This window comes from Mycobacterium sp., assembly GCF_032159775.1.
In the GTDB taxonomy this organism is placed as follows: Bacteria; Actinomycetota; Actinomycetes; order Mycobacteriales; family Mycobacteriaceae; genus Mycobacterium.
The window spans coordinates 1-57,474 of record NZ_JAVHWK010000057.1; the positions used below are offsets into that span (position 1 = coordinate 1).

Sequence of the window (57,474 nt, forward strand, 5' to 3'; positions counted from 1 at the left end):
ACAGGCCTGCGAGCAAGAGCAGGGGGCGCCACCGGCGACGGCACAGCACCGCCAGCAGCAGCCAGGCCAGCAGCGGCAGCACGACGTAGAACGCGGCCTCCACCGCAAGGCTCCACATCTGCGTAAGACCCTGGTGCAGATAGGAGTACATGTACCGGTCGGTGTAGATCTGTGTCAAGCTGAGGTTGCGCAGGAAGCCGATCCAGGTATGGCCCGCGTTCGGTCCGGCGTAGCGGAAGTGGTAAACCGCATACGCCGCGATCACGGTCACCGCGTACGCGGGCATGATGCGGCGCACCCGGTGCCAGCCGTAGCGACGGACCGATGGCCAATCACCCCCCGTCGCAGCCGCTTTCACCCACGGCCGAAAGAGAAGGAAACCGGACAGCACGAAGAAGATCGGAACTCCGATCTCCATGCGGGCCTGGACGAGCCCCCCATAGCCGTGTGTGTATTTACCGGTGGTGTAGGCGGCGTGGGTCGCCAGCACCAGAATTGCCGCCACCGCGCGAATGCCGGTGAGCGACGCCACCCGTTCGGGCGCGGCGACAGACTCGAGTCCACCTTGAGCCTCAGAGCCTTCGACGCCCCTCGACACGGTCATTTCGATTTGCGGTGCGGCTTCTTCGGCCCGCGATCGGGTTGTAGATCGATCAACTGACCTTGAATGCGGGTCTTGGCAAGCGCTTTCAGCGTCTCCTTGGAGAGCTTCGCGGGCAATTCGACCAGTGAGTACTCGGGCCGAATGCTGATGTGCCCGAAATCGCTTCGGTGCAGGCCGCCCTCGTTGGCGATCGCGCCGACGATGGCACCTGGCATCACCTTGTGCCGCTTGCCGACTGCGATGCGATACGTGGCGAGGTCGCTGCGCACCTCGCGCCGCTTGCGCGGCGAACCGTCCTCGCGTGGCGGTCGGTCGGCACGCTCGCGGCGCTTCTCCGGCGGGGGTTCCGTCATCAGGAACTCTTCCCCGTCACGGCTCTGCAGCGCCAATGCGGCCGCGATGTCGGCCATCGGCACGTCGTTATCCTGCTCGTAGCCCTCAATCAGCTTGCGGAACAAGTCGATTCCCGGTGCGTTGAGCGCGCCGGTGATCGAATCCCGGAACTTTTCGACGCGCTGGGCGTTCACGTCGTCGACCGACGGCAGCCGCGACTCGACGAGCTTCTGGCGGGTCACCCGCTCGATCGAGTTGAGCAGATGCCGCTCACGTGGCGTGACGAACAGCAGCGCGGTGCCCGACCGCCCGGCGCGGCCGGTGCGCCCGATCCGGTGCACATAGGACTCGGGGTCATGCGGGATGTCGTAGTTCAGCACGTGCGAGATGCGGTCGACGTCGAGTCCGCGCGCCGCGACATCGGTGGCGATCAGGATGTCGAGATTTCCGTCCTTGAGCGACGCGATGGTGCGCTCGCGTTGGGCCTGCGCGATGTCGCCGTTGATGGCCATCGCGGAGAACCCACGCGCCCGCAGCTTCTCGGCGACCTCTTCGGTGGCCTGCTTGGTGCGGACGAACACGATCATCGCTTCGAAGGGCTCCACCTCCAGCAGCCGGGTCAACGCGTCCATCTTCCGATGTCCGGAGACCTGGATGTAGCGCTGCGAGATGTTGTCGGCGGTCGCGGTCTTGGATTCGACCTTCACCTGGACCGGGTCGTGCAGATATTTGGTGGTGATCTTGCGGATCGCCGGCGGCATGGTCGCGGAGAACAGCGCGACCTGCTTGTACTCGGGGGTGCCTTCGAGGATGCGTTCGACGTCCTCGGCAAAGCCCATCTGAAGCATCTCGTCGGCCTCGTCGAGCACCAGGTAGTCGAGGTGCGACAGGTCGAGGGTGCGCTTCTCGAGGTGATCGATGACCCGGCCCGGCGTGCCGACCACCACCTGAGCGCCACGCTTGAGGCCGGCCATCTGCGGTCCGTATGGGGAGCCGCCGTAGATCGGGAGCACGTTCACGGGCAGGTGCGCTCCGTAGCGGCTGAACGCCTCGGCGACCTGCAGCGCGAGTTCCCGCGTGGGTGCCAGCACCAGCGCCTGGGTGGTGCGGCTCGACGTGTCGATCTTCGACAGAATCGGGATGGCGAACGCCGCCGTCTTGCCCGTGCCGGTCTGCGCAAGGCCGACCACGTCCGAGCCCGCCATCATGGGCGGGATGGTCGCCGCCTGGATGGCCGACGGCGTTTCATAGCCGACGTCGGCCACCGCCTGCAGCACCGCGGGGTGAATCTGCAGGTCGGCGAATGCGGGTTGCGCCGGGGGCGCGTCGGTATCGGGCGTCGTCATCGCGGTGCCAGTCTAGTGGCCTGCATCGTTTCGACCCGCCGCGCCGCCTGTCGGGTCGGCGCGCGAGATGGCGGTACGGTGCGCAACTGTGAAATGCCGTCCGGAGTCGCCGGGGCTGCGACATCTGGCAGCGACCGCGACCGCGGCCGCGGCAGGGGTCGCCCTGCTGGCCGGCTGCGGGGCAGGCGACTCGACGGTCTCCAAGACACCCGAAGCCAGCACCACCCCCACCGCCGCGCCCGCGCCCGCGACCGCGCTGCCTGCGCCGCCACGCACAGCCGCACCAAGCACGGCCGCCGACCCGTGCGCGGTGAACCTTGCGGCACCCGAGATCGCCAAGACCGTCTCCGAGCTGCCCCGCGACCCACGCAGCGGGCAGGCCTGGAGCCCCGAGCCGATGGCGGGCACCTACAACGAATGCGCGCAGCTGTCGGCGATCATCGTGCGGGCTAACACCAACGCCGAGAACCCCAACACCCGCGCCGTGCTCTTTCACCTCGGCAAGTTCATCCCGACCGGAGTGCCGGACACTTACGGGTTCAACGGCATCGAGCAGTCCGCCAGCACGGGTGACACCGTGGCGCTGGTGTACTCCAACGGCACCCCCGGGCTGGAGAGCGTGGTGAAGTTCCGCTGGAACGGCGCCGGCGTCGAGCTGATCGGCAACACGCCCGGCTGACTTCGGCGCGAAGTCGTGTCGGCCGACGGGCCTACAGTTGGGCACGTGTTCGTCGCCGACGATCGAGTGATCTACAGCGCCTCCGACCTCGCAGCCGCGGCCCGCTGCGAGTACGCGCTGCTGCGCTCGTTCGATGCCCGGCTCGGTTGGGGGCCACCGGTCGCGGCGGACGACGAATTGCTCGCCCGCACGGCCGAACTCGGCGGCCAGCACGAGCAACGTCACCTCGACGAGCTCCGTGAGGACTCGCACGAGTCTGTCGCGGTCATCGGCCGTCCCGCCTACACCGTCGCGGGACTCACGGCCGCCGCCGAAGCCACCCGGCAGGCAGTCGAACGACGGGCGCCGGTGATCTACCAGGCGGCCATGTTCGACGGCCGGTTCGCCGGCTTCGCGGACTTCCTGGTGTTCGACGGCGAGCGCTACTGCCTGCGGGACACCAAGCTCGCGCGGTCGGTGAAGGTCGAGGCCCTGCTTCAGCTCGCCGCCTACGCCGACACGCTGGCCCGCGCGGGAGTGCCGGTCGCGGCAGAGGTCGAGTTGGTTCTCGGCGACGGCGCAATCGCCGGCTACCGGGTCGATGAGCTGCTGCCGGTGTACGGTCCCCGCCGCGAGGCCCTGCAACGGCTGCTCGACGACCACTTTGCCCGCGGTGAGCCGGTCACCTGGGAAGACGAGACGATTCGGGCCTGCTTCCGCTGTCCCGAGTGCACGGTCCAGGTCCGCGAACACGACGACCTGCTGCTGGTGGCCGGCATGCGCGCGACCCAGCGCGCCCGGCTGATCGACGCGGGTATCACCACCATCAGCGGGCTCGCGCGCCACGACGGCGGTGTCCCTGAACTGTCAGCGCGCACTGTCGCGTCGCTGACCGCACAGGCCCGCCTGCAACTGGCGCCGCGTGTCGACGGCAAGCCGCCCTACGAGATCGCCGACGAGCAGCCGTTGATGGTGCTGCCCGAACCGGACAAGGGCGATCTGTTCTTCGACTTCGAAGGCGACCCGTTGTGGACGGCCGACGGTCGGGAGTGGGGGCTGGAGTACCTGTTCGGCGTACTCGACACCGCCGACGACTTCCGGCCGCTGTGGGCACACGATCGCGCACAAGAGCGCCAGGCGCTGCGCGACTTCCTCAAGATGGTGCGCACACGCCGCAAGCGCTATCCGCATATGCACATCTATCACTACGCGGCCTACGAGAAGACGGCCCTGCTGCGACTCGCCGGACGGTACGGGGTTGGCGAGGACGAGGTGGACGACCTGCTGCGCAACGGCGTCCTCGTCGACCTGTATCCCCTTGTGCGCAAGAGCATCCGGGTGGGCACCGAGAACTACAGCCTGAAGTCGCTGGAGCCGCTGTACATGGGCGGGCAGCTCCGCACCGGCGATGTGACGACGGCGACCGACTCGATTACCCAGTACGCGAAATACTGCGAGCTACGCGCCGCTGACCGTGATGACGACGCCGCGGTCGTGCTCAAGCAGATCGAGGAGTACAACCGGTACGACTGCACATCGACGCGCAAGCTGCGGGACTGGCTGATCTGCCGGGCCATCGACTGCGAGGTGCCGCCCGTCGGCGCGCAGCCCGTCAAGGACGGCGTCACGATCGCAGACGACGACCAGCTGGCCCGCAAGCTGGCCAAGTTCGTCGGCGACGACCCGACCGACCGCAAACCGGAACAGACGGCGGTGGCGATGATTTCGGCGGCCCGCGGCTACCATCGCCGCGAGGACAAGCCGTACTGGTGGGGTCATTTCGACCGGCTCAACAATCCGGTCGACGAATGGTCCGACAACACCGACGTGTTCATCGCCGAACGTGCCGAAGTGCACATCGACTGGCATACCCCGCCGAAGGCGCGCAAGCCGCAGCGGTGGGTACGTCTCGAAGGATGCGTCGCGGCAGGCGAGCTCAACAAGTCGATGTATGCGCTCTACGAGCCACCGTCGCCCACCGGCCTCACCGACGACACGGAGCGGCGGGCGTGCGGCACGGTCACCGTCGTCGACTGCGACGACCCGGCTGCACCGACCCAGGTGACCGTCGTCGAACGAGAACCCAAGAACGGTGGACTGTTTGACCAGCTGCCGTTCGCGCTCACCCCCGGGCCGCCGATCTCCACAGGTCCGTTGCGCGACTCCATCGACGCGACCGCCGCCGACATCGCGGCGGGTCTGCCCAATCTGCCGCCGAGCGCGATGATCGACATCCTGCTGCGACGCCCGCCGCGCACCCGTAGCGGCGGGCCGCTCGCCCGCCATGCCGATGTCGCTGAGTCGATTACCGCGGCGCTCCTGGACCTGGATTCCTCGTACCTCGCGGTGCACGGCCCACCCGGCACCGGGAAGACCTTCACCGCGGCCGCCGTCATCGCTCGCCTCGTCACCGAAAGTCGTTGGCGCATTGGCGTGGTCGCGCAATCGCACGCTGTCGTCGAGAACCTGTTCCGCGATGTGGTCGCTGCAGGAGTGGACGCTTCGCTGGTGGCCAAGAAGAAGCACGGCGCAGATCCGAGCTGGCAGGAGATCGACGAGAAGCAGTACCCGGGCTTCATCGCCGACCATGACGGTTGCGTCGTCGGCGGCACCGCGTGGGACTTCGCCAACGCGGGCCGCGTGCCGCGCGGCAGCCTCGATCTTCTGGTTATCGAAGAGGCCGGACAGTACAGCCTGGCGAATACCATCGCGGTGGCGTCGGCGGCCGAAAACCTTCTGCTGCTTGGCGATCCGCAACAGCTACCTCAGGTCAGCCAGGGCACACATCCGGAACCGGTGGACACTTCCGCGCTGGGCTGGCTGATCGACGGCAGGCACACGCTTCCCGCCGAGTTCGGGTATTTCCTCGACCTGTCCTACCGGATGCACCCCGACGTGTGCGCCGCGGTGTCGCGGCTGTCCTACGACGACCGGCTGCGCTCCGTCGACGAGGTGACCGCGGCACGCATGCTCGCGGGACATGCGCCAGGCGTACGGGTACTGACCGTCGAGCACAACGGCAACGCGACCGAAAGCCCCGAGGAGGCCGACGCCATCGTGGCCGAGATCAAAGGGCTGGTCGGCGCCATGTGGACCGACGAGTGCGGGCCGCGGCCGCTGGCGCAGCAGGACGTGCTGGTGGTCACCCCGTACAACGCGCAGGTGGCGCTGCTGCGCGAGCGGCTCGACGCGGCAGGGCTCGGCGGCGTACGCGCGGGCACGGTGGACAAGTTCCAGGGACAGCAGGCGCCCGTTGTGTTCGTGTCGATGACGGCGTCCTCCATCGACGACGTGCCCCGCGGAATCGCTTTCCTGCTCAACCGCAATCGGCTCAATGTCGCGGTCAGCCGAGCGAAGTACCTGAGCGTCGTCGTGCGCTCACCGCTGCTGACCGAATACTTGCCGAGCACACCGGACCGCCTGATCGAACTGGGTGCGTTCTTGTCGCTGTCCTCGTGTGATAGACCCACGGGGTGACCGACACGCTGACCGACCGGCTCGCCGCGATCGTCGGCGCCGCGCACGTCAGCGCAGACCCGGACGTGCTCAACGGCCGTAGCGTCGACCACACCGGTCGTTACCGCGGGCACGCCAGCGTTCTCGTACGGCCGGGCACCGCTGAGGATGTCGCGGCGGTGCTGCTTGCCTGCCGTGACGCGGGCGTACACGTCACCGTGCAGGGCGGACGCACCTCGTTGGTGGCGGGCACCGTTCCCGAGCACGACGACGTGCTGCTGTCCACCGAGCGGCTGACCGACATCGGTGACGTCGACGTCGTCGAACGCCGCGTTCAAGTCGGGGCGGGCGCGACGCTGGCCGATGTGCAGAGCGCGGCGACAAAGGCAGGTCTGGTGTTCGGTGTCGACATCGCCGCGCGCGACTCCGCCACCGTCGGGGGCATGGCGTCGACGAACGCGGGTGGCTTGCGCACGGTGCGCTACGGCAACATGGGCGCGCAGGTGATCGGGCTAGACGTGGTGCTTCCCGACGGGTCGATATTGGAGCGGCACAGCCAAGTTCGCCAGGACAACACCGGATACGACCTGGCATCGCTGTTCGTCGGCGCCGAGGGCACGCTCGGCGTCATCACCGGGTTGGATCTGCGATTGCACCCTGTGCCGACGAACCGGGTGACGGCGGTCTGCGGATTCGACGATCTCGACGGCCTCGTCGAAGCGGGTCGCGAGTTCCGCGACATGGACGGCATCGCCGCGCTGGAGTTGATGGACGCCAGGGCCAGCGCGCTGACCGCCGAGCATCTGGGCGTGGTCGCGCCTGTGCAAGGCGCCTGGCAGCTGCTCATCGAACTCGCAGGCGGTACCGATCAGACCGAGCAGCTCGCCGACGCGCTGGAGCACGCGCGGTTGACCGGTGAGCCCGCGGTCGGTGTCGACGTCAACTCGCAGCAGCGGCTGTGGCAGGTCCGCGAGTCGGTCGCCGAGGTTCTCGGCGTCTACGGCCCGCCGCTGAAATTCGATGTGTCGCTGCCGTTGTCGGCGATCGCGCCGTTCGCGCGCGAATCCGGCGAGCTCATCGCCGAGCATGCGGCGGACGCCATCCCGGTGCTTTTCGGCCACATCGGCGAGGGCAATCTGCACCTCAACGTGTTGCGCTGTGCGCTGGACGGTGACCGCGAAGCCGCCCTGTATTCGGCGATGATGGCGTTGATTGCCCGATGCGGTGGCAATGTCAGCTCCGAGCACGGCGTCGGCAGCCGCAAACGCGACTACGTCGGCATGTCTCGAACCGATGCCGACATCGCCGCGATGCGGACGGTCAAGACCGCGTTCGATCCGGCGGGATATTTGAACGCGGCGGTGTTGTTCGACTAGCTGACCCCAACGACCCGCGCCACTCGCTCGGCATCGCCGATGATTCCGATTCCGGCCACACCAACCCGTTGGCGTTCCCGGCCGCCAACGCTGAACAGCCGGTGGACGCCGACGTGATCGACGCCAAATTAGACGCCGAATCAGACGCCGACGAAGTCGCGGCCAGGATCACCACAGCGTCGCGCTACGACGACACCGGATCATTTTCCACACCAGACGACCACGAGCAGCTCAGCGGCAGAAGTCGCCCCCCCCATCGGCGGGGAATGCAACCCGTTCGGCCCGCCACCCTACGCCGGTCTCGTGACGTTCGATGAGCGGTGAATCGGCAGCTGCGATCAACAATAAAGCACTGCTGGTCACGTCATCATTCGCCGGAGTCAGCGAGCGTTGCCGCGCGGTCGGTCGTGAAACAGCCGGAAACTCAGATCGTTTCCTCTCCGACTGGCGAGGCTGATTCGGGCGGCCCGGATCAACGCCGACGCGCCTTGCGTCTTCGTTTGACCTACTGCCGGTGGCCCACCGTGAGCTGCGACCTTATGCCCGAGCGCCTTTGGCATCGAACTTGCGACCGTGACCGCCGTCGTCGGGAACACGCGTGCCCGCAAGCTCGTCAGCCGCTCGTGATCGGCGTGGGCGCGGGCGACGTGACGGCGCACGGCGCTACGAGTCCGCAATGCCCAGGGTGCGCCTGCGTGGCGACTACGCCAGTGAGAACCGCTGCGCCTGCCAGGGCGGTGCGGCGTTGGCGCTTGCGCTTTCCTTCTTCGGGTCGATGACGGTGCCTGTCGACCGGTCCCAGGCGTGCATCCGGCGAATTACCGCCCGGATTGCCTTTCTTGTGGTTCGAATTGCCAACGCCGCTGTCCACCCGACCCATGCTGAACAGCATATTTGCTGATGCCGCCGCAAATAACCGGCCTGAAAATTTTGCGAGCAAAACAATCTCTTCGACGCGGCAACAAAAGCGGGTTCGCTGCAGCTTGGCGCGCCTTCCCACTACCCGAACGCTCATTAAGAGATCACTGTGACAACACCACGACGGGAAAATGGCCGATGATGAGCGCCACTGCCTAGGTCAGCACGCCCCAGACGACTGGAGTAGCGCACTACTCGCGCCTGCCCTGCACCGCCATGCCTACGCTGCCCCCGGGCGTCCGACAACCCCGTACCGGTTAGCCAGAGCAAGGGAAGGAGCCCGCCATGGCTAATCATCCGGTCCATCGGGCGGTCGGGTAATCCATCACTACACCAACGATTTGGAGGCACGACTAAAATGGGTACACATCGTTCGCTTCACAACCACTCTCGTCTGGCACGTGGCGTAGAGACCGGCGCGGTTGCCGCCGCGTTGTTCCTCGGCGCACCCGCATTGGCGCTCGCCACATCTGGGCTGGCCAATGCCTCGTGTGCATCCAACGGCACACACACCGTCAGTCTGGGCAGCGGCGGGGACACCTGCACAGTCCAAGGCACCGGCACAGCGGTCTCCATCGGCTCCGGCAACACCGTGTCGACCGTCGGCACCAATAACCATGCCATGGCCATCGGCACGGGCAACACCGTCAGCGCGGGCCAAGTAAACACCGACGCCAACAACAACTCCACGGTGGTGGGCAACAACAGCCAGGCGACAACCGGGATGGGCAACGGCAATAGGGCCACCGTGTACGGCAACAATAGCTCGGCGGGGGCAGCGAACGGCAACTTCAATACCGCCACCGTCGGCACGCCCTTCACCCCATCCAACAACAACGCGGTGGCGGCAGGCCAAGGCGACCGCAACAGCGTCACTGTGGTCGGCAACGGCAACGTGGCGGCGGCGGGGCTTGGCAACGGCAACAGGGTGGTCGTCACCGGCAACAACAACACGGCGGCAGCGGGCAACGGCAACAACAACCGCACCACCGTCGCTGGCAGCGACAACACGGCGGCCTCTGGCGCCAACCTCAGCACTGCCGCCAACAACAACAACAACAGTGTGTCGGTCATCGGTAACCGCAACAAAGCGTTCGCCGGGGCACCCAACCTCACCACGGTGACCAACGGTGCTAGCAACAACCACCTGAGCGTCATCGGGAACGGCAAGACGGTCACCAAGCCGTGATCGGCACACTGGGTTAATGTCTCGCAGAGTGCTACACGTATCAAAGCGTGTAGCACTTCTGCGCATCTTCCAGCAGCGGTCGCGGGCTTGGGTGTCGGTTATACCGCCGACCCGCGGTGAACGGGGATTCCGGGTCAGTAGCCATCTTTCAGGGCGACCGTGGCCCATCGAGCCCAAGGACGAATCAAACGCCGGTAATTACGTTACAAAGGTGGTGTTCTACCACTGAACGACCGGACCTGTACTTCCATCCGATATATCGCACTTTTCAACAAGGCGTTGTTCAGTGTCTGCTGACCGCACTAGTCGCCGGGCCTGGAGTGCCGCCCATGGCTCGCCGCGTCGCCGGGCTCGGCGCGGGAGTGCCTGCCATTGGACGGGAACGGGTATTGCTCCGGCTCCTCATCGGTCAACTCGTGGCGGGACGGTCGCTCGAAGCCGGCCTCATCCGGGCTCTCGTAATGGGCGTGACTGCCGAAGTCCAGCGGGTAGTCGGGGCTCAGGATGTCCGGCTTCTGCGGTCGCGCAAGCGGCGACGGGCCCCCGCGCACCGCCTCGGATCGGCTGAGCGGTTGGAACCGCTCCTCTTTGTCCACATGGAAACCGTTGTGGGCGAACCCGATCGGTTCCACTGACAGTTTCGGCGGGGACACATCGGCCAGGAAGTCGAACAGGCTGCGCACGGGCTCCCGCCGATGGCCGGGCTCCGCGGGCTCTACGGGCGGCGCGGTGGGCTCGACAGTGGTCGGTTCGGCCTCCAGAAGCCCGGTGTCGTCAGCCGGCGGAGCGGACACCGACTTCCGTACGTCGTCCTCTAGCAGAGAGCGCCATGCCTCGACTTGCTGGTCATTCCACGTATCCGCCGGAGGCGTGAGTAGGGGGTCGTGGCCCGCCGCAAACGGCTCGGTGTCACCCTCATCATCGACGACGCGAACATCGTCGATAGGACCGACCGGCGCGACGGGCGCTGCCGAGGCGGCTGCGGTAACGGGCGCGGGCTCGTCGTGGACGACGGTGAACTCGACATAGTCGTCGTCGTCGACGTCGTCCCAGTAGTCGTCGGCCGGTTCCGACCGCTGCGGTCCCGGGGCGGCCGGACTGGCGAAGCCGAGCAGGAACATCGCGGCCACCACCCCGAAGAGCGCGATGAACGCAGGCAGCAGCAGGGACTGCGACATCGCGGACGCGAACGGTTCGTGAAGGAAGCCCGGCAATTCGGTGACCGAACCCTCACCGCCTGGCCCGTCGGCTGCCAACGGCATCTCGGCACTGAGCCGCGTCGTCATGAACGCCGCCATGCTGGCGCTGCCCAACACCGAACCCACCTGGCGGGTGGCGTTGTACACACCCGATCCCGCGCCGGCCACATCCGAGGCCAGATTGCGCGTCGCGGTCGCCGCGAGCGGCGACCAAATGAAGGCCATGCCGATACCAGTCGCCGTCAGCGGCAAGGCGATTCGCCAGATCGGTGTCGTCGCGGTCATCTCGACCGACAACCACGTCAGCGAGATGGCCAGCATCGAGAAGCCGAACCCGACGATCGGTCGCGGGTGATACCGGTCGACAAGCTTGCCGACCCAGGGCGCCAACACGCCACTGGCGATCGCCATCGGCGCGACCAGCACCGCCGCGCGAGTCGGCGACAGTCCGCACACCGCCTGCGCATAGAACATCACCGGCAGGATCATCGCGGTCACGACGAAGCCGATGGTCGCGACGCCGAGACTGGACAGGCTGAAGTCGCGGTCACCGAAGATGCCGAGCGGAACCAGCGGCTCATTGCGGTTGGCCTGTTGCCAGAAGACGAACGCCGCCGTGACGCCGATACCGCCCGCCAGCGTGCCCCATACCCATGGCGCCCAGTCGTGCGACTGCCCCTCCTGCAAGGCGAACACGACCATGAACATGCCGACGCCGGACAGCACGACACCGATCAGGTCGAAGCCGCGCTTCTCGGTCGGCAGTACCGGCACCAACCAGAAAGCCAGGCCCAACCCGATGATTCCGATCGGCACGTTGACGAAGAAGATCCACTGCCAGCCCAGCCCGTCGACCAGCACACCGCCGGCCAGCGGCCCCGCCAAGGTGGCGACCCCGGCGGTGGCGCCCCATACGCTCATCGCCACGCCGCGTCGCTCGGCCGGGAAGATCCGCGTGATCGTGGACAGGGTCTGGGGGGTCAGCAGCGCCGCCCCAACGCCTTGCACCACCCGGGCGGCGATCAGCATGCCGATGGTGCCGGACAGGCCACACCACAACGATGCGGCCGTGAACACGGTCAGCCCGATCAGGTAGAGGTTCTTGGGCCCGTAGCGGTCTCCGAGTCGGCCCGCCACCAGCAGGGGCACCGCGAAGCCGAGAAGGTAGGCGCTGGTCACCCAGATCACGGCGTCGTAGCCGGCGCCCAGCTTCACCATGATGGACGGGTTGGCGACCGCGACGATCGTCGCGTCGACGAGGATCATGAAGAAGCCGACCATCATCGCCCAGAGCGCGCGCCACGGGTCAGCGACCGGCCCGGCCCCTCCCGCGGGCCTGCTTCGCAGCGCCGTGGTCATATCCCCCACCTCGTCTCGGCTCCTACCGATGGTGTCGATTTCTCCGGCCCAGCGCCAGCGCAATCGGCCCGTTCTTCAGGACTCTACGAAGCCTGGCAGCCGAGCGACCTGCCCGTCCGAAGCGGTAAGCAAATCCATCAGCGACGACCGTCTGCTCGCCGGCGCGCCGCTGACATGCTCACGACCGCTCTACTCGCTGAGGCGGTGGCCGGACGCAGCTATGCGGCCGTGCACCCGATCGGCGACGCAGGCCGCCTGAAGGAATTCGCCACGACGGTACGGACCGATCGCGACCGCGACAACTACGCCGGATCGGCGAGCGCGCCCACACCCACGGTGTCATCGGCGTCGGCGGCGTCATCGGTCGTCGAAGCGCCGACCGCGAGAAGCGCGAGCAGCGCGACCAGCACGCTCACGGCCATCACCACGGACAGGGCCAACTCGTCGTTCCCGAGCACCCCCACCAGCGGCGCCACCGCAGCACCGAGACCGAACTGCGCAGCACCCAGCAGCGCGGCGGCGGTTCCCGCGGCATCGTGATGCCGGGACAACGCCACGGCGGGCGCGTTGGGTAGGACAAGGCCCATTGCGCCGAGGATGGCCCACACCGGCACGACGAAACCGGCCAACCCGCCGACATGCGCCACGGACAGTCCGACGAACACACCGCCGGCCAGCAGCGCGGCAGCCAGCGCCCACAGCATGATCGTCTGCGGCGAGAACCGCCTCAGCAGGACGACGTTGAACTGGGTTGCACCGATCAGCGCGACCGCACCGGCACCGAACACCAACGCGAAGCTCTGCTGATCGAGTCCGTAGATACCCTGCAGGACGAACGACGCCCCCGCTATGTAGGCGAACAGACCGGACATCCCCAGCGCCGCGACAAGCACCAGAATGACGAACCGTTTATCGCGCAGGAGTTCCGCGTACGTCCCGGCGATGCCACCCAACCGCAGCGGCCGCCGATGCGACGGCGGCAGCGTCTCCGGTAACGCCAGCGCGGCCACCACCAGCAGCACACCCGCCCACACCACCAGCGCGGCGAAAACCCAGTGCCATGACCCGTGCAGCAGCACGACCGCTCCGAGCGACGGCGCGACGACCGGCGCCACCCCGAGCACCAGCATGAGCCGAGACAGTACGGTCGCGGCGGCGTTGTCGGCGAACAGGTCACCGACGACGGCGATCGCCACCACCATGGCCGCGGCCGCGCCGGCGCCCTGCAGGACACGGGCCAGGCCGAGCACGACCAGGTTCGGCGCGAGCATGCAGAGGATCGACGCGGCGATGTGCAGCACGATGCCCGCCATCAACGGGCGCCTGCGGCCCAGCGAGTCGGACAGCGGGCCGACGATCAACTGGCCGAGCGCCAATCCGGCCAACGTGCCGGTGAGGGTCAGCTGCACGACCGATGAGGACACCGAAAGGTCGTCGGCGATCTTGGGCAGCGCGGGCAGATACATGTCGATCGTCAACGGGCCCAGCGCGACCATGACACCGAGCACCACGATCATCCGTGTGCGGCTGGGTGTTTTGACGTCCACAGCGGCGGATATTGCCATGCAAGTGGTTAGCACGCTAAATCAATATTTTCTTCCCGGATCACCCGCAGTGACCCGCATCACCGAGTTGTCCGTCCTCCTTGCGGCCGCGGCGGGCACCACCAGCCCTGGCCGTTCGTTGATCAACCGTTAGCCTGAAGCTATCGCCTACGCCCATCCCAGGAGGCCGCCATGAGCGCTCGGTCCAAGGACAAGAGCCAGCTCCCGGCTACCAGAACCACCGCAGACGAGCATCCCGGCGCCGCGGCGCGGGCGTTGTCGGAGATCATCGAACGCGGCGCCAGGGTGCAGGGCCCGGCGGTCAGGGCGTATGTCGAGCGCATGCGGGACGGCAACGCCGACGCGACGCCCGCCGAGATCGTCACCAAGTTGGAGAAGCACTACCTGGCCGCGGTGATGGCCAGCGGCGCCGCCGTCGGCTCTGCGGCGGCCTTTCCGGGCATCGGCACGCTCGTCGCGCTTTCTGCGGTGGCGGGTGAAACCGTGGTGTTCCTCGAAGCGACGGCCGTCTTCGTGCTCGCCGTGGCCGAGGTGCACGGCATACCGGCCGAGCACCGGGAGCGCAGGCGGGCGCTGGTGTTGGCGGTGCTGGTCGGCGAGGACAGCAAGCGCGCCGTCGCGGACCTGCTCGGTCCCGGCCGGACCAGCGGCGCGTGGCTCAGCGACGGCGCGGCGACGCTGCCGCTGCCTGCGGTGTCGCAGCTGAATTCGCGGCTCCTGCGGTTCTTCGTCAAGCGGTACGCCCTCAAGCGTGGGGCGATCGCGTTCGGCAAGATGCTGCCGGTGGGCATCGGCGCGGTCGTCGGCGGCGTCGGCAACCGCATGATGGGCAAGCGCATCATCGAGAACGCCCGCATGGCGTTCGGATCACCGCCCCCGCGCTGGCCGCAGAAAATTCACGTGCTGCCGTCACCCCAGGGCTGATGACGGCCTGGGACGATTAGCGCTCTTGTGCCGTCCGGGCATTCGCGAAAGCGCTAGCCTTTAGACGGCGTAGATGCGGGTAACCGCAGGCGAAACGAACACAGAGGGGCAGGTGTCTTCTCCGACACTTGCCGAACAGAAGGAATCGAGGCGAGTAGCTGCCGTGAGCAGTTCAACTTCACCATTCGGACAGAACGAGTGGTTGGTCGAGGAGATGTACCGCAAGTTCCGCGAAGATCCCTCTTCGGTCGATCCGAGTTGGCATGAGTTCCTGGTCGACTACTCACCTGAATCGACCGCAGGGACGTCGAACGACGGCGGCGATGGACGGGCGTCGGCCCCGTCCGCGCCGCGCGAACCAGGCCCCGCGCCCGCGCCGAAGGCCGCCGCAGGCAACGGCGCCCCCGCCAAGGCGGAGCAGGCGTCCGCCAAAGCGGAGGAGGCGCCCGCCAAGGCCGAGCCCGCCCAGCCGAAGGCCGAACCGGCGCCCGCCAAGAGGCAGGCCCCACCCGCCGTGACGCAGCCACCGGCCGCCAAGACGGATGTGACTCCCGCCAAACCCAAGGACGCCGAAGCCAAGCCGTCCACACCGAAAGCCGACGGCGACGAGGCGCAGGTGCTGCGTGGCGCGGCCGCGGCCGTCGTCAAGAACATGTTGGCTTCGCTCGATGTGCCGACCGCGACGAGCGTGCGCGCGATCCCGGCCAAGCTGATGATCGACAACCGCATCGTGATCAACAACCACCTCAAGCGGACCCGCGGCGGCAAGATCTCCTTCACCCATCTGATCGGCTACGCGATCGTGCAGGCGGTCAAGAAGTTCCCCAATATGAACCGCCACTTCAGCGAGGTGGACGGGAAGCCGAACGCGATCACCCCCGCACACACGAACCTGGGGTTGGCGATCGACCTGCAGGGCAAAGAGGGCGCCCGCCAGCTGGTGGTTGCGGCCATCAAGGGCACCGAGGAGATGCGGTTCGGTCAGTTCATCGCCGCCTACGAAGACATCGTGCGGCGTGCTCGCGACGGCAAGCTGACCGCCCAGGACTTCTCCGGCGTGACGATTTCGCTGACCAACCCCGGCACCATCGGCACTGTGCACTCGGTGCCTCGTCTGATGCGGGGTCAGGGCGCGATCATCGGCGTCGGCGCGATGGAGTACCCCGCCGAGTTCCAGGGCGCCAGCCAGGAACGGATCTCCGAACTCGGAATCGGCAAGCTGATCACCCTCACCTCCACCTACGACCACCGCATCATCCAGGGTGCGGAGTCCGGCGATTTCCTGCGCACGGTGCACGAGTTGCTGCTCTCCGACGATTTCTTCGACGAGATCTTCCACGAGCTCGGCATCCCGTACGAGCCCGTGCGGTGGCGCACCGACAACCCCGACTCGATCTTCGACAAGAACGCGCGCGTCATCGAACTCATCGCGGCCTACCGGAACCGTGGACACCTGATGGCCGACATCGACCCGCTGCGGTTGGACAAGAGCCGGTTCCGCAATCACCCCGACCTCGACGTCACCACCCACGGGATGACGCTGTGGGACCTGGACCGGGTGTTCAAGGTCAACGGCTTCGCAGGCGCGGAGTACAAGAAGCTGCGCGATGTCCTTGGCCTGCTTCGTGACTCGTACTGCCGCCACGTCGGCGTCGAGTACACCCACATCCTGGAGCCCGACCAGCAGAAGTGGCTCGAGGAGCGCGTCGAGGTCAAGCACGAGAAGCCCACCGTCGCGCAGCAGAAATACATCCTGTCCAAGCTGAACGCCGCCGAGGCGTTCGAGACCTTCCTGCAGACCAAATACGTTGGCCAGAAGCGGTTCTCGCTCGAAGGCGCGGAGACGGTCATCCCGATGATGGATGCGGTGATCGATCAGGCCGCCGAGCACGAGCTCGACGAGGTGGTCATCGCCATGCCGCACCGCGGCAGGCTCAACGTGTTGGCCAACATCGTCGGCAAGCCCTATTCGCAGATCTTCAGCGAGTTCGAGGGCAACCTGAACCCGTCGCAGGCACACGGCTCCGGAGATGTGAAGTACCACCTCGGCGCCAACGGCACTTACATACAGATGTTCGGCGACAACGACATTTCGGTGTCGTTGGTCGCCAACCCGTCACACCTCGAGGCGGTCGATCCGGTACTCGAGGGCATCGTGCGGGCCAAGCAGGACCTGCTGGACAAAGGCGACGGGCCCGACGGTTTCACGGTCGTGCCGCTGATGCTGCACGGCGATGCGGCCTTCGCGGGCCAGGGTGTGGTCGCCGAGACGCTGAACCTGGCGCTGCTGCGTGGATACCGCACCGGCGGCACGATCCACATCGTCGTCAACAACCAAATCGGTTTCACCACCTCGCCTTCCGATGCCAAGTCGTCGGAATACTGCACCGATGTGGCGAAGATGATCGGTGCGCCGATCTTCCACGTCAACGGTGATGATCCCGAAGCGGCGGTGTGGGTGGCGCGGTTGGCCATGGACTTCCGGCAGAAGTTCAAGAAAGACGTGATCATCGACATGCTGTGCTACCGCCGTCGCGGGCACAACGAGGGTGACGACCCGTCGGTGACCCAGCCCGCGATGTACGACGCCATCGACACCAAACGCGGTGTCCGGAAGACCTATACCGAATCGTTGATCGGCCGCGGCGACATCTCGATGAAGGAAGCCGAAGACGCCCTTCGCGATTACCAGGGCCAGTTGGAGCAGGTGTTCAACGACGTCCGGGAGCTCGAGAAGCACGAGATCGAGCCGAGTGAGTCGGTCGAGAGCGACCAGATGCTCCCCGCGGGCATGAACACCGCCGTCGACAAGTCGCTGCTGGCGCAGATCGGCGATGCCCACCTCGCGGTGCCCGACGGCTTCACCGTGCACTCGCGGGTCAAACCGGTGCTGGAGAAGCGCCGGGAGATGGCGTACGAAGGCAAGGTCGACTGGGCCTTCGGTGAACTGCTGGCGCTGGGCACACTGATCGCCGAGGGCAAGCTGATCCGGCTGTCCGGCCAGGACACCAGGCGGGGCACGTTCACCCAGCGGCACTCGGTGGTCATCGACCGCAAGACCGGCGCCGAGTTCACTCCACTGCAGCTGCTGGCGGTCAACTCCGACGGTCAGCCGACCGGCGGCAAGCTGATGGTCTATGACTCGGCGCTGTCTGAATACGCCGCTGTGGGTTTCGAATACGGCTACTCGGTGGGCAACCCCGACGCAGTTGTGTTGTGGGAGGCGCAGTTCGGCGACTTCGTCAACGGCGCGCAGTCGATCATCGACGAGTTCATCTCCTCCGGCGAGGCCAAGTGGGGTCAGCTGTCAGACGTCGTGCTACTGCTGCCGCACGGACACGAGGGCCAGGGTCCCGACCACACCTCCGGCCGGATCGAGCGGTTCCTGCTGCTGTTCGCCGAGGGCTCGATGACGATAGCGATGCCGTCGACGCCTGCGAACTACTTCCACCTGCTGCGCCGGCACGCGCTGGACGGCATCCACCGCCCGCTGATCGTCTTCACGCCGAAGTCGATGCTTCGCAACAAGGCAGCGGTCAGCGACATCCGCGACTTCACCGAGCAGAAGTTCCGTTCGGTGATGGAGGAGCCGACCTACACCGACGGCGACGGGGACCGCGGCAAGGTCAAGCGAATCCTGTTGACCAGCGGTAAGATCTACTACGAGCTGGTGGCCCGCAAGGCCAAGGACAACCGCGACGACGTGGCGATCGTGCGCATCGAGCAGCTCGCACCGTTGCCGAGGCGGCGGCTCAACGAGACACTCGACCGCTATCCCAACGCCGAGCAGTTCTTCTGGGTGCAGGAGGAGCCTGCGAACCAGGGCGCCTGGCCGCAGTTCGGCTTGACGATGCCCGAGATGCTGCCCGAGAAGTTGACGGGGCTCAAGCGGATCTCGCGGCGGGCGATGTCGGCGCCGTCGTCGGGCTCGTCCAAGGTGCACGCCGTCGAGCAGCAGGAGATTCTCGACGAGGCGTTCAGCGACTAGCACCTCCCACCGCGAGCCGGCGGCATTCTACGCACACTCGGGGCAACGAGCGCCCGCAAAGTGAAGTGGTCGATTACTCACCGCACGAACTTGGTTGTGCTTGAGAATCAGTGACCATGGCAAACTTCGGCGTGGGTGTGGTCGACTTCCTCGTCAACAGTCGGTTCGGACCGACACCGATGGTGCGCAATACGCAGATGACAGCGCAGGCGGCACAGGCGGATTCGTTGTGGGTGCCAGATCATCTCAACTCGTTGTTACCTCGGTCCGTCATGAAAAAGCCTTACATGGGCGCGGCACCGTTGACTCCCAGAGCGGATGCGTGCCTCGAGCCGTGGACGATGCTTGGTCACATCGCAGCGAAGAACCGTTGGCGAAGGTTGAACCTGGGTGTAGCGGTCACCGACGCAGGCCGGCGAAACCCCGCAGTAACAGCTCAGGCGGCGGCGACACTGCATCTGCTGTCGAAGGGCCGTGCCATCCTCGGCATCGGCACCGGCGAGCGGGAAGGCAATGAGCCCTACGGTGTGGACTGGTCGAAACCTGTGGGCCGGTTCATCGAGGCGGTCGCAACGATCCGGGCACTGTGGGAGTCCGATGGACGACCGATCACCCGCGACTCCGAATTCTTTCCGCTGCACGACGCGACGTTCGACCTGCCGCCGTATAAGGGGAGGTGGCCGGAGATCTGGATAGCGTCGCACGGGCCTCGCATGCTGCGGGCCACGGGACGTTACGCCGACGGATGGTTTCCCGCAGCGATATTCGACCGACCCGACTACAAAGCAAGCCTCGACGCAGTACGCAGCGCGGCTTCCGACGCGGGACGAGAACCGGCCTCCGTCCGGGCCGCGAACTTCCTCTACGTAGTCACCGGCCGAAGCCGCGGAGAGGTCGACGAAGCGCTCGAGTCGGTGCCTTTGAAAGCATTTGGGCTATTGGCGCCCGCTGCGGAGTGGCAGCGACACGGCGGGCGGCATCCGATGGGCGACGACTTCGGCGGATTCCAGGACATCATTCCGCAGGTACTCGACGAGCAGACCGTACTGTCATACACCGCCAACGTGCCGGGGTCGCTGCTGCGGTCATGCCTGCTGCACGGCACACCCAACGAGGTGGTCGATCAGGTGGCCGAGTGGCGAGATTTCGGGCTGGAGTACGGGGTGTTCGCCAACATCAGCTTTCTGCAGGCGAGCATGAAGAACGGTCTGGCGGCGGGTGCGCCGTTCGTACAGATCCTCCGGCGACTCAGAAAGCTGTAGGCCGCACTCGGGGGCGACACATCGTCGTCTGAGAGGCCCGATTAGCCGCTACCGCCGGTACCGATTAACCTCTTCCGGAGTCAGTCCACATCTGGGGGTGCGTACATGAAGGGCTTCACCGACAAGGTTGCCGTCGTCACGGGCGCCGGGTCCGGCATCGGCCGGTCACTGGCGATCGAGCTCGGACGCTCCGGGGCCAAGCTGGCGATCAGCGACGTCGACACCGACGGCCTCGCCGGAACCGAGGAGCGGCTGACGGCCATCGGCGCACCGGTGAAATCCGATCGACTCGACGTCACCGAGCGCCAGTCATTCGAGCTCTACGCCGACGCGGTCAAAGAGCACTACGGCACCGTCAACCAGATCTACAACAACGCCGGCATCTCGTTTATGGGCAGCATCGAGGCCAGCCAGTTCAAGGACATCGAACGCGTGATGGACGTCGACTACTGGGGGGTGGTCAACGGCACCAAGGTCTTTCTGCCGCACCTGATCGCGTCCGGCGACGGCCACGTCGTCAACGTGTCCAGCGTGTTCGGACTGCTCGCCGTACCAGGCCAGGGCGCGTACAACGCGGCCAAATTCGCCGTGCGGGGGTTCACGGAGGCGCTGCGCCAGGAGATGCTCGTCGCGGGTCATCCGGTCAAGGTGACGTGTGTGCACCCCGGCGGCATCAAAACCGCCATCGCCCGCAACGCCGCCGCGGCCGACGGGATCGACCAGGCGGAACTCGCGAAGTTCTTCGACAAGCGGCTGGCCAGCACGTCACCGCAGAAGGCCGCGCGCGTCATCCTCGACGCCGTCCGCAGGAACAAGGCACGCGTGCTGGTCGGCAGCGACGCGAAGGCGCTCGACCTCCTCACCAGGGTGACCGGTTCGGGCTACCAACGAGTCGTCGCCGCGGTCACTTCACGCCAAGGGCCTTCCATGCAGTAGTCCGGAGATCGGGCTAGCGGCTGGTGGCGCCAAGGGGGTGCTCGGCGAGGAATCCGTCGGCGATGTGGGCCGGGTCGTCGCCCGAGGCGAGCTGCCGGCGCATCTGCACCAGGGCGGCAGTGTCCAGGACGCCCGCCACCTCGTTGAGCGCGAGCAGCTGAATCTCGGACAGCGCGTTACGGCGATACAGCGGCACGACGTTCTCCGCGCGGATCAGCGATGTGCGATCACCGAGCACCACCGCGTCGGCGGGGATATCCGGATCAGCCGTCGACGTCCAGGCCGCATTCACCTGACCGGTTTGCAACGCCTTGAAAAGGCTTGCGGCGTCAGGGTATCCGTGCACCTTCGCCGAGCACGTCCCGACCTCCGGAGGCCGCGCTGACCCGACGACCTCTCCGAGCTTGAGTGTGTCGCAATGGCGAACCGCCGCCGTCACATCCCGCCCGCCCCACGCATCGACGGTGGCCTCGGAGACCGCGAGAGCTGGCCTGTCCTCCGCCGACTCCGCATAGTCCCCTGCGGCAACACCTTCCGGAAGAGCCGACACCATGTCGCGGTAGACCTGCACCGCTGCGCGCGCCTTCGCGCCGGGCACGAACGTGTCCAGCAGCCGACCGGTCAAACCCGGCGCGACCACGACGTCGCCGGTGTCAAGCCCAGTCAACGGGTCGGGCACCACGTCGACGTGGGCAGCGGCGCCGTAGGTCTGCAGCGCAGACGCGTACAGGTGTGCCAGCAGCGTCGACTCCGCATCATCGCGGGCGCCGACGGCGATCGATGGGCTCGTGGTTGTGGTTCCGCACGCCGCGACGAAAAAAAGTGTGAGCAGCGAGGCGACGAGCCGACGGGCGCCCATCGGGACGGTCAGACGGCCTCGGCGTCCGACGCCGCCGCGACCGCTGCGGCCACGGCGGGCCCGACGCGCGGGTCCAGCGGGCTGGGCACGATGTACTCGGCGGCGAGGTCGTCGCCGACGACACTGAAGATCGCCTCGGCGGCAGCGACTTTCATCTTCTCGGTGATCCGGCGGGCGCCGGCGTCCAGCGCCCCGCGGAACACACCGGGGAACGCCAGCACATTGTTGATCTGGTTCAAAAAGTCGCTTCGGCCGGTGGCTACCACGGCCGCATGCTTGGCGGCGATCTCGGGATGGATCTCCGGATCGGGATTGGACAGCGCGAACACGATGCCGTCGGGCGCCATCGTCGCGATCAGCTCTTCGGGCACGAGGCCGCCGGACAGGCCCAGGAACATGTCGGCACCCTTGAGCGCTTCGACCATGCCGCCGGACAGCCCGTCGGGGTTGGTGCGCTGCGCCAGGTCGAGCTTCACCGGCGTCAGGTCATCCCGGTTCGGATGCAGGATGCCGCGCGAGTCCAGCACCGTCATATCCGAAACACCCGCCGCCAGGAGGATGTTGGCGCACGCCATGCCCGCCGCGCCGACACCCGAGATGACGACGCGCAGCGAGGACATGTCGCGGTCGAGCACTTTCGTCGCGCCCATCATCGCCGCCAGCACGACGATCGCGGTGCCGTGTTGGTCGTCGTGCATCACCGGGCAGTCGAGGGCCTCGATGAGGCGCCGTTCGATATCGAAGCAGCGCGGCGCCGAAATGTCCTCGAGGTTGACCGCGCCGAACGTCGGGCGCAGCCGCACCAGCGTCTCGACGATCTCGTCGGGATCCTTGGTGTCCAGCACGATCGGGATCGCGTCCAGGTCGCCGTACGCCTTGAAGAGCCCGCACTTGCCTTCCATCACCGGCAGCGACGCCGCCGGTCCGATGTCGCCGAGGCCGAGTACGGCGCTGCCGTCACTGACGACGGCGACCAGTCGGCTCGCCCAGGTGTACCGGGCAGCCAAGGTGTGATCGGCCGCGATCGCGCGACTGACCTGAGCTACTCCAGGGGTGTAGGCGACCGAAAGGGCGCGTTGGGTGTCCAGCGGAGCCTTCAGCGCCACAGAGAGTTTGCCCGCTGCGTGAGCCTCGAAGATCTCCTCGTCAGTGACGACGACCTGCGGATTGTCTGGCATCTCCGGCACGCGCCTCAGGGTAACGACGAACTGGTAGGTAACCTAATCGCCTCGGGTCGCACGAGGCCCGACCGAGCGGCTCCGCAATACTGCATCTATGGCTTTCAAGGTACGGCTCGGCGAGGGGACGCAGGACTGCGGAGACGACGACGTCTACGACTTCGTCGCCGATGGTGTTCTCGTGCTGCACTATGCGGAACCGGGCAGGTGGTCGGAGTACTACCCCCCGGGCGAATGGAAGCGCATCGACGCCGCGCCCAACCACCGGCCCGGTGAGCCGGTGGATCGCAGCATTGGGCCGGATTTCGAGACCTGATCGCCTCAGATCAGTCCGAGTTCCTTGACCGCCTTGCGCTCGTCGGCAAGCTCGGCCGTCGACTTGTCGATCCGGCCACGGGAGAACTCGTCGATCTCGAGTCCCTGCACGATCGTCCAGTTACCGTCCGTCGTGGTCACGGGGAACGACGAGATCAGACCCTCGGGGACGCCGTAGCTGCCATCGGAGACGACCGCCATCGACACCCAGTCGTCCTTCGCGCTGCCCAGCAGCCAGTCGCGGGCGGCATCGGTGGTCGCCGAAGCGGCTGACGCGGCCGAGGATGCGCCGCGTGCGTCGATGATCGCCGCGCCGCGCTTGGCGACCGTCGGGATGAAGTCGTTCTCGATCCAGTCCTGGTCGTTGACGACCTCGGCGGCATTGCGGCCCCCGACCTCGGCGTGGAACACGTCGGGGTACTGGGTGGCCGAGTGGTTGCCCCAGATCGTCATCTTCTTGATGTCGGTGACCTTCGCGCCGGTCTTGCGGGCCAGCTGCGAGATCGCCCGGTTGTGATCGAGGCGGGTCAGCGCGGAGAACCGCTCGTGCGGGATGTCGGGTGCGTTGCTCAACGCGATCAGCGCGTTGGTGTTGGCCGGGTTGCCGGTAACACCGATCCGGACGTCGTCTGCAGCGACCTCGTTGAGCGCCTTGCCCTGCGCGGTGAAGATCGCGCCGTTGGCCTCGAGCAGGTCGCCGCGCTCCATGCCGGGGCCACGCGGCCTGGCTCCGACGAGCAGGGCGAGGTTCACACCGTCGAAGATCTTGTTGGCGTCAGCGCCGATCTGCACGCCGGCAAGCAACGGGAACGCGCAGTCGTCGAGCTCCATGACCACACCCTCGAGCGCCTTCAGCGCCGGCTCGATCTCCAGCAGGCGGAGCTCGATCGGACGGTCGGGGCCCAGCAACGAGCCGCTCGCCAGGCGGAACAGCAGGCTGTAGCCGATCTGGCCGGCGGCTCCGGTCACCGCGACCTTGAGGGGAGAAGTGCTCACGTCGAAGGCTCCTTGAGAAGAGTGGTTTTCCGCGTCGAAACTAGCGCACCGGCGTCAGCCTCAAACCGCCGGTCCACAACCACCCGCGCGTAACATTGTCCGAGGCCGAATAAGGCCTGCGCTGCGAGGAGGTCGGATCATGCCTTCGTTTCGGGGCGCTCTGCCGCCATCCCTTCGCCCTGTGCGAACCAAGCACACTCATCCCGACGCCAAGTCGATCCACGTCCCCGTCGCGCGGGCGATGGTCGACTGCGCCGTCTACGTCGACGGCAAGCGGCTGTCCGGCAAGTACACCCACGCCGCGGCGCTGAACAAGGTTCATGAGCTCGAAGCCGAGGGCAAAGTCGCGTTCGTCTGGATCGGCCTGCACGAGCCCGACGAACATCAGATGCAGGCCGTCGGTGATGTGTTCGGTCTTCATGAGCTGGCCGTCGAGGACGCCGTGCACGCTCACCAGCGGCCCAAGCTGGAGCGCTACGACAAGACGCTTTTCATGGTCCTCAAGACGGTCAACTACATCGAGCACGAGTCGGTGGCCAAGGCGCGGGAGATCGTCGAGACGGGAGAGATCATGGTCTTCGTCGGCGCCGACTTCGTGGTGACGGTCCGGCACGGGGAGCACGGTGAACTGGCCGGGGTGCGCAGGCGGTTGGAGGCCTCACCCGCGCTGCTCAAGCTCGGCCCGTACGCGATCATGCACGCGATCGCCGACCATGTGGTCGACGACTATCTCGACGTCACCGACCTCATCGAGGTCGACATCGACGCGATGGAAGAAGACATCTTCTCCCCCGTGACGCACACCAACATCGAATGCATCTACCTGCTGAAGCGGGAGGTCGTCGAATTACGCAGGGCCGTCAACCCGTTCACGCTCGCGCTTCAACGCCTCGGCACCGACCACAACGACCTGATTTCGATCGAGGTCCGGCGCTACATGCGCGACGTGCTGGATCACAACATCCAGGCCTCCGATCGGATCACGAGCTACGACGACATGCTCAGCTCTTTGGTACAGGCTGCGCTCGGCAAGGTGGCCATGCAGCAGAACGTCGACATGCGCAAGATCTCGGCGTGGGTGGCGATCGCCGCCGTGCCCACCGCGCTGGCAGGCATCTACGGGATGAACTTCGAGCACATGCCCGAACTCCACTGGACGTGGGGATATCCGGCGGTGCTGACGGTGATGTTCTGTGTGTGTTTCCTGCTGTACCGGACATTACGTCGCAACCACTGGCTCTGACTGAACGCGTGCGCAGTGTGACGTAGGCCACTCCCTCGGGCGAAGTTGAACCTGCGCTGTGAGTTCGCCGTGTCATACCCGAGAAGCCGAACTCCCAACGTCGTTGGTGGCGCAGGTTTTACAAGCACCCACAAAACCGAGGAACAGCCATGTCCACATACCACCGAGCCGCCGCGGCCACCGCTCTGGCTTTCGCGGTAGGTGCCGTCGTCGCGCCAGTGCCCGCATCCGCCGCACCGGCGAACCTCTCGATGACCAACGAGATCCGAATGACCCCTGCCGATTCATCGCGCACCGACGGCGGCTATTTCAACCAGCAGGTGATCTACGCCAGCGGGGTGGTGACGATGTCGAAGGCCGCCGCCCAAGACACCATCGACCACGGTGACTACTCTATCGCCCTGCGCTACTGGGGCGACGACACAAACGACGACGATCTGATCTTTGGACCGGTCAACGCGTTTGGGTTGTTCGCAGCAGAAGACGGGCTGCATTTCGAAAACGCTGCGACGCTGTCGCATCTGCAATTGGACGAGGACAGCGGAACGTTCGAGAACATCGGAGACGGCGGCCAGGACGAGATCTACGTCGGCGCACGCTTCGTGGACCGTAACGGCAATACCGTCGCCAAAGCGGAAAGCAACCGCATCACCGGAGATCTCTAGCCGTCCACGCGCCGAAACGGAATTCCAGCACCCCCGTTCTCGCACTTTGGGTGCTGGAATTCCGTTTCGCGGATATCAGCTCGGCGCAGACGCCTTACGCCTCGGGTCGAGCACGTCGACACCATCGGCCCGCCACGCCTCACGCATCGCTTCGGCGCCCTTGAGCCGGACCCACGCCGCCTCCGTCGGGGTGATCGGTGTCGCCGACAGGACGGTCACCGGATCCAGCGGTGCGGGTAACGCGACGTCGTCGATGTCGCCGCGGTTCAATAGGAATGCTGTGAAGGGGGCCGCCTCCCACAGCGGGGAGCCGAGGTCGACCAGCGAATCGGGAACCAGGACCAACCCCTCTACGGCGGGCGCCGCGGCGACCACCGCGACGCTGCGGGCCAGCCCCGACGGCGTCGGCCCGCGCAGCGAAACAGCGACTTCGGCGCGAGGGCCACGCACGGGATCCGCGGCCAGTTCCGCCGGATCGGTCATCGGCTCACGCGAACACCCAAGCGTCACATAGTGAATGACACCGTTGCCGTCGGGACCGAACCGCAACACGTCGAACGACTGAGTGCCCAGAAACGTCACGCTCGCGGCGTCGGGCTCCCGGTCGAAGTGCGCGCTCAGGCGAGCGCGGACCTCCGCAAGGACATCGGTCACTCCGCGTCGGGCGCGGTCTGCTGTTCGGCCTCCGATGGAGGTTCAGCCTCAGAAGGTGTCGGCGGCGGCGCCTGCTCCTCGGTTGCGCCGGCAGGCGGGATGGAGAGGTTGGCCCCGGTATCGGCGTTGAAGATGACCAGTCTTGTCGTGTCCAATGCGAGCTCGATCGTCTGACCGGGCGTCACCTTCGACTCGGTGGAAACCCTTGCCACGAACTCGTTCTCGCCGACACCCGACTCTGCGGCCAGCTCCGCGAGCTGCTGGGCACGGGCACCCGCACCTTCGGCGATGAAATGCACGTACTTGTCCGCGCCGAGCGATTCGACGAAGTCCGCCGTCACCTCGAATGTCAACGCGCGGATCCGCGCATAGGTGTCGATCAGCGAAGCGTCCTCGAGATGCTCGGGCCGGACACCCACGATCACGTTCGGCGGTGAGTTGTGCTTCGCGAGCAGGTCGTGCACCTCCTGCGTCAGCGTGACGTCCCCGAATGGCAGCCTGATTCCGACATCGGTCATCGTCGCCGGGAAGAAGTTCATCGCAGGCGATCCGATGAAGCCGGCGACGAAAAGGTTGGCAGGCCTGGCGTACAGCTCCTCGGGGGTGCCGATCTGCTGCGCCTCGCCCGCGCGAAGAACGACGACGCGATCCCCCAGCGTCATCGCTTCGGTCTGGTCGTGTGTCACGTAAACCGTTGTGGTGCCAAGACGGTTCTGCAGGCGGGCGATCTCCGAGCGCATCTGCACTCGTAGCTTGGCGTCCAAATTCGACAGCGGCTCATCCATCAGGAACGCCTTGGGATCGCGCACGATCGCGCGACCCATCGCGACGCGCTGGCGCTGACCGCCCGACAGCTGGCCGGGTTTGCGGTCGAGCAACTCGGTGAGATCGAGAATCTTCGCGGTTTCCTCGACCTTGGACGCGATTTCGGCCTTCTTCACTTTGGCCAACGTCAACGGGAAGGCAATGTTCTGCCGGACGGTCATATGCGGGTAGAGCGCGTAGGACTGGAAAACCATCGCTATATCGCGATCCTTGGGGGCCTTCTCGTTGACCCGCTCGCCGCCGATTCGCATTTCGCCCGACGAGATGTCCTCGAGGCCGGCGATCATGTTCAGCGTGGTCGACTTTCCGCATCCGGAGGGACCCACCAGGATGATGAACTCGCCGTCGGCGATCGTCATCGACAGATCCTTCACGGCCGTGGCGCCGTCGGGGTAACTCTTCGTCACCCGATCCAACACGATCTCGGCCATCGAACTACCCCTTCACCGCACCGGAGGTCAAACCAGCGACGATCCGTCGCTGGAAGATCAGAACAAAGATAACGATCGGAATCGTGATCACCATCGCGCCTGCCGCGATCGACCCGGTCGGCTCCTCGAATTGCGAACTGCCGGTGAAGTTCGCGATCGCCACCGGCGCTGTGATCGCGCGCTGCGTGGCCGTCAACGACAGGGCGAGCAAAAGGTCGTTCCACGCGAAGATGAAAACCAGGATGGCGGCGGTGACGATGCCCGGCGCCGCCAGCGGAGCGATCACCTTGCGGAACGCCTGCGCCGGTGTGGCGCCGTCCATCTTGGCCGCCCTCTCCAGATCCCACGGGATCTCCCGGAAGAACGCCGACAGCGTGTAGATGGCCAACGGCAACGCGAATGTGATGTACGGGATGATCAGGCCGGGCCAGGTGTCGAAAAGCCCGATGCTGCGCCACAGGTTGAAGATCGGTGTGACCAGGGAGATCTGCGGGAACATGGCGATCAACAGCGCGACACCGACCAGCAACCGCTTGCCGGGGAAGCTCAGGCGCGCGACGGCGTAGGCGGCCATTCCGCCGATGATCACCGCGATGACGGTCGTGATGAGGCCGATCCCGATCGAGTTGATCAGCGCCGAACTGAAGGCGTTCCCCGAGAAGATGCCCTTGTAGTTGTCGAAGGTAACCGCCGATGGAATCAGCTTGCCGTCCTTGACCGTTGACGTCGGTTTCAACGACAGGCTCAGGATCCACAGCACCGGGAAAAGCGCATAGATGACGACCAGGACGTTGACGACGGTCCATCCCGTCGCCCTGCCCGCACCGACCCGCTCAGTCATGTCAGCGCCTCTCCTCATCCGATCCTGGTGCCGACGCGCCGAAGATCATGATGTAGATGAACGCGATCACCGCCACGGACAGGAAGATCAGCACGCTGATCGCCGAACCCAACCCGAGGTTGAACGCCTTGAAAAGGTTGTCGTAGCCCAGGATCGACACCGATCCGGTGCTGTTGGCGCCGCCGGTGAGGACGTAGATGTTGTCGAAGATCCGGAACGCGTCGAGGGTCCGGAACAGAAGTGCGACCAGGATCGCCGGTTTGATAAGCGGCAGAATGATTTTCACCAGTCGCTTCCACGCGCCGGCTCCGTCGACCTGCGCGGCGTTGAGCAGATCCTGCGGTACGAGTGCCAGCCCGGCGAGCAGGAGCAACGCCATGAAAGGCGTGGTCTTCCACACCTCGGCGAGGATCACGATCGCCAGCGAGGGAAGCTGTTCGGTCAACGGCGCGCTGCCCTCGGGCAGCAGGTTGGCCAGATAGCCGGTGCCAGGGGTCCACGCGTAATACCAGCTGTAAGAGGCGGCAACGGTCACGATGCCGTACGGGATCAGTACCGAGGTACGCACGACGCCCCTACCGAAGATCGTCCGGTGCATCACCAATGCCAGCGCCATTCCGAGCACGAACTCGATCGCCACCGAGATGACGGTGATCGCCAGCGTCACGACGAACGCCGTCCACCAGTACCGGTCGGTGAGAACGGTCTGGTAGTTGGCGAACCCGACGAAAGCCGTGTCGTCGGGTGCGGCCAGGTTGTAGCGCTGCAGGCTCAGCCACACCGCGTAACCGATCGGATACGCGGTGACCGCGAGCATCAGGATCACCGCGGGCGCAATCAACAGATAGGCAAGGCGCCGGTCGGACTTGCGATTGTCGGTTCCGCCACCCGCCGCTTTCGCCGGTGCGTCCACCGTGGCGGTCACGGGACCAGCCCCTTACCGTCGATCGCCTTCTGGACCTGCTCTGTCAGCTCGTCGGCCATCTTGTCCGGTTCGATGTCGGTGACGGGCGCGAGCGTGGCCGAGATCCTGGTCGACACCGCCTGGTAGACCGGCGTTGCCGGACGCACAGCGGCATTGGTGAGCTGCTGTCGGATGATCGCGTACTGCGGGTACTTCTTCTGGAACGCCGGATCGTCATACAGCGATGTCCGAACCGCGGGCAGTCCACCCTCGACCGAGGTGTACCGCTGGTTCTCGACATTGCGCAGGCACCGCATCGCCTCGAACGCCTCCGCCTTGTGCTGGGTCGTGCGCGCCACCGCCAGGTTGAGTCCGCCCAGCGTCACCTTGGCGTCTCCGCCCGATTGCACCCCTGGATACGGCGCGAAGCCGAACACCATCTTGCTGGCTTCGTAGGCGGCTTCGAACTGTTCGTCGCTCGGTGAGAAGGTCCCGACCTCGTCGATGCTGCCCGCCAGCGCGGGGTCCTTGTCGAGCGGCAGGAAACCGACGCCACCCTTGACGGCGTTCTCCAGCATCGATGGCAGCACGAACGGCCAGTTCACCTCGAGCGCCGCTTTACCCTGCTCGAGCGCCAGCCGCGCAGTGCCTTCGTCGGTCTGGGTGATCGACGGGTCCGCGCCTGGCGCGGTGGCAACGGCCTTCATGATCTGCAGCGCCTTGACGGTCGCCGCGCGATGCTCGGGGGTGTCGGTCAGCGTGACGGTCTTGCCGTCGTCGGAAAGCGCTTGACCGCCCGCACTTTCCAGCAGCGTGTTGAACCACACCACCAGTCCCTCATACTGCTTGGCCTGCAATGCAATCCAACTCGGCTTGCCCTCTGCGTGCAGCCGCGTCGCCTCTGAGACCATGTCGTCCCATGTGGTCGGCGGCTTGTCCATCAAATCCGCTCGGTACCAAAGCAATTGGGTGTTGGTCGTGATGGGGGCGGCATACAGTTTGTCCTGCCACTTGGCCGTCTCCAACGGCCCGGGCAGTGTGTTGCCGGTGGCGTCGGTCTCGGCCCGGCCGGACGGATCATCGGAAAGCGGCAAGGCCCAACCAGCTTCGGCGAACTCGGCCGTCCACACCACATCGAGTGCCATCAGGTCGAGGGTCTTGTCGTTGCCCGTCAGCCGCCGCGCCAGTTGCAGGCGCTGGGCGTCGGCCTCTTTCGGCAAGCTGATCTGCTGGATGGTGAAGCGGCCGCCCAACTCCTCGTTGCACCGCTTGGAGACGGCGGTGAAGGTCGCCATTTCGCTTGCCGGTGTGTAGTAATTGATGACGATCCCGCTGCCGCCCGAACCACACGCCGTCACCACCGATGCCGTCGTCGCGGCCGCCAATGCCGCTGCACACAGTCGACGTGCGTGCACCACCCGCCTCCTGTCCGCGGACCATGTCGCCGCCGGAGCGGCTCCGGCGGCCAATGTCGCCGCCGGCGCGGCTCCGGGGCAATCGCCCGCGCCAGAACCGTAGAGCCAGGTGTGCGTGATTTGCAACACTTCCAAGCGGCGCGTCGGCAGCAACAGCGCGATCGTGACCTGCGGTAGCGGCCCTTTTTCGGGGCCTAGATGGTCAAGCGCGCCAGCAGATCCCGGCCCTTCTCGGCGCTCTGCGGGTCACACAGCACGTCGTAACGGCCCGCGACAAGTTGCATCGTCGAGCTGAAATCTCTTGTGCCACGAGCCATCGCGTATGGGATTGCCGAGGTGATCAGCCCGAAGAAGACGCCTGCAACGAGGCCGGTGATGAGCGACGCCCATGGATTCTCGCTGAAGAATCCGAGGATCAACCCGATGAACAGGCCCAGCCACGCACCGGTGATGACGCCGCCGCCCAGCACCTTGGGCCAGGTCAGGCGACCCGTTACCCGCTCGACCTGCATCAGGTCAACGCCGACGATCGTGACCTGCTGAACCGGGAACTCCTGATCGGAGAGGTGGTCCACCGCACGCTGCGCCTCGGCGTAGGTGGGGTAGGAGCCGATCGGCCAGCCCTTCGGAGGCGTCGGCAGCGCGGCGGGCCCGCGGGCCGGGGATGTCGGTGCACCAGGCGTCGCGCCGGGAGTCTGTCCGGGCTGGAAGGGACTGGTCATCGAACCTCATTCTCCTTTATCCGCGCCGAGATTTCTTTCGGCCACACACGCTCAACGCTCCGGGGTGGACGATGGTGCCCCGCAGCCTCTCCGGCCGCGGGTACCAGCACATACGCTAGGTTGACAGCATGACAAATCCGGGCGGGGAGTCCTCCGAAACGCCAGCATCCGACCCTAGTTCAGGCTCGTCGGAGCCGACATCCGGTGGCTACGAGGCACCGTCGATCGAGCAGTCGCAGCAGCAGGACGAGCAGCCCGAACCGCAACCCGCGACGGAGCAATTCATCCCCCCTGCCGCCCCCGCCGAGCAGTATTTCCCGCCGTCAGCGCCCACCGAGCAGTACGCCCCGCCGTCAGCGCCCACCGAGCAGTACACCCCGCCCGGATATGCCCCGCCGTCGACTGGATACGACGTGCCGCCGAGCTATCAACCGCCCGCGGACTATCAGCAGGGCGGCTATCCGCCACCCGGCTACCCGCCCGCGCCGGTCTATCCGCCGCCCGGCTATCCGACACCGGAATCACAACAGCAGAGTTACCCGCCGCCCTACCCCGACCCGTCGGCGGTCGGGGGTCAGCCGGGATACGGCGCCCCCTCCTATCCCCCGCCGCCGCAGCCGCAGCCGCCGTACGGCGCCGCGCCCGGGTACCCGCCGCCACCGCCGTCGTACGGCGCGCCGGGATACCCCGGTGGATACGGCGCGGGCTACGGTCAGTCGCAGCCCGAAACCAATCAGATGGCGGTCTGGTCGCTGGTGGCCTCACTGGTCGGGTTTCTCTGCTGGATAAGCGGACCCATCGGCATCGCGCTCGGTTTCGTCGCGCTGAATCAGATCAAACAGAAAGGTCAGGGCGGCCACGGCTTAGCGGTCGCCGGCATCGCGGTCGGTGCCGCGTCGTTGATCATCGGCCTCATCTGGTTCATCTTCGCGCTCAGCGGCTGATATGAGCACGCCGCCAGAGCAGCCGTTCCGCGGTGCCGAAGTCCCGCCGTTGGAGCAGTCGGCACCGCAGCCGGATCCGTTTGCGCCCGTCGACTATCCGGCGGGCTACCCGACGCTGCCGCCGCCGGTATACCCGCAGGCCGCCGGCTATCCGCCAGCCGGATATCCGCCCGCGTATCCGGGGTATCAGCCCTATGACCCGTATCGGCCTGGCAAGCCGCTGGGTACCAACGGCAAGGCCATCGCTTCGTTGGTCACCGCGTTGGCAGGCCTCGTGTTCTGCGGGTTGCCGTCGATCGCAGGGCTGATTCTCGGAATCATCGCGATGCGTGAATGCAGGCGCACCGGCCAGGACGGTCACGGACTCGCGCTGGCTGGCACCATCATCGGCGGCCTGATCACCGCTTTGGTGGTGCTCTACTTCGTCTTCGTCATCGGACTCGCCGCATCTGAATGGCAGTGGGCGCCATAGCTTTTCGCGGCTAGCTCGGCGGCTGAAACGGCTCCGCGTTCCGCGTCATACCCGCAGCGCGTCCCTTGCCTGCGATCACCAGCGCCATCTTGCGGCTGGCCTCGTCGATCATCTCGTCGCCGAGCATCACCGCGCCGCGCGCCCCGCCCGCCTGCGACGTGTGCCACTCGTATGCCTCGAGAATCAGTTCCGCGTGGTCGTAGTCGTCCTGGCGCGGGCTGAAGATCTCGTTGCCCGCGGCGATCTGGTCCGGGTGCAGCACCCACTTGCCGTCATAGCCCAGCGCCGCCGACCGGCCCGCCACCCGCCGGAACGCATCGACGTCGCGCACCTTCAGATACGGGCCGTCGATCGCGAGCACGCCGTGGGTGCGCGCGGCGATCAGGATCCGCATCAGCACGTGGTGATGCGCGTCGCCGACGTCATACCCCTCGGGTTGCTCCCCCACCACGAGCGTGCGCATGTTCAGGCTGGCCGCCATGTCCGCAGGGCCGAGCACCAGCGCCTGCACCCGCGGACAGGCCGCGATCGCATCGATATTTGTCAGCCCCTGCGCGTTCTCGATCTGCGCCTCGACGCCGATCCGGCCGACCGGAAGGCCGTGCGTCGTCTCCAACTGGCTCAGCAACAGGTCCAGCGCGTTGACGTGGGACACGTCGGTGACCTTCGGCAGTACGACGACATCGAGCGACGCGCCCGCAATGGACACCACTTCGATGATGTCGCTGTAGGTCCACGGCGTCGTCCAGTCGTTGACCCGGACCCCGCGCAGTTGTCCGGCCCAGCCCGGCTCGGCCAGCGCGCTTGCCACCTGGCTGCGCGCCTGTACCTTGGCGTCCGGCGCGACGGCGTCCTCCAAGTCGAGGAACACCTCGTCAGCGGGCAGCGTTTTGGCCTTCTCGATCATCTTGGCGCTGCTGCCGGGAACCGAAAGGATGGTTCGACGGGGTCGATACCGGTTTTCCACAACCACACTCTCTACCCTTTGAGTCATGGCGGCGGTGAACAGGGTCTACGCGGCCCGGCTTGCGGGAATGGTGGTGTTGGGCCCCGACGGCGAGTCCATCGGCCGGGTGCGCGACGTGGTGATCAGCATCAGCATCGTCCGCCATCAACCGAGGGTGCTCGGACTCGTCGTCGAACTGCTGACCCGTCGACGGATCTTCGTGCCTATCGGGCGGGTAACCGCGATCGACCCCAGCGCCGTCACTCTGATCACGGCCAATGTGTCGTTGCGCAAGTTCACCCAACGACCCGGCGAGGTGCTGGTGCTCGGCCAGGTGATCGAGACCCGCGTCCGCGTCGAAGACCCCGAGCTACCGGAGCTCGACGGGGTGGACGTCGTCGTCATCGACCTGGGCATCCAGCAGTCGCGGACCCGCGACTGGCTGGTCACCAAGGTCGCCGTGCGGCCGCTGGGGCGCCGGCTGGGTCGCCGCAGGAACGTCGACATCGTCGACTGGCAGCGCGTGCAGGGCTTGACCCCGTCGGGACTGGCGATGCCCGGGCAGGGCGTCGCCCAGCTGCTCGAACAGTTCGAGGGGCAGCGGCCGATCGAGGTCGCCGAGGCGATCCGCGAGCTGCCGCAGAAACGTCGATTCGAGGTGGTCCGAGCCCTCGATGACGAACGGCTCGCCGACGTGCTTCAAGAGCTGCCCGAAGAGGAGCAGGCCAACATGCTTCGGCAGCTGGAGCCGGAACGGGCGGCCGACGTGCTCGAGGCGATGGATCCCGACGATGCCGCCGACCTGCTCGGCACGATGACCCCTGCCGATGCCGAGCTGTTCCTTCGCCGGATGGATCCCGAGGATTCCGAAGACGTGCGCCGCCTGCTGGCGCACTCGCCCGACACCGCGGGCGGACTGATGACCTCCGAGCCAGTCGCGATTGCGCCGGACACCACCGTCGCGGAGGCCCTCGCCCGTGTCCGCGATCCCGACCTGACGCCGGCACTGGCCTCGCTGGTCATCGTGGTGCGGCCGCCGACGTCGACTCCGACCGGTCGCTACCTGGGCTGCGTGCACCTGCAGCGGCTGCTGCGGGAGCCGCCCGCCGCTCTGGTCGGCGGCATGCTCGACACCGACCTGCCCTACCTCGGCCCCGAGGACCCGCTGACCGCCGTCACCCGGTATTTCGCCGCCTACAACCTGGTCTGCGGGCCGGTGGTCGACGACGAGAACCACCTGCTTGGCGCGGTATCCGTCGACGACGTGCTCGACCACCTGCTGCCCGACGACTGGCGCGAGCGCGAGGAACCCGAGATGTCCACCGCCGAGGTGGTGACATGAGCGATCTGTCGGCGCGCCAGCGCCTCGACACGCCGCGCACGACACGGCGCCGATTCGCCTTCACCGTCGACGCCGAGACCGTCGGGCAGTTCAGTGAGTCCATCGCCCGGTTCCTCGGCACCGGGCGCTTCCTGCTGTGGCAGACGATCCTCGTCGCCGTCTGGATCTCCCTGAACCTGTTCGCGGTCAAGCTGCGCTGGGATCCCTACCCGTTCATCCTTCTCAACCTGGCCTTCTCCACTCAGGCCGCCTATGCGGCGCCGCTGATCCTGTTGGCCCAGAACCGGCAGGAGAACCGCGACCGGGTGTCTCTGGAAGAGGACCGCCGCCGGGCCGAGCAGACCAAGGCCGATACCGAGTACCTGGCCCGTGAGCTCGCCGCGCTGCGGCTGGCCGTCGGCGAGGTCGCCACCCGCGACTACCTGCGCCGCGAACTCGACGAACTGCGAGACATTTTGACCGAATTGCGGCCGACGGGATCGACCGACGGCGGCAAGGACGGCGCAGGTAAATCTCACAGCGGAGAGCGTCGCACCAAAAAGCTCGGTTAAGCCAGGTCAAGCATTGTTGTAACACGGCCGCAGGCGACTAGGTATGGTGACTTGGTTCACAAGCCACCTCGAACCTAGGACGGTTGAGTGCACATAGGGGGAGGGACCGCGCTCGCGGCAGTGCGGAGCCGCGCCGCGCGGGTGATGCGTTCACCCGCGCTGGGTCTTGTAGCCATCATCCCCATCGTCTTCGCCGGAGCTGTCGGGGCCTCGCCGACGACGGCGGCGCCGATGCGGGACGCAGCGGTCACCCCGTTGGCCGCCGTCGCCCTGTCGAACATCGATCCGTCCGGTCCCTCGGTCGTCGCCGCCACCAAGGCGCCCACGGCGTTCCACATCGCCTCCAGCGCCAACATGTCCGGCCCGCCGCCCGCTGTGGTGGTGAGTTCGCCTGGCACCCTTCGTATTCCGATGATCGCGCTGAACGCGTATCAGAACGCCGAGCGGATGATGGCCGCCTCGTACCCGGGTTGCGGTATCAGCTGGAACCTGCTTGCGGGCATCGGACGCATCGAGTCGATGCACGCCAACGGCGGCGCAACCGATGCGTCGGGCTCCGCGGTGCGGCCCATCTACGGGCCATCGCTCGACGGCACGCTTCCGGGCAACGAGGTCATCGAGCTGAGCCGAAACACCAGCCGGGTCACCTACGCCCGCGCGATCGGTCCGATGCAGTTCCTTCCGGGCACCTGGTCGCGGTACGCCTCCGACGGCAACGGCGACGGCAAGGCCGACGTGCAGAACGTGTTCGACGCCAGCCTGGCCGCGGCCCGCTACCTGTGCAGCGGAGGGCTGAACCTGCGCGATCAGTCACAGGTGATGACGGCGATCCTGCGCTACAACAACTCGATGGCCTATGCCCAGAACGTGCTGGGCTGGGCGGCCGCCTACGCGACCGGCGTCGTGCCGGTGGACCTGCCGCCGATCACCGGGCCGATTCCGCCGATCGCCGACGTACACCTGGACAACTACCAGGGCCTCGGGCCCGGCTTGCCGATGAACGTGCTCGGCCTGCCCGCCGACGATCCGCTCGCGATGGTACCGCTGGTCAACATGGGGCGCACCGACGTGGCAAACCAGATGATGTTCGGACCTCTTCCCGGACCGGCGCCCGAAGCCGGGATGCCGGGAATGCCCGGGATGACCATGCCGGGACCCGCGCAGGCCCTTCCGCCGGGAATAACGCCGCCGCCGCAGCAGAACTGCGCGGTCTTCTGCATCGGCAGCAACCCTCCTGCCGCGGTGCAGCCACAGCTGCCGCCCGAGGCGCTGCCCCCGGGCGTGATCGCGCCGCCGGCCGGCCAACCCGGACTCGCGCCGGGCGCGGCCGCCGAACTCGCGCCGTCGCCGCCACCGCCGGGTGATGCACCACTGGAGCCGGTTCCCCCGCTGCTCGGGCCGCAAGGCGTGGGACCCGCGCCGGGCCCGCCTGCCTGACCGGAGTCCCCGCCCCGCGCGCGAATCCGCCCGCCTGCGCCGCCTACACTCGGCGGTGATGTCAGAACGCCCTGAGCTCCAGACCGCGGTCCGCGCCGGGCTCGCCAAAGTGATCGACCCCGAGTTGCGACGGCCGATCACCGAGCTCGGCATGGTCAAGAGCGTCGAGGTCGACGCCGATGGCGGCGTGCACGTCGAGATCTATCTGACCACTTCGGCATGCCCGAAGAAGGCGGAGATCTCCGAGCGGGTCACCGCGGCGGTCGCCGACGTGCCTGGCACCGGCGCTGTCAAGGTGACCCTGGACGTGATGAACGACGAGCAGCGCACCGAACTACGCAAGCAACTGCGCGGCGACGCCCGCGAACCCGTGATCCCGTTCGCCCAGCCCGGCTCACTGACGCGGGTGTACGCGGTCGCATCCGGTAAGGGTGGGGTCGGCAAGTCCAGCGTCACAGTCAACCTGGCGGCCGCGATGGCGGTCCGCGGGCTGTCGGTCGGCGTGCTCGACGCTGACATCTACGGACATTCGATCCCACGGATGATGGGCACTGACGAACGGCCGACCCAGGTCGAGTCGATGATCCTGCCGCCGATCGCCCACGACGTGCGGGTGATCTCGATCGCCCAATTCACCCAAGGCAACACGCCGGTGGTGTGGCGCGGGCCGATGTTGCACCGGGCGCTTCAGCAGTTTCTCGCCGATGTGTACTGGGGCGATTTGGACGTGCTGCTGCTCGACTTGCCGCCAGGCACAGGCGATATCGCGATCTCGGTTGCGCAATTGATCCCCGGGGCCGAGATCCTCGTGGTGACGACACCGCAACTGGCCGCGGCCGAAGTCGCCGAGCGGGCCGGTGCGATCGCACTGCAAACCCGCCAACGAATCGTCGGTGTGGTGGAGAACATGTCGGGGCTGGTGCTGCCCGACGGCACGACGATGCAGGTGTTCGGCGAGGGCGGCGGCCGCCAGGTTGCCGAGCGGCTGACGACGGCGGTCGGCGCGGACGTCCCGCTGCTCGGTCAGGTGCCGTTGGATCCCGCGCTCGTCACCGCAGGCGACTCGGGTGTTCCGCTGGTGCTGAGCGCCCCGGATTCGGTTGCCGGCAAGGAGTTACGCAGCATCGCCGACGCGATCTCGACCCGCAAGCGCGGGCTCGCAGGCATGTCGCTTGGCCTCGACCCTGCCGGTCGCTGACGGGTGGATTCCGAACAAGTCATTCGCATCGCGCTGACGGTCGTGACGCCGATCCTGACGGCGGGTATCGGAATCGTTGCGCTGGTGATCGGCGACTGGCGCGAACGCAGAACCCTGCACGGGGTTCGCAAGCTCTCCTTCGAAGACGCCAGCAGGCAGGTCGAATTCGCGGCTGACTGGCTCAAGGCCAGCAGGGAAATCGACGAATCGCCCGAGGCGCAACAGGTGGCGGCCGCGCAAGCGCGGGCGTGGCTCGAGGAAGCCTCAGCGCTGGTCGCCGAAACCAAGCCGAGCCCGTCGACCGAAAAGACGAGATCCATCACAGCCAGCCGGTTGCTGCTGGCCTACCCGATGCACCGCCGTAGCGCGCGCGTCTTGCGAGGCTTTTACTACTTTTTCCTCGGCGTCGTGGTGCTACAGGTCAGTGGCGCGATGGGGTCCGCCTTCGGCAGAACCGACACGCTCGGCGTGCCCAACTACTTCTCCGGCGGACTCATCTACGCCGACCTGATCGGCATCGTCATCTACACCGTCATCGCAATGGGTTTCCGGTTCTGGTCGCTGCGCGCCGAGGAATCGCAAGCGTCTGAACCCCGTGATCGAATCACCGTGCGGCGCGCGTTGTTGTTCTACCGGTTCAACGGGATTCGGGCGAAACTCGCTCGATTCGTCTTCCACCTGTGGGTGCTGTTCACAATCCTGATCATCGTGGCGACGGTGGTCACCACGTTCGAGGACCCCAGGGCGTTGCCGTCCAACCTGGTTGCGACGATCGCGTGGCTCGGCTGGGCCGTCGGCCTGCGGTACTGGGCCGTCTCGCTCGACGAGCGGACGAAAACCTAGGTCGCGTCGCTGTCGAACGGTGTCACAAGCGGCTTGGCCGCAGGCGTCGTCGGTGTCGACGGCGTCGGCTCTTCGGGGACGGGTTGCACGGCAGGCTTGTTGGCTGACTCGTCGAACTGGCCGGTCAAAATCGAATCGTCGCCGTCGAGTAGGTGTTTGGTCAGTGCCGCGCGCGGCGTCATCCCGCGCAGCTTCTGCAACTCGCTCAACGGCTCACGGAGGTCGTCGAATTCGGGGCCGAGGTCGTCACGGAGTTGCTTGGTCGCCCCGCTGATGTAGTCACGCGCCTGGCGCAGGGTGCCCGACGTCCAGCGGATTGCGCCGGGTAGCCGCTCGGGCCCGAGGATCACCAGCCCGGCAATCACCAGGACCAGCATCTCGCCCCAGCCGACGTTGGCGAACATTACGTGCTGTTGTCGGAACCGGGGTTCACGGTCAGCGTCACATGACGGCCGTCGCGGACCACTTCGATCGGGGCGTCCTGACCGACCTTCAACAGCCGCACAGCGACGACGAATTCGTCGGCGTCGGCGACGGTACGGTCACCGACCTTGACGACGACGTCGTTCTCGAGGATGCCCGCCTTCTCCGCGGGGCCGCCCGCCTTGACATTGGCCACCTGCGCGCCCGACGCGAGATCGTTGTTCACCGAACGGGCGGTCAGCCCGAGCGTCGGGTGGGCGATCTTGCCGTCCTTGATCAGTGCGTCGACGACGTTTTTCACCTCGTTGACCGGGATTGCGAAGCCGAGCCCGTTGGCCCCGTCCCCCAACTTCCCGGCCGTGTTGATGCCGATGACGTCGGAGCTCATGTTGATCAGCGGGCCGCCCGAGTTGCCGTGGTTGATGGGCGCGTCGATCTGAATGCCGTCGATGACGGTGTCGGTATCAGAGCCGCTGCCCGACAACGGGACGGGCCGGTGCAACGCGCTGACGATGCCCATCGTGACGGTGCTGCGCAGGCCAAGCGGGGCGCCTGCCGCAATGACTTCATCACCGACATGAAGCTTGTCGCTGTCACCCAGCTTTGCCACCGTGAGGTTGTCGACGTTGTCGACCTTCAGCACCGCCAGGTCGGTCTTCGGGTCACGGCCGACGAGGTTGGCGGGCACCGACTTGCCGTCGTTGAACACCACCGACAACTTGTACTTGCTGGGGTTGTTGGCGGCCTCGGAGATCACGTGGTTGTTGGTGACGACGTACCCGCGGCCGTCGACGACGACACCGGAGCCCTGAGCGCCTTCGTCGTCACTCTCCGCTTCGATGGTCACCACCGAATTAGCAACGGAGGCAGCGACTTTCGCGAACCGACCCTCGGGTTGTTCAGTGTTGTTGTCGGTGTTCAGCGTCACCTTGGACGTGGTGAACGCCTCGACGACCTCGGCGGTCTTGCGCCCGACCCAGCCGCCGGCGAAACCGATCACCAGTGCGACGATCGCCAGCACGGCAAGCGCGACGTAGGACACCCGGCCACCGAAGAGCACGTCGCGCACGCCGAGCCTGCCGATGTTCGCGGCGGCGGGTGCGGGCACCGGCGTCGGCACCGCCGGGGTGCCGAGCGCGGCCGCGGCATTCGGATCGCGCCACGGGTCGTCGGGCTCTTCGGGCTTGTTCCTGTCACGCTCGGCATCCAGCGCGCCGATGTCGGCGGGATGGCGTTGAAGTGAGTCACCGCTGCCGTTCGGCCGTCCGAACGCCTGGTTCAAGACGGGATCGGGCGCCTGATTGGTCGGTGTGTACTCACCTTGATCGCGAACACCGTCATCGCCGAGGAAGGAGCCGTCGACACCCTGGGGCCTGCCGAATGCCCGGGTGGTGGACGGGTCGACCGGTGGGCGCGAGACGGGGCGCGGCGCGACCCGGTCGCTACCTTGGGACTGGTCCTGCGTTGTCACCCGCGTTATCACTCTCTATTTGGCCGCCGCTATTAAGCCGGCGCGCGCCGATGCTTGGTTTGGTTTACACACTACCGGCGCTTGCGCCGACCGCGGATCGTGCCGTCAGCAAAGTCGGTCTGATTGCCTTCGGGGGGTTGGACCTGCGCGGTGTCCTGTGGAATCTGCGAGAGCAATCCGAGTAGCGAACTGGGAATGGCGATCGGACGGGAGTCGCGCAGTGCGGATCGGGCCTGTCGCTGGGCGTCCACCTCGGCGGCACACTGCGGGCACATGGAGAGATGATGTGCCGCTCGCAGATGTGCGGACATCCGCAGTTCACCATCGGCGAAGGCGGCGACCGCCTCAGTGGACAGGTGCTCGGTGGAGCCGAACTGACGTGGCCCTACCGGCGCGTCGCTCTGCGAGGCGAACTGGGCGGGCAGCCAGGAGAACGCACGACGGAACACATGCCCTGGATCGGCCATCACCCCGCTCCTCTCGGCCCATCACCTTCGCGATAGACGGTGCTTACTTGAATGTAGCGCGGGATACGGCACCCGACACCCGTGAACGGTCAGGCCGACCGGGCCGTGTCGGCCTGGTGGAGTGCCAGATAGTCCCGCAGCGCCTGTCGACCACGGTGGATCCGGCTGCGGACGGTTCCCAGCTTCACGCCGAGCGTTGCGCCGATCTCCTCGTAGGACAGGCCTTCGATGTCGCACAGCACCACCGCGGCACGGAACTCAGGCGCCAGCGAGTCGAGGGCGGCCTGCAGGTCGGGACCGAGCCGCGAATCGTGATAGATCTGCTCCGGGTTCGGCTCGTCGGCGGGCACGCGGTCGTAGTCCTCGGGCAGAGCTTCCATCCGGATGCGGCCGCGTCTGCGGACCATGTCCAGGAACAGGTTGGTGGTGATGCGGTGCAGCCAGCCCTCGAACGTGCCGGGCTGGTAGTTCTGCACAGACCGGAACACCCGGATGAACGTCTCCTGCGTCAGGTCCTCGGCATCGTGCTGGTTGCCTGACAGCCGGTAGGCCAGGCGATACACCCGGTCAGCGTGCTGACGCACGAGTTCATCCCATGACGGCATGGTGGCGTGGTCACCGGTGGCATCGAAAACCGCGGTGCCCTGTGGCTCTTCGGAAGGCTCGACCCATTCCCCGTCGGTGTACTGCTCGAGATGAGACATCGTCACCGGGTTCATATGGGGGGCCGTGGTGGTTGTGGTCGTCGGATCCTCCAGATCACAGCGTTCACCGCTTATCGAGAACGCGACATCGGCGGCAACGCGACGGTCGACATGCTTATTCCCAGAGCGCCAGCGGCCGCCGTGTTCCATGCCGCTACCGTTGCCGACCGTCGTGTGGTTCGCATATGAGCTCACTGAACTTTCCCTGAGAAACCTGATTGTTACCCAATCCAGCCCGTCCTAACCTGCGCAAACCACGCGAGGTCCCGCCGATTCGAGCGTCGCGGGACGGGCGTGTCGCGGTGGTGGCCGAATCCCAGCCGCTCTACGCTGCGGGCATGGCCGATGCCCCGGCGAGCCAGCCGCAACCCAGCCGCGCCGAGTCCGTCGTCAACCACGCCGAGAACTCGATCTCCGAGGACGCCATCGTGGCCGCCGCGCGCGACCGTGCCGTCGAGACCGGGGCCGGCGCGGTCACCCCGGCTGTCGGTGCGCTGCTCAGCGTGCTGGCCAAGCTCAGCGGCGCGAAAACGGTCGTTGAGGTCGGCACCGGCGCCGGCGTCAGTGGGCTGTGGCTGCTCTCCGGAATGCGTCACGACGGGGTGCTGACGACAATTGATGTCGAGCCCGAGCATCAGCGGCTCGCCAAGCAGGCCTTTAACGAGGCGGGCATCGGGCCGTCGCGGACCAGGCTGATCAGCGGGCGGGCGCAGGAAGTTCTGACCCGGCTGGCCGACGAGTCCTACGACCTGGTTTTCATTGACGCAGACCCTGCCGACCAGCCGGACTTTGTGGTCGAAGGCGTGCGGTTGCTGCGGCCAGGCGGTGCGATCGTCGTGCACCGGGCGGCGCTCGGCGGCCGCGCCGGCGACGCCAAGGCAGGCGATGCCGAGGTCACGGCCGTCCGCGAGGCCGCCCGGCTGATCGCCGAGGACGAGCGCCTGACGCCGGTGTTGGTGCCGCTCGGCGACGGCCTGTTGGCAGCCGCACGCGACTGGCCCTCGCCCGACGACAACTGAGTTTTTCTCGCGAGCAGACGCAAAAAGCCCCTTTTCAAGGGCTTTTCGGGTACATATGCGTCTGCTCGCAAGGAGAAGTGGCGCCATTTTTACGGAACTTTGACGGTGTGACCTCTTGACGAGCCGCTGAACGCGCGTTTAGCGTACTAAACATGCGTTCAGCAGACGATCTGACGGCCGTCGCCAGGATTCGCGATGCCGCTATCGATCAGGTGGGTCAGCACGGCTTCAGCGTCGGGCTGCGCGCGATTGCCCAGGCCGCAGGAGTGAGCGCCGCGCTGGTGATTCACCATTTCGGATCCAAGGACGGACTGTTGCGAGTCTGCGACGACTACATAATCGAGCAGATTCGCCAGTCGAAGACCGAGTCCCTGCGCTCTGCGGATGCCACCTCGTGGTTCGCGCAGATGGCCGAGATCGAGTCTTACGCACCGATGATGGCCTACCTGGTGCGGAGCATGCAGTCCGGCAGCGCGCTCGCCAAGACGTTCTGGCAACGGATGATCGACAACGCCGAGGAGTACCTCGAAGAAGGGGTTCGCGCGGGCACCCTCAAACCCAGCCGCGACCCGAAAGCCAGGGCCAAGTTCATCGGCATGAACAACGGCGGCGGATTCCTGCTCTTTCTACAGATGCACGACAACCCCACCGACCTGCGTGCCGTCCTTCGCGACTACGCCGAGGACATGGTGCTGCCCGCCCTGGAGCTGTACTCCAACGGCTTGATGACCGACTCGTCGATGTACGAGGCGTTTCTCGCCCGGCGCGAACAAGGCATTCCGTTCAGCAACTCGACTGGAGGAGATCACGATGACGGCGACGTCCCTGCAACGGGCTAGCACAAGCGGAGCCACCCAGCCCGCTGTCGAAATACAAGGACTGGTCAAGACATTCGGTCATACCTTGGCCCTCGACGGCCTCGACCTGACCGTCGCGCCGGGTGACATCGCTGGCTTTCTCGGGCCCAACGGAGCGGGCAAGTCCACTACGATTCGGGTGTTGCTCGGCCTCCTGCGGGCCAACAGCGGCACGGTGCGGCTTCTCGGCGGCGACCCGTGGCGCGACGCCGTCGATCTGCACCGGCGCATCGCCTATGTACCAGGCGACGTCACGTTGTGGCCCAACCTGACCGGCCTGCAGGCGATCGACTTCCTGGCCCGGCTACGCGGCAAGGACGCGGTCGACACCCGGCGGCGCGACCAGCTGATCGAGCGGTTCGAACTCGATCCGCACAAGAAGGCCCGCACCTACTCGAAGGGCAACCGGCAGAAGGTGGCGATCGTCGCGGCGTTCTCCACCAACGCCGAACTCTACATCCTCGATGAGCCCACCTCAGGCTTGGACCCGTTGATGGAGAAGGCTTTTCAGACCTGCGTGACCGAGGTTGCCGATCACGGCGCCGCCGTGCTGCTGTCCAGCCACATCCTGGCCGAGGTCGAACAGCTGTGTAACACGGTGACCATCATCCGCGCCGGCCGTGCAGTGAGGTCCGGCACACTCGACCAGCTGCGCCACCTGATGCGGACCACAGTCAAAGTGCGCACCCACAGCGATGGCCGGAAACTTCTTTCTACACCGTTCGTTCACGACTTCACGGTCGACGACGGCCACTACGTCTTCTCGGTCGACCGCAATGAACTGGACGGGGTGATGGCGCTGCTGACCGAGTTGGGCATCATCGATCTGACCGTCACGCCGGCGTCTCTTGAAGACATGTTCCTGCGCGAGTACCGGGGAGCGGACCGATGAGTAACGCGACCCTCGCTCCGCATCTCGGCAGGCATGAAGCGGCCCCACGGGCGTCGCGCTTCACCGGTGTCGGCAGCCTGATCAAGCTGGCTCTGCGCCGTGACCGCGTCAGGCTGTCGATCTGGATCGCCGCGCTGACGCTGATGATGGTGTACGCGCCCAATGCCATCAAGCTCGCCTACCCCGATGAGGCGCAGCGCGCAGCCCGCGTCAACCTGCTCAAGACGCCCGCCGGAACGATATTGGGCGGCCCCATGTTCGGCGTCAACGAAACAGATCTCGGCGTGATGATGGCCAACGAGTTGATGCTCACCCTCATCATCGCGGCGTCGATCCTGTCGATTCTCACCGTGATTCGGCACACCCGCGCCGAGGAGGAGAGCGGTGCCGCCGAACTGGTGTTGTCATCGGTGGTCGGCCGTCATGCCAGGACCTATGCCGCGTTGATCGTCGTCGGCGGTGTCAACGCGATACTCGCGGTGACCATGACTGCGGCGATGGCCGCCACCGGATTCAGTGTCGTCGACACCGCGGCCATGTGCCTCGGAATCACCGGTGTGTCAATGGTGTTCGGGGCCACCGCGGCGGTCACCGCGCAGCTCTGGCGGCAGGGGCGCGCCGCAACCGGCGCCGCGATGGCCGCGCTCGCGCTGGCCGCTCTGGTACGCGGGGTCGGCGACGTCATCGACAACTCCGGCAGCGCGCTGTCCTGGTTCTCCCCCATCGCCTGGGCGCAGCAGATGCGCCCCTTCGTCGACCTGCGCTGGTGGCCGTTCGCCTTGCTGGTGCTGCTCGCCGTCGGCCTGATCGCGCTGGCCGTCGTGTTGGAGAACAGCAGGCAGTACGACGACGGCGTCATTCCGTCGTCCGGCGAGCATCCGAACGCGCATCCGATCCGCAATGTGTTCGGTCTGCACCTGAGGCTGCAACGCGGCCAGACGATCGGCTGGGGCGTTGGACTGTTTCTGTCCGGCTTGGCATTCGGGTCGATGACGAAGTCGCTCCTCGATGCGGCCGAGGCCAACGAATTGTTGCAGCGCGTGCTGGCTCAGCAGGGTACGGACGGCGTGTACACGACGTTGACGCAGTTTCTTGCCGCTGCGGCCACCGCCTATGTCGTCTCCGGTGTGCTGCGCGTCCGGGGCGACGAGGAGTCCGGGCTGGGCGAGACGGTGCTTGCCGGGTCGGTGTCGCGGTGGCGCTGGCTGGTCACCGCCGTGGCGGCCACTGTCGTTGGGTCGACGGTGTTGATGCTCTTCGCCGGCCTGGGAATGGGTCTCGGCGCAGGCCTGACGATCGACGAGCCGCAGATCATCTGGCGCCTGACGCTGGCCGCGCTCGCCTTCGTACCCGCGATGGCGGCGATGGCGGGCGTCGCCGCTCTGGCGGTCGCGCTGAGACAGCCTTGGATCGGTTGGCTGGCAGTGACATTCGTGGTGACTTCGCTGTATCTCGGCGCGCTGCTGCGGCTGCCGCAGTGGCTGCTCGATGCGTCACCGATCGGCCAGACGAAAGCACCGAGTGAGTATTCGGCCGCTGCGCTGGCTGCCATGGTGGTCGCCGCAGCGGCGCTGACGTTCGTCGCAGGCGCGATCTACCGCCGACGCGACGCCATCTGAAGGAGGAGGACATCGATGAAGACCACACTTCTGATGCTCTGGTACACAGTCTTCAGCATCGCCTTCTTCGGGGTGCTGTTGTTCTGGCCCGCCGGTACGTTCGACTACTGGCAGGCTTGGGTTTTCATCGCCGTCTTCGAGGTCGGCACCATGATCCCGACGATCCATCGGGCCGTGAAGTACCCCGATGCGTTCAGACGACGCACGCGCACCGGCCCGTTCGCAGAAGGTCGAATGGTGCAGAAGCTCATCAATATCGGCATCATCTCGACCACGGTCGCCACCGCTGTCGTCAGTGCACTCGACCACAGGTTCGGGTGGTCCGCGGTGCCGACCACGGTCGTCGTGGTGGGCAACGTGCTGATCCTGGTCGGCCTTGCGGTGGCCGAAGTCGTCGTCATACAGAACAACTACGCGGCGGCGACGATCACTGTGGAAAAGGACCAGCCGGTGGTGTCGACGGGGCTGTACAGCGTTGTCCGCCACCCGATGTACGTCGGGGCGCTGATTTTGATCGTCGGCATGCCGCTCGCCCTCGGCTCGTATTGGGGCCTGCTGACGATGATTCCCGGCGTGCTGATCTTCGTCGCTCGTATCACCGATGAGGAGAAGGCGCTGCGCCAGGACCTCGCGGGTTACGAGGACTACATCGACAAGGTGCACTACCGCCTGGTGCCCGGGGTGTGGTGACAATGAGAACCTCGGTCCGGATGGCAATGACATCCGCCATCGGTCTTGTCGCCTTCATTCTGATGGTGTTCGTGCCTGCGGGTACGTTCGACTACTGGCGGGGATGGGCGTTCATTGCGGTGTTCGCCGCGGCGACCCTCATCCCGAGTGTGTATCTCGCCGTGAACAATCCGGACGCCTTGCGCCGACGCATGCAAGCGGGCCCTGGCGCGGAGTCACGGCCTTTGCAGAAGGTCATCATCGCCGTGGCATTCGTATCCGTGGTCTCCATGATCGTGGTCAGTGCGCTGGACTTCCGCTTCGGTTGGTCGGCGGTGCCTGCAGCGGTCTCGGTGCTGGGGCTCGTCCTCGTCGCCGCCGGCCTCACCGTCGCGATGCTGGTGACGATCCAGAATGGCTATGCTGCAGCCAACATCACCGTCGAAACCGGTCAGCAGCTCGCGTCGACGGGCTGGTACGGCTTCGTCAGGCACCCGATGTACTTCGGCAACGTCATCCTGATGGTCGGCGTTCCGTTGGCGCTCGGCTCGTACTGGGGCCTGCTGAGCCTCCTCATCGGCCTTGCGGTCCTCGCACTGCGCATCAACGACGAGGAAGCTCTGTTGAAACAGGATCTGGCTGGATACCGCGAATACATGGACAAGGTGCACTACCGGCTGATGCCCTACGTGTGGTGACTCCGCGCCGCCCGCCACACGAACAGGAACACCGCCACCACCGTGAAGCGCAGAACGGTGTTCGCGATGACCGTGGTGTTCGGCCCGATCACGCCCATGTAGACGAGGTCGAGCACGCCGCTGGCCCCGTGCAGGACGACGAACGTCGTCACGACGAGGCGCAGCGCCGCTTCGTCGGTCAGCCGGGTGGCGCCGAACGACAACACGGCGACGGCGAGTTCCGCTGCGCCGACGAGGTAGACGAGCAAATATTGCGGTCGCTCCACGGTGATCCCCACCGCCGACGGGATCGCGGTCGGGAACACCGCCAACACCACCGCCCCAGCAAGCGTGATCAGTCCGTGCGCCACGAACACCGCCCGCAGCAGCCTCGGCGCACGCGTCGTCGTCTCAGTCATATGCCGTCCCTCCGTTTCGTCAAAGGTATGACGGAGCGCGGCAGCAGATCATGACCACGGGAGAGGAAACGGCAGGTGAGTGACTTCGAACAGCATCGTGCGCACCTGGCCGCAGTCGCCTACCGGATGCTCGGCTCGGTGCCCGAGGCCGAGGACGCCGTCCAGGAGGCGTGGCTGAGGATGGACCGCGCCGACGTGACCGGCGTGCAGAACATGCGCGGCTGGCTGACCACCGTCGTCGCCCGCATCTGCCTGGACATGCTGCGTTCCCGCACCGCCAGGCCCGAGCAGCCGCTCGATGGAACTGTTGCGTCGCCACGTATGGCGACCAGCGAATCGGTCGATCCGGAACAGCAGGCACTGCTGGCCGACTCGGTCGGAGCCGCGTTGCTCGTCATACTGCAGCGGCTGTCGCCCGCCGAGCGGCTGGCGTTCGTCCTGCACGACATGTTCGACCTGCCGTTCGCCGAGATCGCACCGATTGTGGGCCGATCGGAGAACACCGCCGCCCAGCTCGCGGCTCGCGCCCGCCGCCGTGTACGTGGCCAGACTCCTGACCCCGCAACGGATCTGGTCCGCCAGCGTCAGCTGGTCGATGCGTTCCTGACCGCGGCCCGCGACGGTGACTTCGGCTCGCTGCTCGCCGCGCTCGACACCGACGTGGTGCTTCGGGTCGACGCCACGGCGGCGGGCAGCGCGACGACGATCCGCGGAGCGCAGGCCGTCGCGGCCAACGCACGCGCGTTCTCCGCCAACGCACGCTTCGCCGAGCTGGCGCTGGTGGACGGCGCAGTCGGCATCGTCGTCGCCCCCGGGGGCAGGCTTGCGCTGGTGTTGCGGTTCGGCGTCGTCGGCGACAAGATCACCGAGATCTACATCGAGGCAGACCCGAACCGATTGCAGCGGCTGGAATTGGCCGTCCTGGACTGAACCGCGCTCATACTTCGTGTGTGGAACTGCTGACCGGCCTCGGCCTGGCCACCGCGTCGGGACTGAACGCCTACATCCCGCTGCTGGCGCTCGGCCTGATGTCCCGGTTCACCGACCTGATCACCCTGCCGCAGGGGTGGGTCTGGCTGGAGAACGGCTGGGTGATGGCGATCGTCGCGGTGCTTCTGGTCATCGAGGTCGTCGCCGACAAGATCCCGGCGCTGGACTGGGGGTACCTCCCAGCCGAAGGCTAGGGGGACGTCAACGACGCGATCCAGACGTTCGTTCGCCCGACCTCCGGTGGCATCGTGTTCGGTTCGGGCACGGCTGCCCAGACGCACGCCGTCACCGACCCGGGCGCTTTCGCGCAATCGGGCCAGTGGATCCCGATCGTCGTCGGCGTGCTGGTGGCGCTCGTGGTGTCGCTGACGAAGTCGGCAGTGCGACCCGCGGCCAATGTCGCAACGGCGGGCGTCGCGGCGCCCGTGCTGTCCACCATCGAGGACGGTGTCAGCGTTGCGCTGGTGTTCTTGGCGATCCTGATACCGGTCGTGGTGCTCGTCGTGCTCGCACTGCTGATCTGGGCCGTTTTCAAGCTGTGGCGGCGACGGCGCCGCAAGCACAAGGCCGCCGCGAGCGAGAAGTCAGGGTTGTGAATCCGCGTGAATCACGACCAGGAACGCTATTTCGCGGCTGGGGCTCGGCCGGCTAAATCCAGACGCCCTTACCGACGGCGACCACACCACCGGCGCTGATCGCGAAACGTTCGCGGTCCTTCTCCAGATCGACGCCGACCATCTCGCCCGGCCCGACGACAACGTTCTTGTCCAGGATCGCGTGGCGCACAACGGCACCGCGGCCCACCCGGACACCGGGCATCAGCACGCTGCCCTCCACGATCGCGCCGTCGTCGACCACGACGTTGGACGACAACACCGAATTGCGCACCGACGCGGCCGAGATGATGCTGCCCGCTCCGACGACGGATTCCTGCGCGGAGCCGCCGTTGACGAACTTGGCGGGCGCCAGGTTGTCCGACTCGCCCCTGATCGGCCAGCGCTTGTTGTAGAGGTTGAACACCGGGTGCACCGACACCAGGTCCATGTGGGCGTCGTAGAACGCGTCCAGAGTTCCGACGTCACGCCAGTAGCCGTGGTCGCGCTCGGTGGCTCCGGGTACTTCGTTGCTGTTGAAGTCGTACACCGATGCCATCCCGTCGCCCACCAGCCGCGGGATGATGTCGCCGCCCATGTCGTGGTCGGAGTTGTCGTCGTCGGCGTCGGCGCGGATCGCGTCGATCAGCACCTTGGTGGAGAAGATGTAGTTGCCCATCGACGCGAACGTCTGCTCGGGATCGTCGGGGGTGCCCGGCGGGTCGGCCGGCTTCTCGACGAATTCGCGGATGCGGCCGGACTCGTCGGCGTCGATGCAGCCGAACGCGGTCGCCTCGGCCCGCGGCACCCGGATACCCGCGACCGTCGCACCCGCCCCGCTCTCGATGTGGAACTGCACCATCTGCTCGGGATCCATCCGGTACACGTGGTCGGCACCGAACACGACGATGTAGTCGGGGTCATCGTCGTAGATCAGGTTGAGCGACTGATAGATCGCGTCCGCCGACCCCGTGTACCAGCGCGGGCCGAGCCGTTGCTGTGCGGGCACCGGGGTGATGTATTCGCCGGCGAGGCCGGACAGCCGCCAATTCTGTGAGATGTGCCGGTCAAGCGAGTGCGATTTGTATTGCGTCAGAACACAGATGCGCAGGTATCGGGCATTGACGAGATTGGACAGCACGAAATCGATCAGCCGGTACGCCCCGCCGAAGGGAACTGCAGGCTTTGCTCGGTCCGCCGTGAGCGGATAGAGCCGCTTGCCTTCCCCGCCTGCCAGGACGATGCCGAGGACGTGGGGCAACTCCCTCATGATTCAAACCTATCTGCAGCTTCCCACCGTGACCAGGCATTGGCACTTTTGGACCTCTGCGACTGTCGGTCAAGGTAATTGGCGAATACCCCAATCCGCGTTCTCCACACGGCTGCGGCACGCGGCGACTGACACTACGGTCGTAGGCATGCGGGTGGCGATGATGACGCGTGAATATCCCCCCGAGGTGTACGGCGGCGCGGGCGTACACGTGACCGAACTCGTCGCACAGCTGCGCACCTTGTGCGATGTCGACGTGCACTGCATGGGCGCCCCGCGAGATGGAGCTTTTGTTCACCAGCCTGATCCGGCGCTCAAGGGCGCCAACCCCGCCCTGGCGACGTTGTCGGCCGATCTGGTGATGGCCAATGCCGCCGAGAATGCCACCGTCGTGCATTCACACACCTGGTACACCGGCCTGGCCGGGCACCTGGCCGCCCTGCTCTACGGAATTCCGCACGTGTTGACCGCGCACTCGCTCGAGCCGATGCGGCCGTGGAAGGCCGAGCAGCTGGGTGGGGGCTACCGCATCTCGTCCTGGGTGGAACGCACAGCCGTCGAGGCGGCCGACGCGGTCATCGCGGTCAGCTCCGGCATGCGCGACGACGTGCTGCGCACGTACCCGGCGCTGGACCCCAACCGGGTGCACGTGGTGCGCAACGGAATCGACACCGAGGTGTGGTATCCGGCGGCAGCCGAATCCGACGAGTCGGTGCTGGCCGAACTCGGCGTCAACCCGGGCCGGCCGATCGTTGCGTTCGTCGGGCGGATCACCCGACAGAAGGGTGTCGCGCACCTGGTCGCCGCCGCCCACAAGTTCGCACCCGAGGTGCAGCTGGTGCTGTGCGCGGGCGCGCCGGACACCCCGGAGATCGCCGCCGAGGTGACCGCGGCGGTCCAGGAGTTGTCCCGCTCCCGCACCGGCGTTTTCTGGGTGCGCGAAATGCTCCCGATTGGGAACATCCGCGAAATCCTTTCGGCATCAACAGTTTTCGTATGCCCGTCGGTGTATGAGCCGCTGGGTATCGTGAACCTCGAGGCGATGGCGTGCGGAACCGCGGTGGTGGCGTCCGACGTCGGCGGCATCCCCGAGGTGGTGGCCGACCACCAGACCGGGCTGTTGGTTCACTACGACGCGGGCGACCCGGAGTTCTTCGAGACCCGGCTGGCCGAAGCCGTCAACGGACTGGTCGCCGAGCCGGAGCGGGCCCGTGAGTACGGACTGGCGGGCAGGCAGCGGTGCATCGAAGAGTTTTCCTGGGCGCACATCGCCGAGCAGACCCTGGAGATCTACCGGAAGGTGTCTAGCTGATCTCGGGGATCCAGCCGCGCCACGCACTGAGACGCCTGATCGATGCCATGCCGGGCGCTGAACGACGGCACGATGTCACCCCAATCGCATCTGATTTGAAGATGTACTGACTCGGTTTTTTGTGTTTTACAGCTGAGTTCGTCCGGCGCATAGTAATGGTCGTCACACCCGTCACGACGAGGCCGCGGCGACCGCGACACGTCATCTCACCCAATGGAGATTGTCATGTCGGAACTAGCCGATCGCGCACGACCCGGCGACGCCACGGCGCTGACCGAACTGGCCGCGACGCAAGAATCCCGGTTGATCAAGACACTGCGCCGCGGCGACATCGTCTTGTTCATCGTGGCCGCGGTGATCAGCGTCGACACCATCGGGGTGATGGCCTCCGGAGGCCCGGAGGGACTGCTCTGGGCGATATTCCTGGCGGCGGCCTTCCTTGTGCCTTCCGCGATGATCTTCTCCGAAACGGGCGGTGCATTCACCCAGGAGGGCGGGCCCTATCAGTGGGTCAAGTACGCGTTCGGGCGCCGTTGGGCCGCGATCGCCGTCGTCCTGTACTGGATCACCAATCCGATCTGGCTCGGCGGCTCCCTGGTCTTCATCGCCTCGGAAGTCTGGACTGAATATGTCTTCGGCATCGAGACGGGCAGCGCGGGCGACTACCTCTTCAAGCTGATCTTCATCTGGGTGGCGATCGGGCTGGCCATCATCAGTCTGCAGAAGGGTAAGAACGTCATCAGTGCGGGCGCGATCGCCAAACTGCTCGTACTGATCAGCTTGGTGACAACTGCCGTCATCTACGGCTTCACCGAAGGTTTCGAGCCCATCACCTTGTCGTCGCTGTCCCCCACCGCGGGTGGGTTCCTTGCGATCGTGCCGATCGCACTCTTTGCCTACCTGGGATTCGAAGCGCCCAACTCCGCGGCCGGAGAGATGCACGACCCGCAGAAGGACGTCCCTGCCGCCATCAGGCGAGGCAGCGTCATCACCATGCTGGCCTATGTCCTTCCGGTTCTCGCAATCATCTGGGCCACACCGGCAGACGAGATCGCCGATGCAGGCGTGTTGGCGGCTCTGGAGCGCGCCTACTCCGTGTACGGACCCGCAGCCGGGTTCCTGACGGTGCTGACCGCGGTGCTGTTCGTATTCGCTCTGCTCACTCAGGGCAGCGCGTGGATGATGGCTACCGACCGGATGCAGGCGATGGCCGCCGCAGACGGCTCCTTCTTCGGCGGGTTCTTCGGCGAATTCCACGAAAGGCTGGGGACCCCGGTCCGCATGAACGTCTTGTCGGGCGTGGTGTCCACCGTGTTCGCCATCGCCGCTCTGACGCTCGTCGAAGGCACCACCGCATCGGTCTTCGTCGTCGTCCTGACCGTGGCGGTGTCCACTCTGCTGATCAGCTACCTGATCATCGTTCCTGCAATCATGAAGCTCCGCAGGGACTTTCCGGATGTGCAGCGCCCCTACCGCGTTCCCGGCGGCGCTACCGGCTTCTACATTCTCGCCGGCGTAGTGCTTGGCTTCATCGTTCTGGGTTCTTGGGTCGCCGTCTTCCCCGGCACCATCGAAAGCCTCTTCGGCCTGGAGTACTCGTTCCAGGACGTATGGGGTGTTTCGCAACTGAACTTCGAGGCGTTCACCATCGGCACTCTGATCGTGGTGATATTGATCGCGGTGATCGGCTATTGGCGAGCGCGCGGTGTGCGCGCGGCGGCGGCCGGCATCCCGTCAGCTGACCTACTCGTCACCGATAACACTGATTCCGAGAGGTGAGCTGTGACGGCGAAACCGCCCGTCACACAGGCTGACCCGGTCGAAACGGCCTTCGACATCGTCGCGGACCTGCCGTTGGCGTCTCTCGAAGACGACCCCTACCAGTTCTACGGCTGGATGCGTGAATGCGCACCGGTCGTCTATGTGCCCGAGACCGGACGCGTCCTCGTCACGACCTGGGAGCTGTGCAAGGAGGCAGGGGTCAACGACAGTGTTTTCGGCCCCACCAAACAGGCACACGAAACCGTCTATGGATGCCCGAACGTGATGAGCATGACCGGAGACGACCATCGGACATTGCGAAATGCGGCCAACGCACCGATGCGTCCCAAAGCGGTGAAAAGCTATTACGAAAGCGGCATCCGCAAGACCGTGCTGCACTACGTCGAGTCGATCCGCGCGAACGGCGCCGCCGATGCCACCGTCGAAATTTTCGAGCCCATCAGCCAGCGGGTGGTCGGCGACGTTCTCGGATTCGGCGACGTCGATGACGCCACGCTGGGCCGATGGTTCCACACCTACGCCGACTATCTGGTCGACTACGGCCGCGACCGGAAGGTGGCCGAACGCGTCAAGCTTGTGAAGGCCGAGGTTTGGGATTACCTCGAGGGCCGGATGCCAGAGATGGGCGAGCACCCCGACGGCAGCGGCCTGGATCATCTTCTGCACGACGGGATGCCGCCTGGCGAGATGCGCTCCATCGCCGACATCGCACCCACGGTCGGAGTGCTCATCGTGGGCGGATTCCAGGAGCCGGCGCATCTCATCTCCAACACGCTGCTCGGCCTTCTCGGGCGGCCCGCTGCGGCCCGGCGGGTCGCTGCCGACCCTGCGGCCTGGGCTCGACCCGCGCTCGAGGAGGGACTGCGCTGGCTTCCCCCGTTCGGTTTCACCGAGAAGCTGACGACAGAAGACGTCATCCTCGGGGATGTTCCGATTCCGGCTGACACGGAAATAGCGTTGGTGATCGGCGCGGCGAACCGGGACCCGGCACGATTCGCCGACCCCGATGTCTTCGACCTCGAGCGCAGCGACCAAGCCAATGTGTCGTTCGGCTTCGGTTCGCACTTCTGCATCGGCCACAACCTGGCTCGCGCCATCGGCGAAGTGGTCATCGAGGAGTTTTTTCGGTTGCTGCCCAGTGTGCGGCTGGACCCGAACCGTGCGCCTGTCGTGCACGGCTGGCTCACCCGCGGGGCGAAATCACTGCCTGTCGTCTGGGATGTCTGATGAAGATCAGAGTGGACCGGAACAAATGCAGCGGAATCGGGCTGTGTGAGGCGATGTCACCCGACTACTTCGAGGTTGACGATGGGGGCCTACTGCGGTTCGTCCAAGGCGATGATGTTGCCGACGTGCTGGACGAGATAGACGCCGCAGTTCAGGCATGTCCGACAGGTGCGCTCAGCCGCGAGTTGTGAGTGACGACCAGGGCGAGCCATAAGGGTGTCTGGCTAGCTGGTGACGCCCTTGAGTTCGTCGCCGAGGGCCGCGGCCTCGTCGGGGGTGAGTTCGACGACAAGACGGCCGCCGCCTTCTAGTGGTACCCGCATCACGATGCCGCGCCCCTCCTTGGTTGCTTCCAAAGGACCGTCGCCGGTCCGGGGCTTCATCGCCGCCATCGAGTGCTCCCTCCACATGAGCCGGCTGTCCACCCGTTGACAGCACCCGGCACTGAACTGCTTCTGAACCTCCCCCATTGTTCCCTATCCCCGGCGTTGCGTGTGCAAAGACCCGGTCAAGATCGATTCAAGGGCCAGATCAGGCGGTAGTGGGAACCCAGCAGGAAGCCGTGTGATCGTCGACCATTCCGGTGGCCTGCATCAGGGCGTAGGCCGTCGTGGGGCCCACGAATTTGAACCCCCGGCGCTTCAGCTCCTTGGCCATCGCCGTGGATTCGGCGGTGACGGCGGGCACCTGGGACAGGTCTGTCGGGCGTGGCCGCGGCGCAGGCGCAAACGACCAGAGCAGTTCGCCGAGGTCGACGTCCAGGTCGGCGACGGCGCGCGCGTTGGCGATAGTCGCCTCGATCTTGGCGCGATTACGCACGATCCCCGCGTCGTTCATCAGGCGCTCGATGTCGCGGTCGGTGTAGCGCGCAACCTTGCCGACGTCGAACCGGTGGAAGGCACGCCGGAAGTTCTCGCGCTTACGCAGGATGATCAACCACGACAGCCCGCTCTGGAACGCCTCGAGGCTGACCCGTTCGAACAACGCCCCGGCCCCCCGAAGCGGCTGTCCCCACTCGGTGTCGTGATAGTCCCGGTAGAGGATGAAATCGGCTGGCGCCAAACGAGATTGGTCGATCCAATCGCAACGGATGCGGCCGTCTTCTTCCGGCTCTGCGGTCACGAATCGGCCCTGTCCTCCGACAGCGCATGCGCGCCACTTTCGACCGGTTCCTCGTCGTGCACCTCGT

52 protein-coding genes and 1 pseudogene (1 of these 53 only partly in view) are annotated in these 57,474 nt (G+C 66.2%); 30 read left to right on the forward strand and 23 right to left on the reverse strand.

Features of this window, described 5'->3' with window-relative positions:
• Together QOJ24_RS06005 and QOJ24_RS06010 are read right to left on the reverse strand one after the other, a co-directional pair.
• Positions 1-604 (reverse strand): acyltransferase family protein (locus tag QOJ24_RS06005; RefSeq protein ID WP_526260072.1); only part of this gene is annotated, 604 nt, incomplete at its 3' end.
• Positions 601-2,283, reverse strand: coding sequence for a DEAD/DEAH box helicase (locus QOJ24_RS06010; protein ID WP_526260074.1), 1,683 nt, complete (start codon positions 2,281-2,283; stop codon positions 601-603). The genes QOJ24_RS06010 and QOJ24_RS06005, both read right to left, overlap by 4 nt.
• 67 nt (positions 2,284-2,350) lie before the next feature.
• Here QOJ24_RS06010 and QOJ24_RS06015 point away from each other — a divergent pair, with 67 nt between their 5' ends.
• From QOJ24_RS06015 to QOJ24_RS06030, 4 genes are all read left to right on the forward strand, one after another.
• Positions 2,351-2,962 carry an LppP/LprE family lipoprotein gene (locus QOJ24_RS06015; RefSeq protein ID WP_526260075.1) on the forward strand — a complete coding sequence of 204 codons (612 nt, stop codon included), beginning with the start codon at positions 2,351-2,353 and terminating at the stop codon, positions 2,960-2,962.
• A 45-nt stretch (positions 2,963-3,007) separates the two neighbouring features.
• Positions 3,008-6,418 carry a TM0106 family RecB-like putative nuclease gene (locus QOJ24_RS06020; protein WP_526260076.1) on the forward strand — a complete coding sequence of 1,137 codons (3,411 nt, stop codon included), beginning with the start codon at positions 3,008-3,010 and terminating at the stop codon, positions 6,416-6,418.
• 8 nt (positions 6,419-6,426) lie between these two features.
• Complete coding sequence (locus QOJ24_RS06025; RefSeq protein WP_526260120.1) at positions 6,427-7,773, forward strand: FAD-binding oxidoreductase; 1,347 nt, start codon at positions 6,427-6,429, stop codon at positions 7,771-7,773.
• Between the two features lie 1,276 nt (positions 7,774-9,049).
• Positions 9,050-9,880: a hypothetical protein gene (locus QOJ24_RS06030; protein WP_526260077.1), complete on the forward strand. Its 831-nt coding sequence runs from the start codon at positions 9,050-9,052 to the stop codon at positions 9,878-9,880.
• Between the two features lie 302 nt (positions 9,881-10,182).
• Here QOJ24_RS06030 and QOJ24_RS06035 read toward each other — a convergent pair whose 3' ends face one another.
• Positions 10,183-12,438, reverse strand: a complete 2,256-nt coding sequence (locus QOJ24_RS06035; RefSeq protein WP_526260078.1) for an MFS transporter — start codon at positions 12,436-12,438, stop codon at positions 10,183-10,185.
• A gap of 302 nt (positions 12,439-12,740) precedes the next feature.
• Positions 12,741-14,003 (reverse strand): multidrug effflux MFS transporter, encoded by a 1,263-nt coding sequence (locus tag QOJ24_RS06040; RefSeq protein ID WP_526260079.1) that lies wholly within the window; start codon positions 14,001-14,003, stop codon positions 12,741-12,743.
• 171 nt (positions 14,004-14,174) lie between these two features.
• Between QOJ24_RS06040 and QOJ24_RS06045 the strand changes: the two genes are divergently transcribed.
• From QOJ24_RS06045 to QOJ24_RS06060, 4 genes are all read left to right on the forward strand, one after another.
• A complete protein-coding gene (locus tag QOJ24_RS06045) occupies positions 14,175-14,927 on the forward strand; it encodes a hypothetical protein (RefSeq protein WP_526260080.1) in 753 nt (250 codons plus the stop codon).
• 214 nt (positions 14,928-15,141) lie between these two features.
• Positions 15,142-18,915, forward strand: coding sequence for a multifunctional oxoglutarate decarboxylase/oxoglutarate dehydrogenase thiamine pyrophosphate-binding subunit/dihydrolipoyllysine-residue succinyltransferase subunit (locus QOJ24_RS06050; protein WP_526260121.1), 3,774 nt, complete (start codon positions 15,142-15,144; stop codon positions 18,913-18,915).
• Positions 18,916-19,031: 116 nt separating this feature from the next.
• A complete protein-coding gene (locus QOJ24_RS06055; RefSeq protein WP_526260081.1) occupies positions 19,032-20,177 on the forward strand; it encodes an LLM class flavin-dependent oxidoreductase in 1,146 nt (381 codons plus the stop codon).
• A gap of 105 nt (positions 20,178-20,282) precedes the next feature.
• Positions 20,283-21,113, forward strand: coding sequence for an SDR family NAD(P)-dependent oxidoreductase (locus QOJ24_RS06060; RefSeq protein ID WP_526260082.1), 831 nt, complete (start codon positions 20,283-20,285; stop codon positions 21,111-21,113).
• 13 nt (positions 21,114-21,126) lie between these two features.
• On the opposite strand, the gene QOJ24_RS06065 is transcribed toward QOJ24_RS06060, so the two are convergent.
• The gene (locus tag QOJ24_RS06065) at positions 21,127-21,972 is read right to left on the reverse strand and encodes a glycine betaine ABC transporter substrate-binding protein (RefSeq protein ID WP_526260083.1); all 846 of its coding nucleotides are present in this window, start codon (positions 21,970-21,972) and stop codon (positions 21,127-21,129) included.
• Positions 21,973-21,980: 8 nt separating this feature from the next.
• Complete coding sequence (locus QOJ24_RS06070; RefSeq protein ID WP_526260122.1) at positions 21,981-23,150, reverse strand: NAD(P)-dependent malic enzyme; 1,170 nt, start codon at positions 23,148-23,150, stop codon at positions 21,981-21,983.
• A 97-nt stretch (positions 23,151-23,247) separates the two neighbouring features.
• Here QOJ24_RS06070 and QOJ24_RS06075 point away from each other — a divergent pair, with 97 nt between their 5' ends.
• A complete protein-coding gene (locus QOJ24_RS06075; RefSeq protein WP_526260084.1) occupies positions 23,248-23,466 on the forward strand; it encodes a hypothetical protein in 219 nt (72 codons plus the stop codon).
• A 5-nt stretch (positions 23,467-23,471) separates the two neighbouring features.
• On the opposite strand, the gene QOJ24_RS06080 is transcribed toward QOJ24_RS06075, so the two are convergent.
• Positions 23,472-24,461: a malate dehydrogenase gene (locus QOJ24_RS06080; RefSeq protein WP_526260085.1), complete on the reverse strand. Its 990-nt coding sequence runs from the start codon at positions 24,459-24,461 to the stop codon at positions 23,472-23,474.
• A 139-nt stretch (positions 24,462-24,600) separates the two neighbouring features.
• Between QOJ24_RS06080 and corA the strand changes: the two genes are divergently transcribed.
• Together corA and QOJ24_RS06090 are read left to right on the forward strand one after the other, a co-directional pair.
• Entirely contained in the window at positions 24,601-25,704 is a 1,104-nt protein-coding gene (corA, locus tag QOJ24_RS06085; protein WP_526260086.1) for a magnesium/cobalt transporter CorA, read from the forward strand.
• A 149-nt stretch (positions 25,705-25,853) separates the two neighbouring features.
• On the forward strand, positions 25,854-26,369 hold the full coding sequence (locus QOJ24_RS06090; protein WP_526260087.1) for a hypothetical protein: 516 nt from the start codon (positions 25,854-25,856) through the stop codon (positions 26,367-26,369).
• 75 nt (positions 26,370-26,444) lie between these two features.
• Here the strand turns inward: QOJ24_RS06090 and QOJ24_RS06095 are convergent, their stop codons facing one another.
• The 6 genes from QOJ24_RS06095 to QOJ24_RS06120 all read right to left on the reverse strand — a co-directional run bounded on the left by QOJ24_RS06095 (position 26,445) and on the right by QOJ24_RS06120 (position 32,161).
• On the reverse strand, positions 26,445-27,023 hold the full coding sequence (locus QOJ24_RS06095; RefSeq protein WP_526260088.1) for a suppressor of fused domain protein: 579 nt from the start codon (positions 27,021-27,023) through the stop codon (positions 26,445-26,447).
• A complete protein-coding gene (locus tag QOJ24_RS06100; RefSeq protein ID WP_526260089.1) occupies positions 27,020-28,279 on the reverse strand; it encodes an ABC transporter ATP-binding protein in 1,260 nt (419 codons plus the stop codon). Before QOJ24_RS06100 ends, QOJ24_RS06095 begins: the two co-directional genes overlap by 4 nt.
• A 4-nt stretch (positions 28,280-28,283) precedes the next feature.
• Positions 28,284-29,120, reverse strand: a complete 837-nt coding sequence (locus QOJ24_RS06105) for a carbohydrate ABC transporter permease (RefSeq protein WP_526260090.1) — start codon at positions 29,118-29,120, stop codon at positions 28,284-28,286.
• A 1-nt stretch (position 29,121) separates the two neighbouring features.
• Positions 29,122-30,045 carry a carbohydrate ABC transporter permease gene (locus tag QOJ24_RS06110; RefSeq protein WP_526260091.1) on the reverse strand — a complete coding sequence of 308 codons (924 nt, stop codon included), beginning with the start codon at positions 30,043-30,045 and terminating at the stop codon, positions 29,122-29,124.
• Positions 30,042-31,439, reverse strand: a complete 1,398-nt coding sequence (locus QOJ24_RS06115; protein ID WP_526260092.1) for an ABC transporter substrate-binding protein — start codon at positions 31,437-31,439, stop codon at positions 30,042-30,044. Before QOJ24_RS06115 ends, QOJ24_RS06110 begins: the two co-directional genes overlap by 4 nt.
• Before the next feature lie 194 nt (positions 31,440-31,633).
• A complete protein-coding gene (locus QOJ24_RS06120; protein ID WP_526260093.1) occupies positions 31,634-32,161 on the reverse strand; it encodes a general stress protein in 528 nt (175 codons plus the stop codon).
• 128 nt (positions 32,162-32,289) lie between these two features.
• Here QOJ24_RS06120 and QOJ24_RS06125 point away from each other — a divergent pair, with 128 nt between their 5' ends.
• Together QOJ24_RS06125 and QOJ24_RS06130 are read left to right on the forward strand one after the other, a co-directional pair.
• Positions 32,290-33,105, forward strand: coding sequence for a DUF4190 domain-containing protein (locus QOJ24_RS06125; protein ID WP_526260094.1), 816 nt, complete (start codon positions 32,290-32,292; stop codon positions 33,103-33,105).
• A gap of 1 nt (position 33,106) precedes the next feature.
• Positions 33,107-33,577: a DUF4190 domain-containing protein gene (locus QOJ24_RS06130; RefSeq protein ID WP_526260095.1), complete on the forward strand. Its 471-nt coding sequence runs from the start codon at positions 33,107-33,109 to the stop codon at positions 33,575-33,577.
• A 10-nt stretch (positions 33,578-33,587) separates the two neighbouring features.
• Here QOJ24_RS06130 and QOJ24_RS06135 read toward each other — a convergent pair whose 3' ends face one another.
• Positions 33,588-34,544: an HpcH/HpaI aldolase/citrate lyase family protein gene (locus tag QOJ24_RS06135; protein ID WP_526260123.1), complete on the reverse strand. Its 957-nt coding sequence runs from the start codon at positions 34,542-34,544 to the stop codon at positions 33,588-33,590.
• Positions 34,545-34,569: 25 nt separating this feature from the next.
• Between QOJ24_RS06135 and QOJ24_RS06140 the strand changes: the two genes are divergently transcribed.
• From QOJ24_RS06140 to QOJ24_RS06160, 5 genes are all read left to right on the forward strand, one after another.
• Positions 34,570-35,865, forward strand: coding sequence for a magnesium transporter MgtE N-terminal domain-containing protein (locus tag QOJ24_RS06140; RefSeq protein ID WP_526260096.1), 1,296 nt, complete (start codon positions 34,570-34,572; stop codon positions 35,863-35,865).
• Entirely contained in the window at positions 35,862-36,416 is a 555-nt protein-coding gene (locus tag QOJ24_RS06145) for a DUF1003 domain-containing protein (RefSeq protein ID WP_526260097.1), read from the forward strand. The genes QOJ24_RS06140 and QOJ24_RS06145 overlap by 4 nt, the downstream gene beginning before the upstream one ends.
• A gap of 87 nt (positions 36,417-36,503) precedes the next feature.
• Positions 36,504-37,853, forward strand: a complete 1,350-nt coding sequence (locus QOJ24_RS06150) for a lytic transglycosylase domain-containing protein (protein WP_526260098.1) — start codon at positions 36,504-36,506, stop codon at positions 37,851-37,853.
• A 58-nt stretch (positions 37,854-37,911) separates the two neighbouring features.
• Positions 37,912-39,051, forward strand: a complete 1,140-nt coding sequence (locus QOJ24_RS06155; RefSeq protein WP_526260099.1) for a P-loop NTPase — start codon at positions 37,912-37,914, stop codon at positions 39,049-39,051.
• Positions 39,052-39,054: 3 nt separating this feature from the next.
• A complete protein-coding gene (locus QOJ24_RS06160) occupies positions 39,055-39,894 on the forward strand; it encodes a hypothetical protein (protein WP_526260100.1) in 840 nt (279 codons plus the stop codon).
• On the opposite strand, the gene tatB is transcribed toward QOJ24_RS06160, so the two are convergent.
• The 4 genes from tatB to sigE all read right to left on the reverse strand — a co-directional run bounded on the left by tatB (position 39,891) and on the right by sigE (position 43,109).
• Positions 39,891-40,298: a Sec-independent protein translocase protein TatB gene (gene tatB, locus QOJ24_RS06165; protein ID WP_526260101.1), complete on the reverse strand. Its 408-nt coding sequence runs from the start codon at positions 40,296-40,298 to the stop codon at positions 39,891-39,893. The two genes, QOJ24_RS06160 and tatB, sit on opposite strands and share 4 nt — an antisense overlap.
• Entirely contained in the window at positions 40,298-41,788 is a 1,491-nt protein-coding gene (gene htrA, locus QOJ24_RS06170) for a serine protease HtrA (RefSeq protein WP_526260102.1), read from the reverse strand. Before htrA ends, tatB begins: the two co-directional genes overlap by 1 nt.
• 71 nt (positions 41,789-41,859) lie before the next feature.
• Positions 41,860-42,255: an anti-sigma E factor RseA gene (gene rseA / locus QOJ24_RS06175; protein WP_526260103.1), complete on the reverse strand. Its 396-nt coding sequence runs from the start codon at positions 42,253-42,255 to the stop codon at positions 41,860-41,862.
• 89 nt (positions 42,256-42,344) lie between these two features.
• Positions 42,345-43,109 carry an RNA polymerase sigma factor SigE gene (gene sigE, locus QOJ24_RS06180; protein WP_526260124.1) on the reverse strand — a complete coding sequence of 255 codons (765 nt, stop codon included), beginning with the start codon at positions 43,107-43,109 and terminating at the stop codon, positions 42,345-42,347.
• Between the two features lie 188 nt (positions 43,110-43,297).
• On the opposite strand from sigE, the gene QOJ24_RS06185 reads away from it, so the two are divergent.
• The 6 genes from QOJ24_RS06185 to QOJ24_RS06210 all read left to right on the forward strand — a co-directional run bounded on the left by QOJ24_RS06185 (position 43,298) and on the right by QOJ24_RS06210 (position 48,713).
• Positions 43,298-43,978 carry an O-methyltransferase gene (locus QOJ24_RS06185; RefSeq protein WP_526260104.1) on the forward strand — a complete coding sequence of 227 codons (681 nt, stop codon included), beginning with the start codon at positions 43,298-43,300 and terminating at the stop codon, positions 43,976-43,978.
• 152 nt (positions 43,979-44,130) lie between these two features.
• A complete protein-coding gene (locus QOJ24_RS06190) occupies positions 44,131-44,817 on the forward strand; it encodes a TetR/AcrR family transcriptional regulator (protein ID WP_526260105.1) in 687 nt (228 codons plus the stop codon).
• A complete protein-coding gene (locus QOJ24_RS06195; protein WP_526260106.1) occupies positions 44,789-45,727 on the forward strand; it encodes an ABC transporter ATP-binding protein in 939 nt (312 codons plus the stop codon). The genes QOJ24_RS06190 and QOJ24_RS06195 overlap by 29 nt, the downstream gene beginning before the upstream one ends.
• Entirely contained in the window at positions 45,724-47,346 is a 1,623-nt protein-coding gene (locus tag QOJ24_RS06200) for an ABC transporter permease (RefSeq protein ID WP_526260107.1), read from the forward strand. Before QOJ24_RS06195 ends, QOJ24_RS06200 begins: the two co-directional genes overlap by 4 nt.
• Positions 47,347-47,361: 15 nt before the next feature.
• A complete protein-coding gene (locus QOJ24_RS06205) occupies positions 47,362-48,036 on the forward strand; it encodes a methyltransferase family protein (RefSeq protein WP_526260108.1) in 675 nt (224 codons plus the stop codon).
• A gap of 2 nt (positions 48,037-48,038) precedes the next feature.
• Positions 48,039-48,713, forward strand: coding sequence for a methyltransferase family protein (locus QOJ24_RS06210; RefSeq protein ID WP_526260109.1), 675 nt, complete (start codon positions 48,039-48,041; stop codon positions 48,711-48,713).
• Here the strand turns inward: QOJ24_RS06210 and QOJ24_RS06215 are convergent.
• Complete coding sequence (locus QOJ24_RS06215; RefSeq protein ID WP_526260110.1) at positions 48,701-49,111, reverse strand: hypothetical protein; 411 nt, start codon at positions 49,109-49,111, stop codon at positions 48,701-48,703. The genes QOJ24_RS06210 and QOJ24_RS06215 overlap by 13 nt on opposite strands.
• Before the next feature lie 75 nt (positions 49,112-49,186).
• Here QOJ24_RS06215 and QOJ24_RS06220 point away from each other — a divergent pair, with 75 nt between their 5' ends.
• Positions 49,187-50,041, forward strand: a complete 855-nt coding sequence (locus tag QOJ24_RS06220; protein WP_526260111.1) for a sigma-70 family RNA polymerase sigma factor — start codon at positions 49,187-49,189, stop codon at positions 50,039-50,041.
• 20 nt (positions 50,042-50,061) lie between these two features.
• A pseudogene (locus QOJ24_RS06225) lies at positions 50,062-50,697 on the forward strand (DUF4126 family protein).
• Positions 50,698-50,749: 52 nt separating this feature from the next.
• Here QOJ24_RS06225 and glgC read toward each other — a convergent pair.
• Complete coding sequence (glgC, locus tag QOJ24_RS06230; RefSeq protein ID WP_526260112.1) at positions 50,750-51,964, reverse strand: glucose-1-phosphate adenylyltransferase; 1,215 nt, start codon at positions 51,962-51,964, stop codon at positions 50,750-50,752.
• Between the two features lie 148 nt (positions 51,965-52,112).
• Between glgC and glgA the strand changes: the two genes are divergently transcribed.
• From glgA to QOJ24_RS06250, 4 genes are all read left to right on the forward strand, one after another.
• Complete coding sequence (gene glgA, locus QOJ24_RS06235) at positions 52,113-53,276, forward strand: glycogen synthase (RefSeq protein ID WP_526260113.1); 1,164 nt, start codon at positions 52,113-52,115, stop codon at positions 53,274-53,276.
• A gap of 225 nt (positions 53,277-53,501) precedes the next feature.
• Entirely contained in the window at positions 53,502-55,055 is a 1,554-nt protein-coding gene (locus QOJ24_RS06240) for an amino acid permease (protein ID WP_526260114.1), read from the forward strand.
• Positions 55,056-55,058: 3 nt separating this feature from the next.
• Positions 55,059-56,285 carry a cytochrome P450 gene (locus QOJ24_RS06245; RefSeq protein WP_526260115.1) on the forward strand — a complete coding sequence of 409 codons (1,227 nt, stop codon included), beginning with the start codon at positions 55,059-55,061 and terminating at the stop codon, positions 56,283-56,285.
• On the forward strand, positions 56,285-56,476 hold the full coding sequence (locus QOJ24_RS06250) for a ferredoxin (protein ID WP_526260116.1): 192 nt from the start codon (positions 56,285-56,287) through the stop codon (positions 56,474-56,476). Before QOJ24_RS06245 ends, QOJ24_RS06250 begins: the two co-directional genes overlap by 1 nt.
• Before the next feature lie 33 nt (positions 56,477-56,509).
• Here the strand turns inward: QOJ24_RS06250 and QOJ24_RS06255 are convergent, their stop codons facing one another.
• The 3 genes from QOJ24_RS06255 to QOJ24_RS06265 all read right to left on the reverse strand — a co-directional run.
• Positions 56,510-56,677 (reverse strand): DUF3117 domain-containing protein, encoded by a 168-nt coding sequence (locus QOJ24_RS06255; protein ID WP_003406247.1) that lies wholly within the window; start codon positions 56,675-56,677, stop codon positions 56,510-56,512.
• Between the two features lie 139 nt (positions 56,678-56,816).
• Positions 56,817-57,407 (reverse strand): DNA-3-methyladenine glycosylase I, encoded by a 591-nt coding sequence (locus QOJ24_RS06260; RefSeq protein WP_526260117.1) that lies wholly within the window; start codon positions 57,405-57,407, stop codon positions 56,817-56,819.
• Positions 57,404-57,474: the final stretch of a DivIVA domain-containing protein gene (locus QOJ24_RS06265; protein ID WP_526260118.1), read on the reverse strand. It continues 298 nt past the right edge of the window; the window shows 71 of its 369 coding nt (coding positions 299-369); its start codon lies off the right edge, out of view; it ends in the stop codon at positions 57,404-57,406. Before QOJ24_RS06265 ends, QOJ24_RS06260 begins: the two co-directional genes overlap by 4 nt.

Excerpts from the sequence above, each read along its gene's own strand:
- QOJ24_RS06065 (WP_526260083.1), bottom strand. The coding sequence starts at position 21,972 with ATGGGCGCCCGTCGGCTCGTCGCCTCGCTGCTCACACTTTTTTTCGTC.
- QOJ24_RS06205 (WP_526260108.1), top strand. The coding sequence starts at position 47,362 with ATGAAGACCACACTTCTGATGCTCTGGTACACAGTCTTCAGCATCGCC.
- QOJ24_RS06035 (WP_526260078.1), bottom strand. The coding sequence starts at position 12,438 with ATGACCACGGCGCTGCGAAGCAGGCCCGCGGGAGGGGCCGGGCCGGTC.
- tatB (WP_526260101.1), bottom strand. The coding sequence starts at position 40,298 with ATGTTCGCCAACGTCGGCTGGGGCGAGATGCTGGTCCTGGTGATTGCC.
- QOJ24_RS06190 (WP_526260105.1), top strand. The coding sequence starts at position 44,131 with ATGCGTTCAGCAGACGATCTGACGGCCGTCGCCAGGATTCGCGATGCC.
- QOJ24_RS06040 (WP_526260079.1), bottom strand. The coding sequence starts at position 14,003 with ATGGCAATATCCGCCGCTGTGGACGTCAAAACACCCAGCCGCACACGG.
- QOJ24_RS06030 (WP_526260077.1), top strand. The coding sequence starts at position 9,050 with ATGGGTACACATCGTTCGCTTCACAACCACTCTCGTCTGGCACGTGGC.
- glgC (WP_526260112.1), bottom strand. The coding sequence starts at position 51,964 with ATGAGGGAGTTGCCCCACGTCCTCGGCATCGTCCTGGCAGGCGGGGAA.
- QOJ24_RS06140 (WP_526260096.1), top strand. The coding sequence starts at position 34,570 with ATGGCGGCGGTGAACAGGGTCTACGCGGCCCGGCTTGCGGGAATGGTG.
- QOJ24_RS06060 (WP_526260082.1), top strand. The coding sequence starts at position 20,283 with ATGAAGGGCTTCACCGACAAGGTTGCCGTCGTCACGGGCGCCGGGTCC.
- QOJ24_RS06200 (WP_526260107.1), top strand. The coding sequence starts at position 45,724 with ATGAGTAACGCGACCCTCGCTCCGCATCTCGGCAGGCATGAAGCGGCC.
- QOJ24_RS06155 (WP_526260099.1), top strand. The coding sequence starts at position 37,912 with ATGTCAGAACGCCCTGAGCTCCAGACCGCGGTCCGCGCCGGGCTCGCC.
- QOJ24_RS06050 (WP_526260121.1), top strand. The coding sequence starts at position 15,142 with ATGTACCGCAAGTTCCGCGAAGATCCCTCTTCGGTCGATCCGAGTTGG.
- QOJ24_RS06070 (WP_526260122.1), bottom strand. The coding sequence starts at position 23,150 with ATGCCAGACAATCCGCAGGTCGTCGTCACTGACGAGGAGATCTTCGAG.
- sigE (WP_526260124.1), bottom strand. The coding sequence starts at position 43,109 with ATGGAACACGGCGGCCGCTGGCGCTCTGGGAATAAGCATGTCGACCGT.
- QOJ24_RS06240 (WP_526260114.1), top strand. The coding sequence starts at position 53,502 with ATGTCGGAACTAGCCGATCGCGCACGACCCGGCGACGCCACGGCGCTG.
- QOJ24_RS06145 (WP_526260097.1), top strand. The coding sequence starts at position 35,862 with ATGAGCGATCTGTCGGCGCGCCAGCGCCTCGACACGCCGCGCACGACA.
- QOJ24_RS06195 (WP_526260106.1), top strand. The coding sequence starts at position 44,789 with ATGACGGCGACGTCCCTGCAACGGGCTAGCACAAGCGGAGCCACCCAG.
- corA (WP_526260086.1), top strand. The coding sequence starts at position 24,601 with ATGCCTTCGTTTCGGGGCGCTCTGCCGCCATCCCTTCGCCCTGTGCGA.
- QOJ24_RS06015 (WP_526260075.1), top strand. The coding sequence starts at position 2,351 with ATGGCGGTACGGTGCGCAACTGTGAAATGCCGTCCGGAGTCGCCGGGG.
- QOJ24_RS06010 (WP_526260074.1), bottom strand. The coding sequence starts at position 2,283 with ATGACGACGCCCGATACCGACGCGCCCCCGGCGCAACCCGCATTCGCC.
- QOJ24_RS06210 (WP_526260109.1), top strand. The coding sequence starts at position 48,039 with ATGAGAACCTCGGTCCGGATGGCAATGACATCCGCCATCGGTCTTGTC.
- QOJ24_RS06185 (WP_526260104.1), top strand. The coding sequence starts at position 43,298 with ATGGCCGATGCCCCGGCGAGCCAGCCGCAACCCAGCCGCGCCGAGTCC.
- QOJ24_RS06075 (WP_526260084.1), top strand. The coding sequence starts at position 23,248 with ATGGCTTTCAAGGTACGGCTCGGCGAGGGGACGCAGGACTGCGGAGAC.
- rseA (WP_526260103.1), bottom strand. The coding sequence starts at position 42,255 with ATGGCCGATCCAGGGCATGTGTTCCGTCGTGCGTTCTCCTGGCTGCCC.
- QOJ24_RS06130 (WP_526260095.1), top strand. The coding sequence starts at position 33,107 with ATGAGCACGCCGCCAGAGCAGCCGTTCCGCGGTGCCGAAGTCCCGCCG.
- QOJ24_RS06255 (WP_003406247.1), bottom strand. The coding sequence starts at position 56,677 with ATGGCGGCGATGAAGCCCCGGACCGGCGACGGTCCTTTGGAAGCAACC.
- QOJ24_RS06055 (WP_526260081.1), top strand. The coding sequence starts at position 19,032 with ATGGCAAACTTCGGCGTGGGTGTGGTCGACTTCCTCGTCAACAGTCGG.
- glgA (WP_526260113.1), top strand. The coding sequence starts at position 52,113 with ATGCGGGTGGCGATGATGACGCGTGAATATCCCCCCGAGGTGTACGGC.
- QOJ24_RS06120 (WP_526260093.1), bottom strand. The coding sequence starts at position 32,161 with ATGACCAGTCCCTTCCAGCCCGGACAGACTCCCGGCGCGACGCCTGGT.
- QOJ24_RS06125 (WP_526260094.1), top strand. The coding sequence starts at position 32,290 with ATGACAAATCCGGGCGGGGAGTCCTCCGAAACGCCAGCATCCGACCCT.
- QOJ24_RS06250 (WP_526260116.1), top strand. The coding sequence starts at position 56,285 with ATGAAGATCAGAGTGGACCGGAACAAATGCAGCGGAATCGGGCTGTGT.
- QOJ24_RS06215 (WP_526260110.1), bottom strand. The coding sequence starts at position 49,111 with ATGACTGAGACGACGACGCGTGCGCCGAGGCTGCTGCGGGCGGTGTTC.
- QOJ24_RS06100 (WP_526260089.1), bottom strand. The coding sequence starts at position 28,279 with ATGGCCGAGATCGTGTTGGATCGGGTGACGAAGAGTTACCCCGACGGC.
- QOJ24_RS06105 (WP_526260090.1), bottom strand. The coding sequence starts at position 29,120 with ATGACTGAGCGGGTCGGTGCGGGCAGGGCGACGGGATGGACCGTCGTC.
- QOJ24_RS06045 (WP_526260080.1), top strand. The coding sequence starts at position 14,175 with ATGAGCGCTCGGTCCAAGGACAAGAGCCAGCTCCCGGCTACCAGAACC.
- QOJ24_RS06090 (WP_526260087.1), top strand. The coding sequence starts at position 25,854 with ATGTCCACATACCACCGAGCCGCCGCGGCCACCGCTCTGGCTTTCGCG.